Source organism: Paracoccus sp. J55 (assembly GCF_000513975.1).
Taxonomy (GTDB): domain Bacteria; phylum Pseudomonadota; class Alphaproteobacteria; order Rhodobacterales; family Rhodobacteraceae; genus Paracoccus.
On the sequence record NZ_AZVA01000003.1, the window covers coordinates 111,160 to 166,079 of the forward strand.

General features: G+C 67.9%; 58 protein-coding genes (2 of these 58 only partly in view). 47 read left to right on the forward strand and 11 right to left on the reverse strand.

All coding sequences use genetic code 11. The features are described 5' to 3' along the window. Positions 1-1,156 carry the 5' portion of an MFS transporter gene (locus PARJ55_RS0104445; RefSeq protein WP_028711917.1) on the reverse strand. It extends 95 nt beyond the left edge of the window, so 1,156 of the gene's 1,251 nt are visible here — the first part of the coding sequence; the start codon lies at positions 1,154-1,156; the stop codon falls past the left edge of the window. Continuing rightward, positions 1,156-2,211, reverse strand: coding sequence for a tRNA preQ1(34) S-adenosylmethionine ribosyltransferase-isomerase QueA (gene queA, locus PARJ55_RS0104450; RefSeq protein ID WP_028711918.1), 1,056 nt, complete (start codon positions 2,209-2,211; stop codon positions 1,156-1,158). Before queA ends, PARJ55_RS0104445 begins: the two co-directional genes overlap by 1 nt. A gap of 119 nt (positions 2,212-2,330) precedes the next feature. Here queA and PARJ55_RS23225 point away from each other — a divergent pair, with 119 nt between their 5' ends. Together PARJ55_RS23225 and bfr are read left to right on the forward strand one after the other, a co-directional pair. Beyond that, on the forward strand, positions 2,331-2,621 hold the full coding sequence (locus tag PARJ55_RS23225) for a bacterioferritin-associated ferredoxin (protein ID WP_084637777.1): 291 nt from the start codon (positions 2,331-2,333) through the stop codon (positions 2,619-2,621). Then, entirely contained in the window at positions 2,569-3,054 is a 486-nt protein-coding gene (gene bfr / locus PARJ55_RS0104455; RefSeq protein ID WP_028711919.1) for a bacterioferritin, read from the forward strand. The genes PARJ55_RS23225 and bfr overlap by 53 nt, the downstream gene beginning before the upstream one ends. A gap of 66 nt (positions 3,055-3,120) precedes the next feature. On the opposite strand, the gene PARJ55_RS0104460 is transcribed toward bfr, so the two are convergent. Further along, a complete protein-coding gene (locus PARJ55_RS0104460; RefSeq protein ID WP_028711920.1) occupies positions 3,121-3,795 on the reverse strand; it encodes an HAD-IA family hydrolase in 675 nt (224 codons plus the stop codon). Positions 3,796-3,899: 104 nt separating this feature from the next. Here PARJ55_RS0104460 and glmU point away from each other — a divergent pair, with 104 nt between their 5' ends. From glmU to PARJ55_RS0104475, 3 genes are all read left to right on the forward strand, one after another. Beyond that, positions 3,900-5,240 (forward strand): bifunctional UDP-N-acetylglucosamine diphosphorylase/glucosamine-1-phosphate N-acetyltransferase GlmU, encoded by a 1,341-nt coding sequence (gene glmU / locus PARJ55_RS0104465; protein ID WP_028711921.1) that lies wholly within the window; start codon positions 3,900-3,902, stop codon positions 5,238-5,240. A 3-nt stretch (positions 5,241-5,243) separates the two neighbouring features. After that, the gene (glmS, locus tag PARJ55_RS0104470; protein ID WP_028711922.1) at positions 5,244-7,061 is read left to right on the forward strand and encodes a glutamine--fructose-6-phosphate transaminase (isomerizing); all 1,818 of its coding nucleotides are present in this window, start codon (positions 5,244-5,246) and stop codon (positions 7,059-7,061) included. Positions 7,062-7,140: 79 nt separating this feature from the next. Then, positions 7,141-7,851 carry a DNA alkylation repair protein gene (locus PARJ55_RS0104475; RefSeq protein ID WP_028711923.1) on the forward strand — a complete coding sequence of 237 codons (711 nt, stop codon included), beginning with the start codon at positions 7,141-7,143 and terminating at the stop codon, positions 7,849-7,851. Here the strand turns inward: PARJ55_RS0104475 and PARJ55_RS0104480 are convergent. Continuing rightward, a complete protein-coding gene (locus PARJ55_RS0104480) occupies positions 7,839-8,387 on the reverse strand; it encodes a hypothetical protein (RefSeq protein ID WP_028711924.1) in 549 nt (182 codons plus the stop codon). The two genes, PARJ55_RS0104475 and PARJ55_RS0104480, sit on opposite strands and share 13 nt — an antisense overlap. A 122-nt stretch (positions 8,388-8,509) precedes the next feature. On the opposite strand from PARJ55_RS0104480, the gene moaA reads away from it, so the two are divergent. Next, the gene (gene moaA, locus PARJ55_RS0104485; RefSeq protein WP_051416150.1) at positions 8,510-9,544 is read left to right on the forward strand and encodes a GTP 3',8-cyclase MoaA; all 1,035 of its coding nucleotides are present in this window, start codon (positions 8,510-8,512) and stop codon (positions 9,542-9,544) included. Here moaA and PARJ55_RS0104490 read toward each other — a convergent pair. Further along, on the reverse strand, positions 9,541-9,894 hold the full coding sequence (locus tag PARJ55_RS0104490; protein WP_028711926.1) for a GFA family protein: 354 nt from the start codon (positions 9,892-9,894) through the stop codon (positions 9,541-9,543). The two genes, moaA and PARJ55_RS0104490, sit on opposite strands and share 4 nt — an antisense overlap. A 145-nt stretch (positions 9,895-10,039) precedes the next feature. Here PARJ55_RS0104490 and uvrA point away from each other — a divergent pair, with 145 nt between their 5' ends. The 31 genes from uvrA (at position 10,040) to aroA (ending at position 38,025) form a co-directional block, all read left to right on the forward strand. Next, positions 10,040-12,898, forward strand: coding sequence for an excinuclease ABC subunit UvrA (gene uvrA, locus PARJ55_RS0104495; protein ID WP_028711927.1), 2,859 nt, complete (start codon positions 10,040-10,042; stop codon positions 12,896-12,898). Continuing rightward, positions 12,895-13,266, forward strand: a complete 372-nt coding sequence (locus PARJ55_RS0104500) for a DUF4260 domain-containing protein (RefSeq protein WP_028711928.1) — start codon at positions 12,895-12,897, stop codon at positions 13,264-13,266. The genes uvrA and PARJ55_RS0104500 overlap by 4 nt, the downstream gene beginning before the upstream one ends. Positions 13,267-13,444: 178 nt before the next feature. Next, complete coding sequence (locus PARJ55_RS0104505) at positions 13,445-13,810, forward strand: NADH-quinone oxidoreductase subunit A (RefSeq protein ID WP_028711929.1); 366 nt, start codon at positions 13,445-13,447, stop codon at positions 13,808-13,810. Continuing rightward, complete coding sequence (locus PARJ55_RS0104510) at positions 13,810-14,334, forward strand: NADH-quinone oxidoreductase subunit B family protein (protein ID WP_028711930.1); 525 nt, start codon at positions 13,810-13,812, stop codon at positions 14,332-14,334. The genes PARJ55_RS0104505 and PARJ55_RS0104510 overlap by 1 nt, the downstream gene beginning before the upstream one ends. Positions 14,335-14,337: 3 nt before the next feature. Continuing rightward, complete coding sequence (locus PARJ55_RS0104515; RefSeq protein ID WP_028711931.1) at positions 14,338-14,961, forward strand: NADH-quinone oxidoreductase subunit C; 624 nt, start codon at positions 14,338-14,340, stop codon at positions 14,959-14,961. Then, positions 14,958-15,389: a thioesterase family protein gene (locus tag PARJ55_RS0104520; protein WP_028711932.1), complete on the forward strand. Its 432-nt coding sequence runs from the start codon at positions 14,958-14,960 to the stop codon at positions 15,387-15,389. Before PARJ55_RS0104515 ends, PARJ55_RS0104520 begins: the two co-directional genes overlap by 4 nt. Positions 15,390-15,391: 2 nt before the next feature. After that, positions 15,392-16,630, forward strand: a complete 1,239-nt coding sequence (locus tag PARJ55_RS0104525; RefSeq protein WP_028711933.1) for an NADH-quinone oxidoreductase subunit D — start codon at positions 15,392-15,394, stop codon at positions 16,628-16,630. Next, positions 16,630-17,349, forward strand: a complete 720-nt coding sequence (gene nuoE, locus PARJ55_RS0104530) for an NADH-quinone oxidoreductase subunit NuoE (protein WP_028711934.1) — start codon at positions 16,630-16,632, stop codon at positions 17,347-17,349. The genes PARJ55_RS0104525 and nuoE overlap by 1 nt, the downstream gene beginning before the upstream one ends. A 30-nt stretch (positions 17,350-17,379) precedes the next feature. Then, positions 17,380-18,039 carry a hypothetical protein gene (locus PARJ55_RS0104535; protein ID WP_028711935.1) on the forward strand — a complete coding sequence of 220 codons (660 nt, stop codon included), beginning with the start codon at positions 17,380-17,382 and terminating at the stop codon, positions 18,037-18,039. Then, positions 18,039-18,302 (forward strand): DUF5337 domain-containing protein, encoded by a 264-nt coding sequence (locus tag PARJ55_RS0104540; RefSeq protein ID WP_028711936.1) that lies wholly within the window; start codon positions 18,039-18,041, stop codon positions 18,300-18,302. The genes PARJ55_RS0104535 and PARJ55_RS0104540 overlap by 1 nt, the downstream gene beginning before the upstream one ends. A 4-nt stretch (positions 18,303-18,306) precedes the next feature. Beyond that, on the forward strand, positions 18,307-19,602 hold the full coding sequence (gene nuoF, locus PARJ55_RS0104545) for an NADH-quinone oxidoreductase subunit NuoF (protein WP_028711937.1): 1,296 nt from the start codon (positions 18,307-18,309) through the stop codon (positions 19,600-19,602). Positions 19,603-19,619: 17 nt separating this feature from the next. Next, the gene (locus PARJ55_RS0104550) at positions 19,620-20,030 is read left to right on the forward strand and encodes a hypothetical protein (RefSeq protein WP_028711938.1); all 411 of its coding nucleotides are present in this window, start codon (positions 19,620-19,622) and stop codon (positions 20,028-20,030) included. Positions 20,031-20,224: 194 nt separating this feature from the next. Beyond that, entirely contained in the window at positions 20,225-20,626 is a 402-nt protein-coding gene (locus PARJ55_RS0104555) for a DUF5333 domain-containing protein (protein WP_028711939.1), read from the forward strand. Next, the gene (locus PARJ55_RS0104560) at positions 20,623-21,084 is read left to right on the forward strand and encodes a hypothetical protein (protein ID WP_028711940.1); all 462 of its coding nucleotides are present in this window, start codon (positions 20,623-20,625) and stop codon (positions 21,082-21,084) included. Before PARJ55_RS0104555 ends, PARJ55_RS0104560 begins: the two co-directional genes overlap by 4 nt. 109 nt (positions 21,085-21,193) lie before the next feature. Beyond that, positions 21,194-23,209, forward strand: a complete 2,016-nt coding sequence (gene nuoG / locus PARJ55_RS0104565) for an NADH-quinone oxidoreductase subunit NuoG (protein ID WP_028711941.1) — start codon at positions 21,194-21,196, stop codon at positions 23,207-23,209. Between the two features lie 5 nt (positions 23,210-23,214). Further along, the gene (locus PARJ55_RS0104570) at positions 23,215-23,982 is read left to right on the forward strand and encodes a hypothetical protein (protein ID WP_028711942.1); all 768 of its coding nucleotides are present in this window, start codon (positions 23,215-23,217) and stop codon (positions 23,980-23,982) included. Positions 23,983-24,000: 18 nt separating this feature from the next. Beyond that, the gene (nuoH, locus tag PARJ55_RS0104575) at positions 24,001-25,038 is read left to right on the forward strand and encodes an NADH-quinone oxidoreductase subunit NuoH (RefSeq protein ID WP_028711943.1); all 1,038 of its coding nucleotides are present in this window, start codon (positions 24,001-24,003) and stop codon (positions 25,036-25,038) included. 3 nt (positions 25,039-25,041) lie between these two features. After that, complete coding sequence (locus PARJ55_RS0104580; protein ID WP_028711944.1) at positions 25,042-25,224, forward strand: hypothetical protein; 183 nt, start codon at positions 25,042-25,044, stop codon at positions 25,222-25,224. Next, positions 25,224-25,715, forward strand: coding sequence for an NADH-quinone oxidoreductase subunit NuoI (gene nuoI / locus PARJ55_RS0104585; RefSeq protein ID WP_028711945.1), 492 nt, complete (start codon positions 25,224-25,226; stop codon positions 25,713-25,715). The genes PARJ55_RS0104580 and nuoI overlap by 1 nt, the downstream gene beginning before the upstream one ends. Continuing rightward, positions 25,712-26,104 carry a carboxymuconolactone decarboxylase family protein gene (locus tag PARJ55_RS0104590; RefSeq protein ID WP_028711946.1) on the forward strand — a complete coding sequence of 131 codons (393 nt, stop codon included), beginning with the start codon at positions 25,712-25,714 and terminating at the stop codon, positions 26,102-26,104. The genes nuoI and PARJ55_RS0104590 overlap by 4 nt, the downstream gene beginning before the upstream one ends. Next, a complete protein-coding gene (locus PARJ55_RS0104595) occupies positions 26,101-26,505 on the forward strand; it encodes a carboxymuconolactone decarboxylase family protein (RefSeq protein ID WP_028711947.1) in 405 nt (134 codons plus the stop codon). Before PARJ55_RS0104590 ends, PARJ55_RS0104595 begins: the two co-directional genes overlap by 4 nt. After that, complete coding sequence (locus tag PARJ55_RS0104600) at positions 26,502-27,104, forward strand: NADH-quinone oxidoreductase subunit J (protein WP_028711948.1); 603 nt, start codon at positions 26,502-26,504, stop codon at positions 27,102-27,104. Before PARJ55_RS0104595 ends, PARJ55_RS0104600 begins: the two co-directional genes overlap by 4 nt. A gap of 99 nt (positions 27,105-27,203) precedes the next feature. Beyond that, positions 27,204-27,509 (forward strand): NADH-quinone oxidoreductase subunit NuoK, encoded by a 306-nt coding sequence (nuoK, locus tag PARJ55_RS0104605; protein WP_010392916.1) that lies wholly within the window; start codon positions 27,204-27,206, stop codon positions 27,507-27,509. A gap of 6 nt (positions 27,510-27,515) precedes the next feature. Further along, positions 27,516-29,621, forward strand: coding sequence for an NADH-quinone oxidoreductase subunit L (gene nuoL, locus PARJ55_RS0104610; protein ID WP_028711949.1), 2,106 nt, complete (start codon positions 27,516-27,518; stop codon positions 29,619-29,621). Between the two features lies 1 nt (position 29,622). Next, entirely contained in the window at positions 29,623-31,164 is a 1,542-nt protein-coding gene (locus PARJ55_RS0104615) for an NADH-quinone oxidoreductase subunit M (RefSeq protein WP_028711950.1), read from the forward strand. Between the two features lie 9 nt (positions 31,165-31,173). Further along, the gene (nuoN, locus tag PARJ55_RS0104620) at positions 31,174-32,673 is read left to right on the forward strand and encodes an NADH-quinone oxidoreductase subunit NuoN (RefSeq protein ID WP_028711951.1); all 1,500 of its coding nucleotides are present in this window, start codon (positions 31,174-31,176) and stop codon (positions 32,671-32,673) included. Continuing rightward, on the forward strand, positions 32,666-33,424 hold the full coding sequence (locus PARJ55_RS0104625; protein ID WP_028711952.1) for a biotin--[acetyl-CoA-carboxylase] ligase: 759 nt from the start codon (positions 32,666-32,668) through the stop codon (positions 33,422-33,424). The genes nuoN and PARJ55_RS0104625 overlap by 8 nt, the downstream gene beginning before the upstream one ends. A 3-nt stretch (positions 33,425-33,427) precedes the next feature. Continuing rightward, a complete protein-coding gene (locus PARJ55_RS0104630; protein ID WP_028711953.1) occupies positions 33,428-34,207 on the forward strand; it encodes a type III pantothenate kinase in 780 nt (259 codons plus the stop codon). After that, on the forward strand, positions 34,200-35,876 hold the full coding sequence (locus PARJ55_RS0104635; protein WP_028711954.1) for a ribonuclease J: 1,677 nt from the start codon (positions 34,200-34,202) through the stop codon (positions 35,874-35,876). Before PARJ55_RS0104630 ends, PARJ55_RS0104635 begins: the two co-directional genes overlap by 8 nt. 37 nt (positions 35,877-35,913) lie before the next feature. Beyond that, positions 35,914-36,615, forward strand: coding sequence for a tRNA (guanosine(46)-N7)-methyltransferase TrmB (trmB, locus tag PARJ55_RS0104640; protein ID WP_028711955.1), 702 nt, complete (start codon positions 35,914-35,916; stop codon positions 36,613-36,615). Between the two features lie 78 nt (positions 36,616-36,693). After that, a complete protein-coding gene (gene aroA / locus PARJ55_RS0104645; RefSeq protein WP_028711956.1) occupies positions 36,694-38,025 on the forward strand; it encodes a 3-phosphoshikimate 1-carboxyvinyltransferase in 1,332 nt (443 codons plus the stop codon). A 188-nt stretch (positions 38,026-38,213) separates the two neighbouring features. On the opposite strand, the gene PARJ55_RS0104650 is transcribed toward aroA, so the two are convergent. Together PARJ55_RS0104650 and PARJ55_RS0104655 are read right to left on the reverse strand one after the other, a co-directional pair. Next, the gene (locus tag PARJ55_RS0104650; RefSeq protein WP_028711957.1) at positions 38,214-40,118 is read right to left on the reverse strand and encodes a propionyl-CoA synthetase; all 1,905 of its coding nucleotides are present in this window, start codon (positions 40,116-40,118) and stop codon (positions 38,214-38,216) included. A 252-nt stretch (positions 40,119-40,370) separates the two neighbouring features. Next, positions 40,371-42,650 (reverse strand): NADP-dependent malic enzyme, encoded by a 2,280-nt coding sequence (locus PARJ55_RS0104655; protein WP_028711958.1) that lies wholly within the window; start codon positions 42,648-42,650, stop codon positions 40,371-40,373. Positions 42,651-42,810: 160 nt separating this feature from the next. Between PARJ55_RS0104655 and PARJ55_RS0104660 the strand changes: the two genes are divergently transcribed. The 6 genes from PARJ55_RS0104660 (at position 42,811) to PARJ55_RS0104685 (ending at position 48,424) form a co-directional block, all read left to right on the forward strand. Next, entirely contained in the window at positions 42,811-43,206 is a 396-nt protein-coding gene (locus PARJ55_RS0104660; RefSeq protein WP_011748510.1) for a cytidine deaminase, read from the forward strand. Next, a complete protein-coding gene (locus PARJ55_RS0104665; protein WP_028711959.1) occupies positions 43,203-44,483 on the forward strand; it encodes a thymidine phosphorylase in 1,281 nt (426 codons plus the stop codon). Before PARJ55_RS0104660 ends, PARJ55_RS0104665 begins: the two co-directional genes overlap by 4 nt. Further along, positions 44,480-45,664, forward strand: coding sequence for a phosphopentomutase (locus tag PARJ55_RS0104670; protein WP_028711960.1), 1,185 nt, complete (start codon positions 44,480-44,482; stop codon positions 45,662-45,664). The genes PARJ55_RS0104665 and PARJ55_RS0104670 overlap by 4 nt, the downstream gene beginning before the upstream one ends. Continuing rightward, positions 45,661-46,629, forward strand: coding sequence for an adenosine deaminase (locus PARJ55_RS0104675; RefSeq protein ID WP_028711961.1), 969 nt, complete (start codon positions 45,661-45,663; stop codon positions 46,627-46,629). The genes PARJ55_RS0104670 and PARJ55_RS0104675 overlap by 4 nt, the downstream gene beginning before the upstream one ends. Next, the gene (gene upp, locus PARJ55_RS0104680; protein WP_028711962.1) at positions 46,626-47,261 is read left to right on the forward strand and encodes a uracil phosphoribosyltransferase; all 636 of its coding nucleotides are present in this window, start codon (positions 46,626-46,628) and stop codon (positions 47,259-47,261) included. Before PARJ55_RS0104675 ends, upp begins: the two co-directional genes overlap by 4 nt. Positions 47,262-47,332: 71 nt before the next feature. Beyond that, positions 47,333-48,424, forward strand: coding sequence for an SPOR domain-containing protein (locus PARJ55_RS0104685; RefSeq protein WP_028711963.1), 1,092 nt, complete (start codon positions 47,333-47,335; stop codon positions 48,422-48,424). 7 nt (positions 48,425-48,431) lie between these two features. Here PARJ55_RS0104685 and PARJ55_RS0104690 read toward each other — a convergent pair whose 3' ends face one another. From PARJ55_RS0104690 to PARJ55_RS0104700, 3 genes are all read right to left on the reverse strand, one after another. Beyond that, positions 48,432-49,451 (reverse strand): hypothetical protein, encoded by a 1,020-nt coding sequence (locus PARJ55_RS0104690; RefSeq protein ID WP_028711964.1) that lies wholly within the window; start codon positions 49,449-49,451, stop codon positions 48,432-48,434. 381 nt (positions 49,452-49,832) lie between these two features. After that, positions 49,833-50,738, reverse strand: coding sequence for an RNA polymerase sigma factor RpoH (rpoH, locus tag PARJ55_RS0104695; protein WP_028711965.1), 906 nt, complete (start codon positions 50,736-50,738; stop codon positions 49,833-49,835). A 66-nt stretch (positions 50,739-50,804) separates the two neighbouring features. Beyond that, the gene (locus PARJ55_RS0104700) at positions 50,805-51,830 is read right to left on the reverse strand and encodes a pseudouridine synthase (protein WP_028711966.1); all 1,026 of its coding nucleotides are present in this window, start codon (positions 51,828-51,830) and stop codon (positions 50,805-50,807) included. On the opposite strand from PARJ55_RS0104700, the gene PARJ55_RS0104705 reads away from it, so the two are divergent. After that, a complete protein-coding gene (locus PARJ55_RS0104705; protein ID WP_230378230.1) occupies positions 51,829-52,134 on the forward strand; it encodes a DUF6476 family protein in 306 nt (101 codons plus the stop codon). The two genes, PARJ55_RS0104700 and PARJ55_RS0104705, sit on opposite strands and share 2 nt — an antisense overlap. Here PARJ55_RS0104705 and PARJ55_RS0104710 read toward each other — a convergent pair. Further along, positions 52,125-52,433, reverse strand: a complete 309-nt coding sequence (locus PARJ55_RS0104710) for an accessory factor UbiK family protein (protein WP_028711968.1) — start codon at positions 52,431-52,433, stop codon at positions 52,125-52,127. The genes PARJ55_RS0104705 and PARJ55_RS0104710 overlap by 10 nt on opposite strands. Positions 52,434-52,559: 126 nt before the next feature. On the opposite strand from PARJ55_RS0104710, the gene lgt reads away from it, so the two are divergent. The 3 genes in view from lgt to pgeF are tightly spaced (each overlapping or abutting the next) and all read left to right on the forward strand, a layout consistent with a single transcriptional unit that may run on beyond the window. Continuing rightward, positions 52,560-53,450: a prolipoprotein diacylglyceryl transferase gene (gene lgt / locus PARJ55_RS0104715; RefSeq protein ID WP_028711969.1), complete on the forward strand. Its 891-nt coding sequence runs from the start codon at positions 52,560-52,562 to the stop codon at positions 53,448-53,450. After that, positions 53,447-54,529 carry a class I SAM-dependent methyltransferase gene (locus PARJ55_RS0104720; protein WP_028711970.1) on the forward strand — a complete coding sequence of 361 codons (1,083 nt, stop codon included), beginning with the start codon at positions 53,447-53,449 and terminating at the stop codon, positions 54,527-54,529. The genes lgt and PARJ55_RS0104720 overlap by 4 nt, the downstream gene beginning before the upstream one ends. After that, positions 54,513-54,920 carry the 5' portion of a peptidoglycan editing factor PgeF gene (gene pgeF / locus PARJ55_RS0104725; protein WP_028711971.1) on the forward strand. It continues 381 nt past the right edge of the window, so the window shows 408 of its 789 coding nt (coding positions 1-408); its start codon is at positions 54,513-54,515; its stop codon lies beyond the right edge, outside the window. The genes PARJ55_RS0104720 and pgeF overlap by 17 nt, the downstream gene beginning before the upstream one ends.

Consider the following 54,920-nt stretch of genomic DNA (forward strand, 5'->3'; position numbering starts at 1 on the left):
GCTGATCCGCCACCGGGGCCGCCGGACGGCGGGTGCGGCGCCAGCCGGCATAGAAGGCCAGCATCGCCAGCAGCAGGCCGATATAGACCCAGAACCCGTCCGGGCCCAGCAGCGACATCAGCCAGCCGGTGATCAGCGGCCCGGCCATGGCGCCGATGCCGTTGATGAACAGCAGCCCGGCCGAGGCGGCGGCCATGTCGCTGTTGTCCAGGAAATCGTTGGTATAGGCCAGGAGCAGCGAATAGACCGGATTGGCCACGCCGCCGATCAGCGCCGCGGCCAGCAGCAGGCCCCAGATGCCCGGCTGCAGCGTCACCGTGGCCAGGCTGACCGCCGCGCCCAGAACCGACAGGCCCAGCACGATGAAGCGCCGGTCGCCATGGTCCGAAAGCCAGCCGATCGGGTACTGCAGCAACAGCCCCCCGGCATAGATCGCGGCGACGAAGGCCGAGATCTCGCGCACCGAAAGGCCCTTGGTCGAGCCCCAGACCGAGGCCATGCCGAACAGCGCCGAGAACACCCCGCCCATCAGGAAGATGCCGATGCAGCCCAGCGGCGAGACGCGGAACAGGCTGCCGAAGCTCATGCGCTTCAGGGTCGAGAATTGCGGCGCGGGCTGCGTCGAAAGCAGGATCGGCAGGAAGGAGACGCTGACCAGGACCGAGGGGATCACGAACAGCAGATAGCCCGCCGGATCGGCCGTGTTCATCAGGAACTGCGCCGAGATGATGCCCAGCATCTGCATGATCATATAGGCCGACATGGCCTGGCCGCGGTTCTCGTTGGTGGTGCCGGCGTTCAGCCAGCTTTCCGCGGTGATGTAGACGCCCGAGAAGCAGAAGCCGATCAGCAGCCGCATCAGCGACCACGAGATCCAGTGCGGCGCCGCTGCGTAAAGGATCAGCACCGAGGAAATCAGCGAGCCGAGCGCGGCAAAGACCCGCACATGGCCGACCTTGCGGATCAGTTCCGGCACCACGCGCGAGCCCAGCAGGAAGCCGCCGAAATAGGCCGACATGACCACCGACATCTGGGTGGTCGAAATGCCCTCGATCTTGCCGCGGATGCCCAGAAGCGTGCCCTGCATGCCGTTCCCGACCATCAAGAGCAGGATGCCCAGAAGCAATGGCCAGGTGGTGCGCAGCACGGTCAGCATCACGGGTCCTTCGGAATCAGCAGGGAGGCGTCGCCATAGCTGAAGAAGCGATAGCCCGATTCCACCGCATGGCGATAGATGCCGCGGATGCGGTCCGGCCCCATCAGGGCGCTGACCAGCATCAGCAGGGTCGATTTCGGCAGGTGGAAATTGGTCATCAGCGCATCCGTCACGCGGAAGCGATAGCCGGGATAGATGAAGATTTCCGTAACGCCCTGGAAGGGCTGCACGGTGCCGTCCTCGGCGGCCGCCGATTCGATCAGGCGCAGCGCCGTGGTGCCGACCGGGATCACCCGCCCGCCTTCTGCGCGGGTGGCGTTGATCGCCGCGGCGGCCTCGGGCGTGACCTCGCCCCATTCGCCGTGCATCTTGTGGGTGGTCACGTCCTCGACCTTGACCGGCAGGAAGGTGCCGGCGCCGACATGCAGGGTGACATGGGCGAAGCGCACGCCGCGGGCGGCCAGCCGCTCCAGCAGGTCGCGGTCGAAATGCAGGCTGGCGGTCGGCGCGGCCACGGCGCCCGAGCGCCGCGCCCAGACGGTCTGGTAATCCTCGCGATCGGCCTCGTCGGGCGCCCGCAGCGCGGCGATATAGGGCGGCAGCGGCATGGCGCCGACCTGCGCCAGCGCGGCATCGAACGCCTCGCCCGTGGCGTCGAAGCGCAGGGTCAGCTCGCCCCCGGCGATCCCGGCCACCTCGGCGGACAGCGCCGCGCCGAAGCGGATCACCTCGCCCGGCTTCAGCTTGCGCAGCGGTTTCGCCAGCGCCTTCCAGCCATTGGCGACGGGTTCCAGCAGCGTGACCTCGACCTTCGCCACCGCCTCGCCCTGCGGGGTCTGGCGGGCGCGGGTGCCGTTCAGCCGCGCCGGGATGACCTTGGTGTCGTTCAGCACCAGCAGGTCGCCCGGTCCCAGCAGGTCGACAAGGTCGCGCACGTGCAGGTCGCGAATCGAATCGCCCTGCGCCAGCAGCAGCCGCGCCGAGGAACGCGGCCGTGCCGGGCGGGTCGCGATCAGCGTCTCGGGCAGGTGAAAATCGAAATCGTCCAGCTTCATGGGCTTAGGTTCTGTCCGCGCCGTCCGGAAGCGTCAAGGCGGGCTTCATCACAAAGTGAAAAACTCAGGCTTTACTTATCCGAGGAAATGGGTAAGTTTTGCCCAACCGAGGTGAGTAAATGATCGTCTGCCACTGCACCCAGATTTCGGACCACGACATCAAGGCCGCCATTGACTGGATGCGTGCCGCGGACCCCGAAACGATCATCACCCCCGGCAAGATCTACCACGCACTCGGCAAGCGCGCCGATTGCGGGAGCTGTATGCCTTTGTTTCTGGACACCATGCGCGGATGCGATAATCTGGCCGTGCCCCCCATCCTTCGGGGGCTGAAAGCCAACCGCACAGGGGTAAGCCATGAAGGGCGACGCAAAGGTCATCGAGTATCTCAACGCAGCGCTACGGTCTGAACTCACCGCGGTCAGCCAGTATTGGCTGCACTACCGGCTGCAAGAGGACTGGGGTTACGGCAAGGTCGCCGACAAGTCGCGCGCCGAATCCATCGAGGAAATGCATCACGCGGATCGGCTGATCCAGCGAATCATTTTCCTGGAAGGCCATCCCAACCTGCAAAAGCTGGACCCGCTGCGGATCGGCCAGAACCTCAAGGAAACGCTGGAATCCGACCTGGCGGCCGAATACGATGCCCGCACCCTTTACATCGAAGCGCGGGAATATTGCGACAAGGTCGGGGATTACGTCAGCAAGAACCTGTTCGACGCGCTGCTGACCGATGAAGAGGGGCATATCGACTTCCTCGAAACCCAGCTGGGCCTTTACGAAGAGATCGGGGCGCAGAACTACGGCCAGCTCAACGCCAAATCCGCCGACGAGGCCGAATAGGGGCCGTCCCGTCCCGGGGCAATTCCGCGCATCAGGGGGCCCGTCGCGGCCCCCTTTCACTTTGGCTCAGGCCAGCCAGTCGGCGGCCAGCCGCGGCAGGTCGTCGAAATGCGCCAGCATCGCCTCGGGCGCCAGCCTGCGCAGCGCCTCGCCCTCGGGGCCGAAGGCGACCAGCGCGACCTTGACGCCGGCGGCGGCGGCGGTCCTGCGGTCGGTCTCGGTATCGCCGACCAGGAAGGATTGCGCCACCTTGCCGCCCGCCGTTTCGACCGCGGCCTGATAGGGGCGGGGATCGGGCTTGCGCACCGGCAGCGTGTCGGCGCCGATCATGGCCGCGAACCGGTCGCGGATGCCCAGTTCGCGCAGCAGCGTCTCGGCCAGCGCGGCGGGCTTGTTGGTGCAGACCGCCAGCCGGTGGCCGGCCTCGGCCAGCCGGTCCAGCGCCGCCTCGGCCCCGGGATAGAGCCGGGTGTGGATGGCGATCGCCTCGCCGTAATGGCCCAGCAGGCGCGGATAATCCTCGTCCTCGGCGCCGGGCGGCAGGATGGTGTCGCCGGGCAGCCGCGCATAGCCCTCGCGCAGCATGGCGCGGCCGCCGTGAAAGGCGATCAGCGCGTCCTCGAGGGGATCCAGCAATGCGCCCAGGCCGCGGGCATGGAAGCAGGCATTGGCCGCCGCGATCAGGTCGCCGGATGTATCGGCCAGCGTGCCGTCCAGATCGAAGACCACCGTTCCCGCCATGCTGTAACCTTCCGTCAAGATGTTTGATCCGCCGGGGCCTTTCCCGACCGCCGCCCTCTAGGTAGAACGCCCGGCAAGGATAAGGAACAGGCAAGAGGGCAGAGATGACCGAGAAACCCGTCGCGCTGATCGTGCTGGCCGCTGGACAGGGCAGCCGCATGCAGTCGGACCTGCCCAAGGTGCTGCACCGGCTGGGCGGCGTGCCGCTGGTCGGGCACGCGCTGGCCACCGGCCGCCTGCTGGAACCCGAAGAGGTGATCGTGGTCGCCGGCCATGGCGCCGAGGCGGTGGCCAAGGCGGTGGCGAAGCTGGACCCCGAGGCACGCATCGCCCTGCAGGAAGAGCAGCTCGGCACCGCCCATGCCGTGCGCCAGGCCATGCCGCTGCTGGAAGGGTTCGAGGGCCGGGTGATCGTGCTTTACGGCGACACCCCCTTCATCGGCGAGGAAACCCTGGCCAATCTTGCCAGCCATGCCGCCGACGTGGTGGTGCTGGGCTTCGAGGCCGCCGATCCCGGCCGCTACGGCCGGCTGGTCACCGGCCCCGAGGGGCTGGAGCGCATCGTCGAATACAAGGACGCCGACGAGGCGACGCGCGCCATCCGCCTGGTCAATTCCGGCGTGCTGGCGGCGGATGCGGCGCTGTTGCGCGAATTCCTGCCCCGGATCGGCAACCGCAACGCGGCGGGCGAATACTACCTGACCGACATTCCCGAACTGGCCCGCGCCGCCGGCCACCGGGTCGAGGTGGTGACCTGCGACGAATCCGAGACGCTGGGCATCAACACCCGCGCCGAACTGGCGCAGGCCGAGGCCGCCTTCCAGGCCCGCGCCCGCGCCCGGGCGCTGGAGGACGGCGTGACGCTGAGCGATCCGGCGACGGTCTGGTTCGCGCTCGACACCTGCATCGGCCGCGACGCGGTGATCGGGCAGAACGTAGTCTTCGGCCCCGGCGTGACCGTCGAAAGCGGCGCCGAGATCCTGCCCTTCTGCCATCTGGAAGGCTGCCATGTCAGCGCCGGCGCCACGGTCGGCCCCTTCGCCCGGCTGCGGCCCGGGGCGGAGCTGGGCGGCGACGTGCATGTCGGCAATTTCGTCGAGATCAAGAACGCCGTGCTGGACGAGGGCGTCAAGGTCGGCCACCTGACCTATCTCGGCGACGCCCATGTCGGCGAGGCGACGAATATCGGCGCCGGCACCATCACCTGCAATTACGACGGCGTCGGCAAGCACCGGACCGAGATCGGCGCCCATGCCTTCATCGGCTCGGACACCATGCTGGTGGCGCCGGTGCGGGTGGGGGCGCGGGCGATGACCGGCTCGGGCTCGGTCATCACCCAGGACGTGCCGGACGACGCGCTGGCGCTGGGACGCGCGCGCCAGATCACCAAGCCCGGCCTCGCCACGCGGCTGATGCAGGCCCTGCGCCAGAAGAAGGGGAACTGACCCATGTGCGGCATCATCGGCATTCTCGGCGATCACGAAGTTTCGCCCCAGCTGGTCGAGGCGCTGAAGCGGCTGGAATATCGCGGCTATGACAGCGCCGGCGTGGCGACGGTGGATGCCGAGGGACGGCTGGACCGTCGCCGGGCGGTGGGCAAGCTGGTGAACCTGTCCGACCGGCTGGTGCATGAGCCGCTGACCGGCCATGCCGGCATCGGCCATACCCGCTGGGCCACCCATGGCGCGGCGACCGAAGCCAATGCCCATCCGCATCGCCGCGGTCCCGTCGCGGTGGTCCATAACGGCATCATCGAGAATTTCCGCGAGCTGCGCGACGAGGTGGTGGCGCTGGGGCTGCAGCCGGAATCGCAGACCGATACCGAGACGGTGGCGCTGCTGACCGCCTGGCACATGGGCCAGGGCCTGTCGCCGGTCGAGGCGGCGCGGGCGACTTTGGCGCGCCTGCATGGCGCCTTCGCGCTGGCCTTCCTGTTCGAGGGCGAGCCCGACCTGATGATCGCCGCCCGCAAGGGCAGCCCGCTGGCCGTGGGCCATGGTGAGGGCGAGATGTTCATCGGCTCGGATGCCGTGGCGCTGGCGCCCTTCACCGACCGGATCACCTATCTGGAAGACGGCGACCATGCGATCATCCGCCGTTCGGGCGCCGAGATCTTCGACGCCGAGGGCCGCCCCGCCAATCGCGAGATCCAGCAGATCGACGTCGGCGCGACCCAGATCGACAAGGGCGGCTACCGGCATTTCATGGCCAAGGAGATCGCCGAGCAGCCGGTGGTGTTGGGCGATGCGCTGAACCACTACATCAAGGGCGACCGGATCGTCCTGCCCGAGGCGCTGGATTTCCGCGACGTGGACCGTCTGACCCTGGTCGGCTGCGGCACCGCCTTCTATGCGGCGCATGTCGCGCGCTATTGGTTCGAATCGCTCGCGGGCCTGCCCTGCGACCTGGATGTGGCGTCCGAGTTCCGCTATCGCGAGCCGCCGCTTTCGCCGCAAAGCTGGGCGATCTTCGTCAGCCAGTCGGGCGAGACGGCGGACACGCTGGCGGCGCTGCATTATGCCCGGGACAAGGTGGCGCGGACGGTGGGGGTGGTGAATGTCGGCACCTCGGCCATCGCACGCGACGCCGACATCGCCCTGCCGACGCTGGCGGGGATCGAGGTCGGGGTGGCCTCATCGAAGGCTTTCACCTGCCAGCTGGCGGTGCTGGCGGTGCTGGCGCTGAAGGCGGCGCGGGATCGCGGCCGGCTGACGGAGGCCGAGCTGGCGGCGCATCTGGCGGATCTGCGCGCGCTGCCGGGCCTGCTGAACCAGGCGCTGGCGGTCAGCGACGAATGCCGCCGCCTGGCCGGCTGGCTTTCCGAGGCGCAGGACGTGCTGTATCTGGGCCGCGGGCCGCTTTACCCGGTGGCGCTGGAAGGCGCGCTGAAGCTCAAGGAGCTGAGCTATATCCATGCCGAGGGCTACGCCTCGGGAGAGTTGAAGCACGGGCCCATCGCGCTGATCGACCGCAATGTGCCGGTGGTGGTGCTGGCGCCGCGCGACGGGCTGTTCGAAAAGACCGTCTCGAACATGCAGGAGGTCATGGCGCGGCACGGCCAGGTGTTGCTGATCTCGGATGCCGACGGGCTGGCGACTGGCGGCCAGGGCGTCCGGGCCGGGCTGGCGATGCCTGCGGGCGGCGGGCTGTTCCAGCCGATCCTTTACGCGGTGCCGATGCAATATCTGGCCTATCACACCGCGGTGGCCAAGGGCACCGACGTGGACCAGCCGCGCAACCTGGCGAAATCGGTGACGGTGGAGTAGGGGGCTCTGCCCCCGCCCTCGCAGGCCCCTCGACGGGGCCGGCGAGGGCTCCCCCGGGAGTATTTGGAAAACAGAGAAGATGCGGGAACTGGACGAGCTGAAGGCGCGCGGCGATGCCGGCAAGGCGGCCGGGATGGCGGCCTATCACAAGGCGCCGCGGGTCTATCTGGGCGTCGCCGTGCCCGAGATCGACGCGCTGGCCCGCGGCTGGCGCGAGGGCAGAGATGTGCCGGCGCGGGTCGATCTGGCGCGGCGGCTCTGGGACAGCGACGTGCATGAGGCGCGGATCGCGGCGGCGAAGCTACTGACCCAGGCGCGCATCCGGCCGGACGAAGCGGTCTGGCGGCTGATCGCCGGCTGGGTGCCGCAATTCGATGGCTGGGCGATCGCCGATCACGCCATGAAGGCGGGCGAGCGGCGGTTGCTGGCCGAGCCGGCGCGGCTCGACGAGGTCGCGCTGTGGCTGGATCATCCCAGCCTGTGGGTGCGGCGCGCGGCCCTGGTCGGGACCTTGCCCTGGACGCGCATCCGCAACCCCAAGCCGCAGGATCTGGAACGGCGCGAGCGGGTGCTGTCCTGGCTCGCGCGTCTGGCCGAGGACCGGGAATGGTTCATCCAGAAGGCCATTGGCTGGTGGCTGCGCGATCTCTCCAAGCATGATCCGCAACGCGTCCGCGACTGGCTGGCGGCGGATGGGGCGCGGCTGAAGCCCTTTGCCCGGCGCGAGGCAGGGCGGTGGCTGCCCGAGAATCGCAAGGGCTTGCCGGGCGGCGGCGCTCAGCTGCCATAGACCTCGATGGTGGGCAGGTCGGTCAGGCTGACGCCGATCAGCTGCAGCGCCGGCAGCGAGACCTGGCTGCCGCCGCTGGCCGGGCCGCCCATCGGGATCAGCCGCACCTTGGCGGATTTGCCGTTCGCCGGGTTCACGATCCGACCCTCCGATTCGGACTTCGCCAGCGGCGTCTTGATCCAGAAGCCCGGCTGCGACGGATCGCCGAGCGAAGCGATGGTGGTGCCGAGCCGGCGTTCCCCCGTGGTCGGTGCGGCGGCCGCCGCGGCCCTTTGTTCGCGCGTCGTGGTGTCGAATTCCGCCGCGGTGCGGGCGGCGGGCGCGGGGGGCGAGGCGGTGCTGAGCGTCTTGCCCGGCGTGCGCGGCGCCGTGCCGGTCAGGACCGGGCCCGGGATCACCGGCTGGCCGGTCGCGGGGTCGATCATGCTGTCCATCACCCGGCCGGCGGGCGCATCCCCCGTCTGCGGGTTCTGGGTGCAGGCGGCCAGAGCCAGCAGCGTCAGCGCGCCCAGAAGGCGCAGGATCGGCTTGGTCATGGGCGGTTCCCCTCGTCTTGCCTGTGCGGTCGGGTCGAGGCTAGACCCGCCGGCGCCCCTCTGTCCACCCGAGCTTCCATTCGTGGTTACGACAGTATTAACGGATCGGCCGGCTTGTGCCGATGCGGGCCCCGTCCTATCTTTGCGGCATGGACGCGCAGGCCCCGCTGATAGACCCCTTTGCCAGGCCGATCACCTATCTTCGGGTATCGGTGACGGACCGCTGCGATTTCCGCTGCACCTATTGCATGGCCGAGCACATGCAGTTCCTGCCCAAACGCGACCTGCTGACGCTGGAGGAACTGGACCGGCTGTGTTCCGCCTTTGTCTGCCTGGGCGTGCGCAAGCTGCGCGTGACCGGCGGCGAGCCCCTGGTGCGGCGCAACATCATGGAATTCTTTCGCGCCATGTCGCGGCACCTGGGCGCCGGCCTGGACGAATTGACGCTGACCACCAACGGCAGCCAACTGGCGCGATTCGCGGCTGAGCTGGCCGATTGCGGCGTGCGGCGGGTCAATGTCTCGCTGGACACGCTGGACGAGGAGCGTTTCGCCCGGATCACCCGCTGGGGCCGATTGCCGCAGGTCCTGCAGGGCATCGAGGCCGCGAAAGCCGCCGGCATGCGGGTCAAGATCAACACCGTGGCGCTGAAGGGCTTCAACGAGGACGAGCTGTTCCGCCTGGCCGACTGGTGTGCCGCCAATGACCACGACCTGACCTTCATCGAGGTCATGCCCATGGGCGAGATGGGCGAGGAGCAGCGGCTTGACCAGTATTGGGCGCTGTCCGACCTGCGCGACCGGCTGGCGGAACGCTTCACCCTGACCCTGCTGGCCGAACGGACCGGCGGGCCGGCGCGCTATGTCCGGCTTGAGGAAACCGGGCAGAAGATCGGCTTCATCACCCCGCTGACGCATAATTTCTGCGAAAGCTGCAACCGCGTCCGCGTCACCTGCACGGGCGAGCTGTTCATGTGCCTGGGCCAGGAGGACCGCGCCGACCTGCGCGCGCCGCTGCGCGCCAGCCAAAGCGACGCGCCGCTGCGCGATGCCATCCGCGAGGCCATCGCCCGCAAGCCGAAGGGCCACGATTTCGACTATTCCCGCCGGCATGTCGCCGGCCAGGTCAGCCGCTTCATGAGCCATACCGGCGGCTAGGAGCTGGCCCCGTCCACCGCCTGGCTGGCCAGCGCGCGCGGATCGACCCCTTCCAGGCAATTCACGTTCACCGCCACCATCTCGGCCCCGTCCGGTCCGGTGCCGAAGGCATAGGATTCCACGCCGCAGGTCGGGCAGAAGCGGTGGTGGATCTGCTTGCGGTTGAACAGGTATTCCGTCACCGGCCCGTCGCTGGTCAGGTGGAAATCCGCCCGCGGCACGAAGGCCAGCACGAAGCCCAGCCGCTGGCAGCGCGAGCAGTTGCAGGTGAAGGTCTGGTCCAGATCGGCATCGACCTCATAGGCGACGCTGCCGCATTGGCAGCTGCCCTTGTAATGCTGTCGGCTCATCGGCGCCTCCTTTCGCGACTCACCTGCATGGTGGGGCAGGGGACCCGGCGCCGCAAGCAGAAATGTTCCCGAGTTGTTCCGTTCCGGGTTGCCATTTCGGCGCGGATGCCTATCTGATGCGCTTGGCGGAATCAGGACTGGCGCGATGGAACAGAAGTTCATCGAGGTTCGCGGCGCGCGCGAGCACAATCTGAAGAACGTGGACATGGACATCCCGCGCGACCAGCTGGTGGTGATCACCGGCCTGTCGGGCTCGGGCAAGTCCAGCCTCGCCTTCGACACCATCTATGCCGAGGGGCAGAGGCGCTATGTCGAAAGCCTGTCGGCCTATGCCCGGCAGTTTCTCGACATGATGGGCAAGCCGGATGTCGACCATATCAGCGGCCTGTCGCCGGCGATTTCCATCGAGCAGAAGACGACCTCGAAGAACCCCCGCTCGACCGTCGGCACGGTGACCGAGATCTACGACTATCTGCGGCTGCTGTTTGCCCGCGCCGGCACGCCCTATTCGCCGGCGACCGGCCTGCCCATCGAGGCGCAGCAGGTGCAGGACATGGTGGACCGGGTGATGGAGCTGCCCGAGGGCACGCGCGCCTATCTGCTGGCGCCCATCGTCCGCGACCGCAAGGGCGAATATAAAAGGGAATTCCTTGAGCTGCGGAAGCAGGGCTTCCAGCGCGTCAAGGTGAACGGCCAGTTCCACGAGCTGGACGAGCCGCCGACCCTCGACAAGAGATTCCGCCACAATATCGACGTCGTCGTGGATCGCATCGTCGTGCGCGAGGGCATGGAGACGCGGCTGGCCGACAGCTTCCGCACCGCGCTGGACCTGGCCGACGGCATCGCGGTGCTGGAAACCGCGCCCTCCGAAGGTGAAGCCGAGCGCATCACCTTCTCCGAGAATTTCGCCTGCCCGGTCAGCGGCTTCACCATCCCCGAGATCGAGCCGCGGCTGTTTTCCTTTAACGCGCCCTTCGGGGCCTGTCCGGTCTGCGACGGGCTGGGGGTCGAGCTGTTCTTCGACGAGCGGCTGGTGGTGCCCGATTCGGCGTTGTCGGTGGCGCAGGGTGCGATCGCGCCTTGGGCCAAGTCGAAATCGGCCTATCTGACCCGGACTGTCAACGCTCTGGCCAAGTTCTACGGCTTCGACAAGAAGACGCCATGGAAGGACCTGCCGGAATCGGTGCGCCAGATGTTCCTGCGCGGCTCGGGCCAGGACGAGATCCCGTTCCGCTTCGACGATGCCGGCCGGGTCTACGAGGTCACCCGCCAGTTCGAGGGCGTGATCCCGAACATGGAGCGGCGGCTGCGCGAAAGCGACTCGGCCTGGGTGCGCGAGGAGTTCGAGAAATACCAGAACAACCGGCCCTGCGGCGCCTGCGAGGGCTACCGGCTGAAGCCCGAGGCGCTGGCGGTCAGGATCGCGGGCGCGCATATCGGCAATGTCACCGAACTGTCGATCCGCGAGGCGCTGGCCTGGGTCGAGGCGGCGCCGAAGCACCTGACCAAGCAGAAGAACGAGATCGCCGCCGCCATTCTCAAGGAGATTCGCGAGCGGCTGGGCTTCCTGGTGAACGTGGGTCTCGACTACCTGACCCTGTCCCGCGCGGCGGGCACGCTGTCGGGCGGCGAAAGCCAGCGCATCCGCCTGGCCAGCCAGATCGGCTCGGGGCTGACCGGGGTGCTTTACGTGCTGGACGAGCCCTCGATCGGTCTGCATCAGCGCGACAACGACCGGCTGCTCTCGACGCTGAAGGGGCTGCGCGACCAGGGCAATTCGGTGCTGGTGGTCGAGCATGACGAGGACGCGATCCGCCATGCCGATTACGTCTTCGACATGGGGCCGGGCGCGGGCGTGCATGGCGGCCAGGTGGTTGCCCGCGGCACCCCGGCCGAGATCGCCGCCGATCCCTGCAGCCTGACCGGCCAGTATCTGTCCGGCGCGCGCGAAATCGCCGTGCCGGCCGAGCGCCGCAAGGGCAATGGCAAGGCGGTGAAGGTGGTCGGCGCCACCGGCAACAACCTCAAGAACGTCACCGCCGAATTCCCGCTGGGCAAGTTCGTCTGCGTCACCGGCGTCTCGGGCGGCGGCAAGTCGACGCTCACCATCGAGACCCTGTTCAAGACGGCGAGCCTGCGGCTTAATGGCGCACGCCAGACCCCCGCGCCCTGCGAGACGATCAAGGGGCTGGAGCTGCTGGACAAGGTGATCGACATCGACCAGAGGCCCATCGGCCGCACGCCGCGCAGCAACCCGGCGACCTATACCGGCGCCTTCACCCCGATCCGCGACTGGTTCGCCGGCCTGCCCGAGGCGAAGGCGCGCGGCTACAAGCCGGGCCGCTTCAGCTTCAACGTCAAGGGCGGCCGCTGCGAGGCCTGCCAGGGCGACGGCGTCATCAAGATCGAGATGCATTTCCTGCCCGACGTCTATGTCACCTGCGAGACCTGCAAGGGCAAACGCTACAACCGCGAGACGCTTGAGGTGACCTTCAAGGGCAAGTCCATCGCCGACGTGCTGGACATGACGGTCGAGGACGCGCAGGAATTCTTCAAGGCCGTGCCCTCGATCCGCGAAAAGATGGACGCGCTGGTCGAGGTGGGGCTGGGCTATATCAAGGTCGGCCAGCAGGCCACCACGCTCTCGGGCGGCGAGGCGCAGCGGGTAAAGCTGTCCAAGGAACTGTCGCGCCGCGCCACCGGCAAGACGCTGTATATCCTGGACGAACCGACCACGGGCCTGCATTTCGAGGATGTGCGCAAGCTGCTGGAAGTGCTGCATTCCCTGGTCGACCAAGGCAATACGGTGGTGGTGATCGAGCATAACCTCGACGTCATCAAGACCGCCGACTGGATCATCGACATCGGCCCCGAGGGCGGGGACGGCGGCGGCCGCATCGTCGCCACCGGCACGCCCGAGGACGTGGCCAAGGTCGAAGCAAGCCATACCGGCCGCTATCTGGCGCCCATGCTTGGCGCCCCGCGCAGCCGGGCGGCGGAATGAGCCCGGTGCTGTGGCAGCGGGCCGAGGGCGCGGGACTGGCGCTTGGCGGGCTCGCCGTCGCGGCGCTGGCTTCTCCGGGCTGGGGGGTGCTGGCCTGGCTGGCGATCCTGCTGGCGCCGGATCTGACGATGGCCGGCTATCTGGCCGGCCCGCGCACCGGCGCGGCGCTTTACAACCTGGGCCATCTCTATGCGCTGCCCTTCCTGCTGATGGTGCTGGGCGTGGCGCTGGGATCGACCGGGCTGATCGCCGGCGGCGGGCTCTGGCTGGCGCATGTCGGCTTCGACCGGATGCTGGGATACGGGCTGAAATCGCCCTCGGGCTTTCACGACACGCATCTGGGTCGAATCGGCCGGGAAGCCGAGTAAAATACCTTGAAAATCCCGTGCCGTGACCTGCGGTTTTCTCGCGTCGCAGCGGTTGCAAAGCCGGTCTGACGCGGGGTGGCACCGTTGACCATATCCGCGACCGGGGATAAACGGACCTTAGCCAAACCCATCGCGGGGCGCCAGTCGGGTTCCTGCGAGCGAAAGGGAGCCCAACCCAGTGGAATATCTGCTGCAAGAATACCTGCCGATCCTGGTTTTTCTGGGAATGGCCTCGGCGCTTGCCATCGTGCTGATTCTGGCGGCCGCGGTGATCGCCGTGCGCAACCCGGACCCGGAAAAGGTCAGCGCCTATGAATGCGGCTTCAACGCCTTCGACGATGCGCGGATGAAGTTCGACGTCCGCTTCTATCTGGTGTCGATCCTGTTCATTATCTTCGACCTGGAAGTGGCCTTCCTGTTTCCCTGGGCGGTGAGCTTCGGTAGCCTGTCGGACGTGGCTTTCTGGGGTATGATGGTGTTCCTGGCGGTCCTGACCGTGGGCTTTGCCTATGAATGGAAGAAAGGGGCGCTGGAATGGGCGTGATGACCGGCCTGAACACCGCGGGCGCCGACCGTGAATTCGCCACGGCCGAGCTGAACCGCGAATTGCAGGACAAGGGCTTCCTGCTGACCACGACCGAGGACATCATCAACTGGGCGCGCAACGGCTCGCTGCACTGGATGACCTTCGGCCTGGCCTGCTGCGCGGTCGAGATGATGCAGACCTCGATGCCGCGCTACGACCTGGAACGCTTCGGCACCGCGCCGCGCGCCAGCCCGCGCCAGTCGGACCTGATGATCGTCGCGGGCACGCTGACCAACAAGATGGCGCCGGCGCTGCGCAAGGTCTATGACCAGATGCCCGAGCCGCGCTACGTCATCAGCATGGGCAGCTGCGCCAATGGCGGCGGCTATTACCACTATTCCTATTCGGTGGTGCGCGGCTGCGACCGTATCGTGCCGGTGGACATCTATGTCCCGGGCTGCCCGCCCACCGCCGAGGCGCTGCTTTACGGCATCCTGCAACTTCAGCGCCGCATCCGGCGCACCGGCACGCTGGTGAGGTGAGCCATGTCCGACGTCTCTGACGAAGCCCTGCTGGAACTGGCCGAGCACATCTCCCTGCGCCGGGAAAGCGACGTGATCTCGACCCAGATCGCCTTTGGCGAGCTGACGGTGAATGCCACGCTGTCGGGCGTGATCGGCCTGATCGAGTTCCTGCGCAACGATCCGAACTGCCGCTTCTCGACGCTGATCGACATCACGGCGGTGGACAACCCGGCGCGGCCGGTGCGCTTCGACGTGGTCTATCATCTGCTGTCGATGTATCAGAACCAGCGCATCCGGGTGAAGGTCCAGGTGCGCGAGGACGAGCTGGTCCCCAGCCTGACCGGCGTCTTTCCCGGGGCCGGCTGGTATGAGCGCGAGGTCTTCGACCTGTTCGGCATCCTGTTCTCGGGCCATCCGGACCTGCGCCGCATCCTGACCGATTACGGTTTCCGCGGCCATCCGCTGCGCAAGGATTTCCCGACCACCGGCTATGTCGAGGTGCGCTGGAGCGACATCGACAAGCGCGTGGTCTACGAGCCGGTGAACCTGGTGCAGGAATACCGCCAGTTCGACTTCCTGTCCCCGTGGGAGGGCGCGAAATACGTGCTTCCGGGCGACGAGAAGGCGCCGGAGGCGAAGAAGTGAAACCCGGCCTGACCCCCGGCGCCCGCGCCCGCTTCAGCATGACGGTGGCCGAGGGCGATACCGTGCGCGCGCTGTTCTCGGACCGGGGCGCCTTTCCGCGGATGCCGGCGGTCTTCGCCACGGCCAAGATGGTCGGGCTGATGGAATGGGCCTGCGTCGAACAGCTGCGCCCCTATTACGAGGACGGCGAGGATTCGCTGGGCGTCCATGTCGATGTGGACCACAGCGCCCCGACCCTGCCCGGACAGGCGGTGACGGTCGAGACCGAGGTCGAGGAGATCGACGGCCGCTTCATCTGGTTCAAGGTCGTAGCCCATGACGGGGTCGACCGCATCGGCGCGGGCCGGCACCGCCGCGCGCTGATCAACACCGCGAAATTCAACGACCGGCTCGAGGCGAAGCGCGCCAAGGCCGGGCTGGAGGGATGACCATGGACGGCGACATCCGCAAGAACAGCTATGACGACGGCTCGATGGACGCCCTGACCGGCGAGCAGAGCATCCGCAACTTCAACATCAATTTCGGTCCGCAGCACCCGGCCGCCCATGGCGTGCTGCGCATGGTGCTGGAGCTGGACGGCGAGATCGTCGAGCGCGCCGACCCGCATATCGGCCTGCTGCATCGCGGTACCGAGAAGCTGATGGAAAGCCGCACCTATCTGCAGAACCTGCCCTATCTGGACCGGCTCGACTACGTGGCGCCGATGAATCAGGAACATGCCTGGTGCCTGGCCATCGAGCGGCTGACCGGCACCACGATTCCGCGCCGGGCCAGCCTGATCCGGGTGCTTTACTCCGAAATCGGCCGCATCCTGAACCACCTGATGGGCATCACCACCGGCGCCATGGACGTGGGCGCGCTGACGCCGCCGCTCTGGGGCTTCGAGGCGCGCGAAGAACTGATGGTGTTCTACGAACGCGCCTGCGGGGCGCGGCTGCATGCCGCCTATTTCCGTCCCGGCGGCGTGCATCAGGACCTGCCGCCCGCCCTGCTGGACGATATCGAGGAATGGTGCGAGCGTTTTCCGAAGCTGGTCGACGACCTCGACACGCTGCTGACCGAGAACCGCATCTTCAAGCAGCGGCTGGTCGATATCGGCATCGTGACCGAGGAGGACGCGCTGGACTGGGGCTATAGCGGCGTCATGGTGCGCGGCTCGGGCCTGGCCTGGGACCTGCGGCGGGCGCAGCCCTATGAATGCTATGACGAATTCGACTTCCAGATCCCCGTGGGCAGGAATGGCGACTGCTATGACCGCTATCTGTGCCGCATGGCCGAGATGCGCGAATCCTGCAAGATCATGCAGCAGGCGGTGCAGAAGCTGCGCGCCGAGCCGGCCGGAGACGTGCTGGCCCGCGGCAAGCTGACGCCGCCGAAGCGCGCCGACATGAAGCGCGACATGGAAGCCCTGATCCATCACTTCAAGCTTTACACCGAGGGCTTCCGGGTCCCGGCGGGCGAGGTCTATGCCGCCGTCGAGGCCCCCAAGGGCGAGTTCGGCGTCTATCTGGTCGCCGACGGCACCAACAAGCCCTGGCGCGCCAAGCTGCGCGCGCCCGGTTTCGCGCATCTGCAGTCGATCGACTGGATGTCGCGCGGCCACATGCTGGCCGACGTTCCGGCGATCATCGCCACGCTCGACATCGTTTTCGGAGAGGTTGACCGCTGATGCTGCGCCGTCTGTCCCCCATCCAGCCGGACTCTTTCGAGTTCACCCCCGCGAACCTGGAATGGGCCCGCGCCCAGATGACCAAATACCCGGAAGGCCGCCAGCAATCGGCGATCATCCCGGTCCTGTGGCGTGCCCAGGAACAGGAGGGCTGGCTGAGCCGTCCCGCCATCGAATATTGCGCCGACCTGCTGGGCATGCCCTATATCCGGGCGCTGGAGGTCGCGACCTTCTATTTCATGTTCCAGCTCTATCCGGTCGGCACCGTCGCCCATATCCAGATCTGCGGCACCACGACCTGCATGATCTGCGGCGCCGAGGACCTGATCCGGGTCTGCAAGGAAAAGATCGCGCCGGCGCCGCACACGCTTTCGGCCGATGGCCGGTTCTCGTGGGAAGAGGTCGAATGCCTCGGCGCCTGCACCAACGCGCCCATGGCTCAGATCGGCAAGGATTTCTACGAGGACCTGACCGCCGAGAAGCTTTCGGCGCTGATCGACCGTTTCGCCGCGGGCGAGGTGCCGGTGCCGGGCCCGCAGAACGGCCGCTTCTCGGCCGAGGCCCTGGGTGGTCCGACCGCGCTGGCCGACCTGAAGGGCGGTGAGCAGTATAACGGCAGCGTGGCGCTGGCGGTGCGGCTTGGCGACACGGTCAAGCGCATCGACGGGACCGAGGTTCCGGTCACCACGCCTTGGCTTGCGACGCAGAACGGCGCTTAATCGTTACGGGACAGGAGCGGTCGGGTCACGATGGAACGGGCGGAGTGCAACAGGAACTGCTGGATCTCGGCGGCAATCGCCGGGGTCGTGGTGCTGTTGTTCACCTCGGGCATCGGCGATCTGCACTGGCTGGCCGGGCTGTTCCTCGGCGCCGTCACCTTCGTGCTGTTCGGGGCGCTGATGGTCTGGCTGGTCTGCCACGAACGGCCCGAGCTCTTCGCCGAGGGAGACGGCCTGACCGGTACGGACTGGCAGCGCGCGGCGGTGGACCGCCAGCCCGAGACATTGCTGGTCGGCGGCTCGCTGGGACCGGAGCCTTTCACCTCGGGCACGCAGATGTCGGGCAGGCAGATGCCCATCGTCGCCGGGGCCATGCCCGCCGCGGCATCGCTGCCTGACCCTGCGCCCGCGGCGCCGGCACAGCCCGCCGGGACCGCGCCGGGCACCGACGATCTGAAGCGGATCAAGGGCATCGGCCCCAAGATCTCGGACTGGCTGAACGCGCAGGGCGTGACGCGCTATGAGCAGATCGCCGCCTGGGATGCCGCCGCCGTCGCCGATTTCGCGCAGCGGCTGGGCCGGATGGGCGGGCGGATCGAGGCCGACGACTGGGTCGGCCAGGCGAAGCTTCTGGCGGCGGGGGGCGAGACCGCCCATTCCCGCCGCATCGACAAGGGCGAGGCCGTCTGATGGCCCGCCCGACAGGACAACAGGCGTCGCAAGCGGGCAGGACCGCTGCGGCGGATGCCCGGCAGATGCGGCTTGTGGCGGTGGTGATCGCCGTCACCATGGCGCTGTGGCTGGGGGTGCAATGGCTGGGGGGCCAGCAGGACTGGCCCGCGAAATACGCCTTTCTCGCCGATCTGGCGGCGATTGGGGCCTTGATCTGGTCGCTGTTGGTGACCTGGCGGATCTGGCGGCGGCGCAATGCGTCCTCGCAGGGACAAGGATAAGACGATGCTGAACGATCAGGACCGGATCTTTACGAACATCTACGGCATGGGCGACCGCAGCCTGGCCGGCGCGAAATCGCGCGGCTGCTGGGACGGCACCGCCGCCATCATCCAGCGCGGCCGCGACAAGATCATCGACGAGATGAAGGCCTCGGGCCTGCGCGGCCGTGGCGGCGCCGGTTTTCCGACCGGGATGAAATGGTCCTTCATGCCCAAGGAATCGGACGGCCGCCCCTCCTACCTGGTCATCAATGCCGACGAATCCGAGCCCGCGACCTGCAAGGACCGCGAGATCATGCGCCACGACCCGCATACGCTGATCGAGGGCGCGCTGATCGCCAGCTTCGCCATGGGCGCCCATGCCGCCTATATCTACATCCGCGGCGAGTTCATCCGCGAGCGCGAGGCGCTGCAGGCCGCCATCGACGAATGCTATGACGCGGGCCTGCTGGGCCGCAACGCCGCCGGGTCGGGCTGGGATTTCGACCTTTACCTGCACCACGGCGCCGGCGCCTATATCTGCGGCGAGGAAACCGCGCTGCTGGAATCGCTTGAGGGCAAGAAGGGCATGCCGCGGATGAAGCCGCCCTTCCCGGCGGGCGCCGGCCTCTATGGCTGCCCGACCACGGTGAACAACGTCGAGTCGATCGCCGTGGTGCCGACCATCCTGCGCCGCGGCGCGGAATGGTTCGCCAGCTTCGGCCGCCCGAACAATGCGGGCGTGAAGCTGTTCGGCCTGACCGGCCACGTCAACACCCCCTGCGTGGTCGAAGAGGCCATGTCGATCCCCATGCGCGAGCTGATCGAGAAGCATGGCGGCGGCATCCGCGGCGGCTGGAAGAACCTCAAGGCGGTGATCCCCGGCGGCGCCTCCTGCCCGGTGCTGACCGCCGAGCAATGCGAAAACGCCATCATGGATTACGACGGCATGCGCGAGCTGAAATCCAGCTTCGGCACCGCCTGCATGATCGTCATGGACCAGTCCACCGACGTGGTGAAGGCGATCTGGCGGCTGTCCAAGTTCTTCAAGCACGAAAGCTGCGGCCAGTGCACCCCTTGCCGCGAGGGCACCGGCTGGATGATGCGGGTCATGGAGCGGCTGGTGCGCGGCGATGCCGAGGTCGAGGAGATCGACATGCTCTTCGACGTGACCAAGCAGGTCGAGGGCCACACCATCTGCGCCCTGGGCGACGCGGCCGCCTGGCCGATCCAGGGCCTGATCCGCAACTTCCGCGAGGAGATCGAGGACCGCATCAAGGCCAAGCGCACCGGCCGCATGGGCGCGATGGCGGCAGAGTAGAGGCGCAGGGCCCATCCATGAAACGCAAGACGCATCTGATCGTGGCGATGGTGGCGCTGGCCGGGCTTGCCGCTTGCAACGGTCCTGCGCCCTCTTCGGAGACGGGGTTCAATTTCTTCCTGAACGGGGTGCCCGGCTCGACCGACTGCAAGCTGGTCGGGTCGCGGGGCAAGTCGTGGCAGGAAAAGACCGTGATCAATCGCGGGGTTGTCCTGAAAGCGCGCGGCTATGCCGATGAAGGAACGATCCGCTGCACCATGGCCGATGGCGCGGTCTACGAATCGAACTGGAACCAGCTTGCGCTGGGTCCGCAGGGCGCGCGGATGCTCGCTGGCGAGACCTGGTTCAGCAAGGGCCATGCCGAGCAGGGCGTCAAGGTCACCTACGGCAATTTCTATCGGATGTTCAGCTTCAAGCGCGTGCAATAGTCATGGATCTGTTTTGCCAAGCACATGTCCCGCCCGTCCCGGATGATCTCTCCGGGGCGGTCGAGGCTGTGCGCGGCAAGGATCGGCGGGCCGGCGATGTCGCTGCGGCCGATCACGGCCAAGTGACGCGAGATGGCCGGATGGCGGGGCGACCCCATGTTATGGCTCAGGGCCATGACAAGGAGGCTATTGCCATGAAACTCATCCCTGCCGCCCTGATCGGCGCGGCCATGCTGGCGACGCCGGCCCAGGCGCTGGAGCCGCTGAGCCAGGAGAAATACATCAACGACCGGCTGATCGCGGCCCGCATCGCCGACCGCATCCGCCGCACCTGTCCCAGCATCAACGGCCGCATCCTCTACGCCTATGGCGAGGCCCGCAAGCTCAAGCGCTATGCCGAGCAGAAGGGCTATTCGCGGTCGCAGATCGACGCCTTCCTCGACAGCAGGGAGGACAAGAAGCGCATCTATGCCGTGGCCGAGGACTATCTGGTCCGCAACGGCGCCAGGGCGGAGGACCCCGAGAGCTTCTGCCGCATCGGCCGGCAGGAGATCCAGAAGAACACGGTTATTGGCAGCCTGCTGGTGGCGAAATGAGAAAATGGCTCAACTGGATCGGGCTGGGACTGATGGCCGCCGCCGCCGCCTCGATGATCGCGGCGGATGCCTTCGCGGGCGAACCCTCGGACCCGCTGCAACCGACGGCGCAAAAGTTCTACCTGCAATTCTCGATGTTCGCGCCGGGCGACATGCAATGTGACGCGACCGGGCCGGGCGTGCGCACCAAGCTCAGCCGCGGGATGACGGGGGCGCCGCTGCTGCGCATCACCGGCAATGCGGCCGGGGCGCAGATCCTTTGCTGGCGCCCGGATGGCAGCCGCTATACGACCGACGTGAACCGCAGGGTGCGCTATAATACCGCCGGGGCCGTTCGCGCGACGGTGACCTTTCACGCCGGGCAGGACGCTGCCGGCATCATGGTCCAGCGCGACGGCGAAGAAGACAGGATGGTGCCGACCATCTTTCCCCGTGCCTTCGTGAGGGTGCAGGAATGACGGCACAGAAGACAACCGGGCCAGCCTTCGGCCAGCATTTGCATCGCGCGGAACCTGCCGGAAATCGTGCCGGCAGCCGACTTCGTCGCGCGGGATAAGGGAAGACAAGATGGCAGATCTTCGCAAGATCAAGATCGACGATGTGATTATCGAGGTCGATCCGAACCTGACCCTGATCCAGGCCTGCGAGCAGGCCGGGATCGAGGTGCCGCGCTTCTGCTATCACGAGCGGCTGTCGATCGCCGGCAACTGCCGCATGTGCCTGGTCGAGGTGGTGGGCGGCCCGCCCAAGCCCGCCGCCTCTTGTGCCATGCAGGTCAAGGACCTGCGCCCGGGGCCGGACGGCGCGCCCTCCGAGATCCGCACCAACTCGCCCATGGTCAAGAAGGCCCGCGAGGGGGTGATGGAGTTCCTGCTCATCAACCACCCGCTGGACTGCCCGATCTGCGACCAGGGCGGCGAATGCGACCTGCAGGACCAGGCCGTGGCCTATGGCGTCGATTTCAGCCGCTATCGCGAGCCGAAGCGCGCCAGCGAGGACCTGAACCTCGGCCCGCTGGTCGAGACGCATATGACGCGCTGCATTTCCTGCACCCGCTGCGTGCGCTTCACCACCGAGGTCGCCGGCATCACCCAGATGGGCCAGACCGGCCGCGGCGAGGACAGCGAGATCACCAGCTATCTGAACGAGACGCTGAACTCGAACCTGCAGGGCAATATCATCGACCTGTGCCCGGTCGGCGCGCTGGTTTCCAAGCCCTATGCCTTCACCGCCCGGCCGTGGGAACTGACCAAGACCGAATCCATCGACGTGATGGACGCTCTGGGCAGCAATATCCGCGTCGATACCAAGGGCCGCGAGGTCATGCGCATCCTGCCGCGCAACCATGACGGCGTGAACGAGGAGTGGATCAGCGACAAGACCCGCTTCGTCTGGGACGGGCTGCGCCGCCAGCGCCTCGACCGCCCCTATATCCGCGAGAACGGCAAGCTGCGCCCGGCCTCCTGGCCCGAGGCGCTGGAGGCCGCCGCCCGCGCGATGAAGGGCAAGAAGATTGCCGGGCTGGTCGGCGATCTGGTGCCGGTCGAGGCGGCCTTCAGCCTCAAGCAGCTGGTCGAGGGGCTGGGCGGCAAGGTGGAATGCCGCACCGACGGCGCGCGGCTGCCGGCCGGCAACCGCTCGGCCTATGTCGGCACGGCGCGGATCGAGGATATCGACCACGCCAAGCGCATCCTGCTGATCGGCACCAATCCCCGCGACGAGGCGCCGGTGCTGAACGCCCGCATCCGCAAGGCCTGGGCGCATGGCGCGCAAGTGGCTCTGATCGGCGAGGCAGTCGATCTGACCTATGACTATCTGCATCTCGGCACCGACCGGCAGGCCCTGCTTGATCTGGTCAATGAGGCGCCGGGTCCGGACGGCACTCCGGGGCTGGTGATCGTCGGGCAGGGCGCGCTGCGCGAAGCCGATGGCGAGGCGGTGCTGGCCAATGCGATGAAGCTTTGCGAGCTGGGCGACGCCCGGCTGCTGGTTTTGCACAGCGCCGCCGGCCGCGTCGGTGCCATGGACGTGGGCGCGGTGACCGAGGGCGGCCTGCTTGCCGCCATCGACGGCGCGGAGGTGGTCTACAACCTCGGTGCCGACGAGGTCGACATCGCTGCCGGTCCGGTGGTGATCTATCAGGGCAGCCATGGCGACCGCGGTGCGCATCGCGCCGACATCATCCTGCCCGGCGCCTGCTATACCGAGGAAAGCGGCCTGTTCGTGAACACCGAGGGCCGTCCGCAACTCGCCATGCGCGCCAATTTCGCGCCGGGCGAGGGCAAGGAGAACTGGGCGATCCTGCGTGCGCTTTCGGCCGAACTGGGCGCGACCCAGCCCTGGGACAGCCTGGCCGGGCTGCGCCGCGAACTGGTCGCGGCGGTGCCGCATCTGGCCCAGATCGACCAGGTGCCGCAGAACGAATGGCAGCCGCTGGACCGTCTTGACCTGGGCCAGGCCGATTTCCGCAATGCGATCAAGGATTTCTATCTGACCAATCCCATCGCGCGCTCCTCGCCGCTGATGGGAGAGCTTTCGGCCATGGCCGCGGCCCGCAGGGCTCCGGCCCTGGCGGCGGAGTGACGGGGATGCGGCCCCGCCTTGCCCTTCTGACCGGGATCGGCCTTCTCGCCCTGCTGGCGGGTTGCGGCGAAAGCAAGGACGCGCGCCCGCGGCCCAAGCCGGCCCAGCTGGGCGTCGCGGTGCTGCAAAGCGATGCCGGCGCGCCGGACAAGAAGGTGCTGACCAAGGGCCGGATCTCGACCAAGTCGGGCGAGATCCTGATTCTGGAACCCGACGGATCGGTCAGCGAGATGGCGCTGGACAGCCCCGAGGGCCGCGATGCCTTCGCGGTGACCGAGGCCGAGCTGATGGCGCTGAATGCGAATCTGGATCTGGACCTGTCGGGAATGCCGGACATGGCCCCGGTGCGGCAGCGCCAGCCGACGGCGCAGGAAAAGGCGCTGGCCGATTTCGCGGCCCGCACCCGTCCGCTGCGGCTGAACCTGCCCAAGAGCTTCGAGGCCGATCCCAAGGATTTCCAGGGCGCCCAGGTCTCGGGCCTGGCCAGTTCGCGCAAGGGGGCGGACGGGCTGGTGGAAGTGACGGCAAACCTGCGCGCCGGGGTGGACGCCGACACCGCCTTCGCCTATGCCACATGCGCGCTGGCCAGCTGGGCCGATGCGAAGGGGGCGCCCTATGCCCGGCACATCCGCACGCTCAGGGACAAGCGCAACGGCAAGATGGTCGTCGGCTCGGTCTTTACCCTGTCCGAGAAGAAACCGATGGGCCTGACGGTGATGACAACGAATGAGACCTTGCAGGAATGCAAGGCACGCGGCATTCCCGCGGCGTGATGAGAGGGACGAAAGATCATGGCTGAATTCTGGGCCTCGCCCTACGGTTTCGCGCTCAGCCTGCTCTTGCAGGGTCTGGCGGTCATCGCCTTTGTCATGGGCTCGCTGATCTTCATGGTCTATGGCGACCGCAAGATCTGGGCGGCGGTGCAGATGCGCCGCGGTCCGAACGTGGTGGGCCCCTGGGGGCTGCTGCAGACCTTCGCCGATGCGCTGAAATACGTCGTCAAGGAAATCGTCGTCCCGGCCGGGGCGGACAAGTTCGTCTATTTCCTGGCGCCCTTCCTGTCGATGATGCTGGCGCTGTTCGCCTTTGTGGTCATCCCCTTCGACGAGGGCTGGGTGATGGCGAACATCAATGTCGGCATCCTGTTCATCTTCGCCGCCTCCTCGCTGGAGGTTTACGGCGTCATCATGGGCGGCTGGGCCTCGAACTCGAAATACCCGTTCCTTGCCTCGCTGCGCTCGGCGGCGCAGATGATCTCCTACGAGGTCTCGCTGGGGCTGATCATCATCGGCGTCATCATCTCGGCCGGCTCGATGAACCTGACCGCCATCGTCGAGGCGCAGCGCGGCGATTACGGCCTGCTGAACTGGTTCTGGCTGCCGCATCTGCCGATGGTGGTGCTGTTCTTCGTCTCGGCGCTGGCCGAATGCAACCGCCCGCCCTTCGACCTGGTCGAGGCCGAATCGGAACTGGTGGCGGGCTTCATGACCGAATATTCGTCCACGCCCTACCTGCTGTTCATGGCGGGCGAATACATCGCCATGTATCTGATGTGCGCGCTTCTGTCGCTGCTGTTCTTCGGCGGCTGGCTGTCGCCGGTGCCCTTCATCGCGGACGGCTGGTGGTGGATGGTCATCAAGATGTGGTTCTGGTTCTACATGTTCGCCATGGTCAAGGCGATCGTGCCGCGCTACCGCTACGACCAGCTGATGCGCATCGGCTGGAAGGTGTTCCTGCCCCTGTCGCTGGGCTGGGTGGTGCTGGTGGCGATCCTGGCCCGCTACGAAGTGCTGGGCAGCTTCTGGGCCCGTTTCGCAGTCGGAGGATAAGCCATGTATTCCAACAAGCTAGCCGAGGCATTTGCCAAAGCCAGTGAGACCGACAAGGTAGAGCTGGCGCATTTCCTCGCCAACAATCTGGACAGTGCGGAACAGGCGCAGGACAGCGCCCGCATCCGCGACTATGTCGCCGCGTTCGACCGTTTCGCGGCGCCGCGGGAAGGGGAGCGTTTCTGATGGCCTTCGATTTCGCGCGGGCGACCAAGTATTTCCTGATGTGGGACTTCATCAAGGGCTTCGGCCTGGGCATGCGCTATTTCGTCTCGCCCAAGCCGACGCTGAACTATCCCCACGAAAAGGGCCCGCTTTCGCCGCGCTTCCGGGGCGAGCACGCGCTGCGCCGCTATCCGAACGGCGAGGAACGCTGCATCGCCTGCAAGCTCTGCGAGGCTGTCTGCCCGGCCCAGGCCATCACCATCGACGCCGAACCGCGCGAGGACGGCTCGCGCCGCACCACGCGCTACGACATCGACATGACGAAATGCATCTATTGCGGCTTCTGCCAGGAGGCCTGCCCGGTCGATGCCATCGTCGAGGGGCCGAATTTCGAATATTCCACCGAGACCCGCGAGGAGCTGTTCTACGACAAGCAGAAACTGCTTGCGAACGGCGAACGCTGGGAGGCCGAGATCGCCCGCAACCTGCAGCTGGATGCGCCCTACAGATGACTCCCGTCGCCGCATATCAGCGCGGCCGCGCCCTGGCCGAGCATCTCAATCCTGGGATGGAGGCGGCCCTGCGCGACCGCTATGGCCATTGGCTGCCCGATGCGGTGGCCGAAACGGTCGTGGGTCACGGGATGGGCGAGGTCTATGCCCGCGAGGGGCTGGATCTGAAGACCCGTCTGCTGGTCACGGTCGGCGCGTTGGCGGCGATGGGCGGGCAGACCCGGCCGCAGCTCAAGGTGAACGTGGCCTCGGCCCTGCGCGCAGGCGCAAGCGCGCGAGAGATCTGCGAGGCGATCTTCCAGATGCATCTCTATGGCGGAATGCCGGCGGCGATCAACGCGCTGAATGCCGCCATCGAGGTTTTCGAAGCGGAGGGAACAAGTCCATGACCGATGCCTTCCAGAAGCTGTTCCAGCAGATGCTGCAATCCGGCCAGGAGATGGCGCGCGTCTTCAACCCGGCGCTGGAACATTTCGACATGCGCGCCATGGAAAAGCTGGTGCCGACGATCCCCGCCGACATGCTGGAAATGTGGTTCGGCAAGACCTTCAACCGCGAGGGGCTGGACGCCAAGACGCGCCTGCTTCTCACCATCGGCGCGATCACCGTTCAGGGCGCGCTGGCCGAGCCGCAGCTGCGCATGACCATCCGTCAGGCGCTGGCGGCCGGCGCCACCAAACGCGAGATCGCCGAGACGATCTTTCAGATGAGCATGTTCGGCGGGCTGCCTGCGATGCAGAAGGCGCTGGAAATCGCCCAGAGCGTCTATGCCGAGGAGGACGACGAATGATGACCTTCGCTTTCTACCTGTTCGCGATCAGCGCCTGCGTCGCGGGCTTCATGGTCGTGATCGGCCGCAATCCGGTGCATTCGGTGCTGTGGCTGATCCTGGCCTTCCTCGCCTCGGCGGGCCTGTTCGTGCTGCAGGGCGCGGAATTCGTCGCCATGCTGCTGGTCGTGGTCTATGTCGGCGCCGTGGCGGTGCTGTTCCTGTTCGTCGTCATGATGCTGGACGTGGATTTCGCCGAGCTCAAGGGCGAGCTGGCGCGCTACCTGCCGCTGGCGCTGCTGATCGGTGTGGTGCTGCTGGCGCAGCTGGGCATCGCCTTTTCCGGCTGGACGCCCTCGGACAGCGCCGAGAGCCTGCGCGCCGCGCCGGTGGACGCGACGGTCGAGAACACCTTCGGCCTGGGCCTCGTGCTTTACGACCGCTATGTGCTGATGTTCCAGCTGGCCGGTCTGGTGCTGCTGGTCGCGATGATCGGGGCGATCGTGCTGACGATGCGCCACCGCCGCGACGTCAAGCGCCAGAACGTGCTGGAACAGATGTGGCGCGACCCGGCCAAGACCATGGAGCTGAAGGACGTCAAGCCGGGACAGGGGCTTTGAACGCGGCAAGCTGGACCGCGATAGCCATCGGGATCGCCACGGCGGTCCTAGTAGCAAACGGATATTTCAACGGGTGAACGACCCGGAGGGACCAGGACGATGATCGGATTGACTCATTATCTTGTTGTGGGGGCGATACTGTTCGTCACCGGCATTTTCGGGATCTTCGTGAACCGAAAGAACGTCATCGTCATCCTGATGTCGATCGAGCTGATGCTCCTGGCGGTGAACATCAATTTCGTCGCCTTCTCGACGCATCTGGGCGATCTGGCCGGGCAGGTCTTCACCATGTTCGTGCTGACCGTCGCCGCCGCCGAGGCCGCCATCGGCCTGGCGATCCTGGTGGTCTTCTTCCGCAACCGCGGCACCATCGCGGTGGAAGACGTCAACGTGATGAAGGGGTAAGCGAGCATGGAAAAATTCGTCCTCTTCGCGCCGCTCATCGCGTCGCTGATCGCCGGGCTGGGCTGGCGCGCCATCGGCGAGAAGGCCGCGCAATACCTGACCACGGGCGTGCTGTTCCTAAGCTGCCTGATCAGCTGGTATCTGTTCCTGTCCTTCGACGGCGTGCCGCGGCACATTCCGGTGCTCGACTGGGTCGTGACCGGCGATTTCCATGCCGAATGGGCGATCCGGCTGGACCGGCTGACCGCGATCATGCTGATCGTCGTGACCACCGTCTCGGCCCTCGTGCACATGTATTCGCTGGGCTACATGGCCCATGACGACAACTGGACGCATGACGAGCATTACAAGGCGCGCTTCTTCGCCTATCTCTCGTTCTTCACCTTCGCCATGCTGATGCTGGTGACGGCGGACAACCTGTTGCAGATGTTCTTCGGCTGGGAGGGCGTGGGCGTCGCCTCCTATCTGCTGATCGGATTCTACTACAAGAAGGCCAGCGCCAATGCCGCGGCGATCAAGGCGTTCATCGTCAACCGGGTCGGCGATTTCGGCTTCCTGCTGGGCATCTTCGGCCTTTACTGGCTGACCGGCTCGGTCCAGTTCGACGAGATCTTCCGCCAGGTGCCGCAGCTTGCGCAGACCGAGATGCATTTCCTGTGGCGCGACTGGAACGCCGCGAACCTGCTGGGCTTCCTGCTCTTCGTCGGCGCCATGGGCAAATCGGCGCAGCTCTTGCTGCACACCTGGCTGCCGGACGCGATGGAAGGCCCGACCCCGGTCTCGGCGCTGATCCACGCCGCGACCATGGTGACGGCGGGCGTGTTCCTGGTCTGCCGCATGTCGCCGCTTTACGAATTCGCGCCGGATGCCAAGAACTTCATCGTCATCATCGGCGCCACCACCGCCTTCTTCGCCGCGACCGTGGGCCTGGTGCAGAACGACATCAAGCGCGTCATCGCCTATTCGACCTGCTCGCAGCTGGGCTACATGTTCGTGGCGGCGGGCGTCGGCGTCTATTCGGCGGCCATGTTCCACCTGCTGACCCATGCCTTCTTCAAGGCCATGCTGTTTTTGGGCGCCGGCTCGGTGATCCATGCCATGCACCATGAGCAGGACATGCGGAACTATGGCGGGCTGCGGAAAAAGATCCCGCTGACCTTCTGGGCGATGATGATCGGCACCTTCGCCATCACCGGCGTCGGCATCCCGCTGACCCATCTGGGCTTCGCCGGCTTCCTGTCCAAGGACGCGATCATCGAAAGCGCCTATGCCGGCAGCGGCTATGCCTTCTGGCTGCTGGTGATCGCCGCCTGCTTCACCAGCTTCTACAGCTGGCGGCTGATCTTCCTGACCTTCTACGGCAAGCCGCGCGGCGACCATCATGCCCATGACCATGCGCATGAAAGCCCGCCGGTGATGACCATCCCGCTGGGCGTGCTGGCCATCGGTGCGGTCTTTGCCGGCATGGTCTGGTATGGTCCCTTCTTCGGCGACCATCACAAGGTGACGGAATATTTCCACATCGCCGGCGCGCATCACGAAGCGGCCGAGGGCGGGGAAGCGGAGCACGCGACCGCCGAGGCTCCGGTGGAGCATGTCGCCGCCGATACCGCCGAGGGCGAGCCGACTGACGAGGCCGCCCATGCCGAGGTCGCGGCCCCGGTCGGCGGTGCGATCTACATGCATCCCGACAACCATATCATGGACGAGGCGCATCATGCGCCGGCCTGGGTCAAGGTCTCGCCCTTCATCGCCATGGTGCTGGGGCTGATCACCGCCTGGACCTTCTACATCGCCAATCCGTCGCTGCCGCGGCGGCTGGCGGCGCAGCAGCCGGCGCTGTATCAGTTCCTGCTCAACAAATGGTATTTCGACGAGATCTACGACTTCATCTTCGTCCGCCCGGCGAAATGGCTTGGCCGTGCGCTGTGGAAGGGCGGGGACGGCGCCGTCATCGACGGCACCATCAACGGGGTGGCCATGGGGTTGATCCCGCGGCTGACCCGCGCGGCGGTCCGGGTGCAATCGGGCTATCTGTTCCACTACGCCTTCGCGATGGTTCTGGGCATCGTGGGCTTGCTGATCTGGGTGATGATGCGGGGCGCGCACTGACATGACGAACCTTCTTTCCATCATCACCTTCCTGCCGATCGTCGCCGCGATCATCATGGCGCTGTTCCTGCGCGGCCAGGACGAGGCGGCGGCCCGCAACGCCAAGTGGCTGGCGCTGCTGACCACCAGCGCGACCTTCGTGATCTCGCTTTTCGTGCTGTTCCGCTTCGACCCGGCGAACACGGGCTTCCAGTTCGTCGAGGATCACGCCTGGATCATGGGGCTGCGCTACAAGATGGGCGTGGACGGCATCTCGGTGCTGTTCGTGCTGCTGACCACCTTCATGATGCCGCTGACCATCCTTTCGACCTGGGCGGTCGAGGACAAGGTCAAGGAATACATGATCGCCTTACTGGTGCTGGAAGGGCTGATGATCGGCGTCTTCACCGCGCTCGACCTGGTGCTGTTCTACCTGTTCTTCGAGGCGGGGCTGATCCCGATGTTCCTGATCATCGGCATCTGGGGCGGCAAGGACCGCATCTATGCGTCCTTCAAGTTCTTCCTCTACACCTTCCTCGGCTCGGTGCTGATGCTGGTGGCGATGATCGCCATGTATCGCATGGCGGGCACCACCGACATTCCGACGCTGCTGACCTTCGACTTCCCGTCGGACAACTTCCGCCTGCTGGGCATGACGGTGGTCGGCGGCATGCAGATGCTGCTGTTCCTGGCCTTCTTCGCCAGCTTCGCCGTGAAGATGCCGATGTGGCCGGTCCATACCTGGCTGCCCGACGCGCACGTCCAGGCGCCGACCGCCGGCTCGGTCCTGCTGGCGGCGGTGCTGCTGAAGATGGGCGGCTACGGCTTCCTGCGCTTCAGCCTGCCGATGTTCCCGGTCGCCAGCGGCGTGGCCCAGCCCTATGTCTTCTGGCTGTCGGCCATCGCCATCGTCTACACCTCGCTGGTGGCGCTGGCGCAGTCGGACATGAAGAAGGTCATCGCCTATTCCTCGGTCGCCCATATGGGCTACGTGACCATGGGCGTCTTCGCCGCGAACCAGATCGGCGTCGACGGCGCGATCTTCCAGATGCTGTCGCACGGCTTCATCTCGGGCGCGCTGTTCCTGTGCGTCGGCGTGATCTACGACCGCATGCACACGCGCGAGATCGACGCCTATGGCGGGCTGGTGAACCGGATGCCGGCCTATGCGGCGGTCTTTATGTTCTTCACCATGGCGAATGTGGGCCTGCCGGGCACCTCGGGCTTCGTGGGCGAGTTCCTGACGCTGATGGGGGTCTTCCGCGTCGATACCTGGGTGGCGCTGGTCGCGACCTCGGGGGTGATCCTGTCGGCGGCCTATGCGCTCTGGCTCTATCGCCGGGTGACGCTGGGCCAGCTGATCAAGGAAAGCCTGAAGTCGATCACCGACATGACGCCGCGCGAGCGCTGGGTATTCGTTCCGCTGATCGCCATGACGCTGATCCTGGGCGTCTATCCGCGGCTCGTCACCGACGTGACCGGCCCGGCGGTCGCAGCACTCGTCCAAGACTACAACCAGAGCCAGCCGGCGGCGCCCGTCGCCACGGCCCAAGCCAGCCACTAGGGGACGGATATGACCTCGCTCGATTTCTCGACCATTCTGCCCGAGGTGGTGCTGGCCGGTTACGCCCTCGCCGCGCTGATGGCAGGGGCCTATCTCGGCAAGGACAGGCTGGCGCGCACGCTGCTCTGGGTCACGGTCGCGGCCTTCCTGATCGTCGCGGCCATGGTGGGCCTGGGCAACCATGTCGACGGCACCGCCTTCCACGGCATGTTCATCGACGACGGCTTTTCACGCTTTGCCAAGGTGGTGACGCTGGTCGCCGCCGCCGGGGTGCTGGCGATGAGCGCCGATTACATGCAGCGCCGCAACATGCTGCGCTTCGAGTTCCCGATCATCGTCGCGCTGGCGGTGCTGGGCATGATGTTCATGGTCTCGGCCGGCGACCTCTTGACCCTCTACATGGGGCTGGAACTGCAATCGCTGGCGCTTTACGTCGTCGCCGCCATGCGCCGCGATTCGGTGCGCTCTTCCGAGGCGGGGCTGAAATATTTCGTCCTCGGTTCGCTTTCCTCGGGCCTGCTGCTCTATGGCGCCTCGCTGGTCTACGGCTTTGCCGGGACCACCGGATTCGAGGGCATCATCTCGACCATCCAGGGCGGCCACCTGTCGCTGGGCGTGCTGTTCGGGCTGGTGTTCATGCTGGTGGGCCTGTCGTTCAAGGTCTCGGCCGTGCCCTTCCACATGTGGACCCCGGACGTCTATGAGGGCTCGCCGACGCCGGTGACCGCCTTCTTCGCCACCGCGCCCAAGGTCGCGGCCATGGCGCTGATCGCGCGGCTGGTCTTCGACGCCTTCGGCCATGTCATCGGCGACTGGAGCCAGATCGTCGCGGCGCTGGCGGTGATGTCGATGTTCCTGGGCTCGATCGCCGGGATCGGCCAGACCAACATCAAGCGGCTGATGGCCTATTCCTCGATCGCGCATATGGGCTTCGCGCTGGTCGGCCTTGCCGCCGGCACCGCCATCGGCGTGCAGACCATGCTGCTTTACATGACCATCTATGCGGTGATGAACATCGGCACCTTCGCCTTCATCCTGTCGATGGAGCGCGACGGCGTGCCGGTCACCGATCTGACCGCGCTGAACCGGTTCGCCTGGACCGATCCGGTCAAGGCGCTGGCCATGCTGGTGCTGATGTTCAGCCTTGCCGGCGTGCCGCCGACGCTGGGCTTCTTCGCCAAGTTCGGCGTGCTGACGGCGGCGGTCGATGCCGGCATGGGCTGGCTGGCGGTGCTGGGCGTGATCGCCTCGGTCATCGGCGCCTTCTATTACCTGCGCATCGTCTATTACATGTATTTCGGCGCCGAGACCGAAGGCATGACCTCGCGCATGGGTGCGGTGCAATATCTGGCGCTGATGCTGCCGGCGCTGGCCATGCTGGTGGGTGCGATCAGCATGTTCGGCGTGGATGCCGCCGCCGGCCGCGCCGCCGAGACTCTGGTCGGCCCGGTCGCCGCGGCCGAACAGCCGGCCGAATCCGCGCAAGCCGAGCCCGCGCAAGGTGAGTGACGCCTGGCCCGAAGGCGTGGCCCGCCATGTGCTGGCCCGCGCCGACAGCACCAATGCCGAGGCGTTGCGGCTGGCGCCCGGCCTTTCGGGGCCGGCCTGGGTAATGGCCCGCGAGCAATTCGCGGGCCGCGGCCGTCGCGGTCGGGATTGGGTGATGCCGGCCGGGAATTTCGCCGGGACGCTGGTCGTCCGGCCGCAGGGCGGGGCGCTGGCCGCCGCGCAGCTGTCCTTCTTGGCGGCGCTGGCGCTTTACGACGCGCTTGGCGATGCCTGCGGCCCCTCGGTCCGGCTGGCGATCAAATGGCCGAACGACGTGCTGCTGAACGGCGGCAAGGTGGCGGGCATCCTGCTGGAAAGCGCGGGCTCGGGTCCGGGCGTGCAGGCCGTCGCGGTCGGCATCGGCGTCAACCTGGCCGCCGCGCCGGATGCGGCGGCGGTCGAGCCGGGCGCGACGCCCCCGGTCTCGGTCCTGGGCGAGACCGGCCATGTCGTCGATCCCGAGGATTTCCTGGACCTGCTGGCGCCGGCCTTCGCGCGCTGGCAGGCGCAGCTGGACATCTATGGCTTTGCGCCGATCCGCAACGCCTGGCTGGCCCGCGCCGCCCGGCTGGGCGAGCCGATCACCGCCCGCACCGGCGCGACCGAGAGCCACGGCATCTTCGAGGGGATCGACGACAGCGGCGCGCTGATCCTGCGCGGCCCGGCGGGGCGGCAGGTCATTCCCGCCGCCGACGTCTATTTCGGAGCTTAGCCCATGCTGCTTTGCATCGACACCGGCAACACCAACACGGTCTTTTCGGTCTGGGACGGCGAGAAATTCGTGGGCCTCTGGCGCATCTCGACCGACCATCGCCGCACGGCGGACGAATATTTCGTCTGGCTGTCCACGCTGATCTCGCTGCAGAAGCTGGAGCTGAGCATCGATGCCTGCATCATCAGCTCGACCGCGCCGCGGGTGGTGTTCAACCTGCGCGTGCTCTGCAACCGCTATTTCGACACCCGCCCGCTGGTGGTCGGCAAGCCCGACTGCCTGCTGCCGGTGGCGCCGCGGGTGGATTTCGGCACCGTGGTCGGTCCCGACCGGCTGGTGAACACCTGGGGGGCGTTCCAGCGGCACGGGCCTGACCTGATCGTGGTCGATTTCGGCACCGCGACCACCTTCGACGTGGTCGATACCGACGGCGCCTATGTCGGCGGCGTCATCGCCCCGGGGGTGAACCTGTCGCTGGAGGCGCTGCATATGGGCGCGGCCAGCCTGCCGCATGTCGATGTGACCATGCCGGCCAAGGTGATCGGCACCAATACGGTGTCCTGCATCCAGTCGGGCATCTTCTGGGGCTATATCGGCCTGGTGCAGGGCGTGGTGGACAAGATCCGCGAGGAACGCGGCCGGCCGATGAAGGTTATCGCTACGGGCGGGCTGGCGCCGCTGTTCGACCAGGGGTTTGATTTGTTTGACGCGATCGAGGACGATCTGACCATGCACGGCCTGCGCCTGATCCACGATTACAACAAGGAGATGGGCAATGGCTGAGCGCCTGATCTATCTGCCGCTGGGCGGCGCGGGCGAAATCGGCATGAACGCCTATGTCTATGGCTATGGCCAGCCGGGGCGTGAACGGCTGATCGTCGTCGATCTGGGCGTGACCTTCGGCGACATGGATTCTTCGCCCGGCATCGACCTGATCATGGCCGATGTCGCCTGGCTGGAAGCCAATCGCGACCGCATCGACGCCATCTTCATCACCCATGGGCACGAGGATCACGTCGGCGCGCTTGGCCTGCTCTGGCCCAAGCTGCAAAAGCCGGTGCATTGCCGCCGCTTCACCGGCGCGCTGGCGCGGCTGAAGCTGGAGGAGGCCGGCCAGCCGGTCGATCAGCTGCATATCCACGCGCCGCGTCCCGATGCGGTGACGGTGGGCCCGTTCCGGGTGCAATTCGTCCCGATCAGCCATTCGATCCCGGAAAGCTCGGCGCTGATCATCGACACGCCGGCGGGGCGGATCGTGCATACCGGCGACTTCAAGCTGGACGGCACCCCGGTGGTGGGCGAGGCCTTCGACCCGATCCTGTGGCACGACATTGCCAACGAGGGGCAGGGGATCAAGGTCCTGACCTGCGATTCCACCAATGTCTTCTCGCCCCATCCCGGCCGGTCCGAAGCGGTGCTGGCAAATCCGCTGCTGGATTTCGTCATGGCGCAGCGGCAGCTGGTGGTGGCGACGACCTTCGCCAGCAACATCGCCCGGCTCAAGACCCTGGCCGAGGCCGGCATCGCCGCCGGCCGCAAGATCTGCCTTCTGGGCCGGGCCATGCGCCGCATGGTGACCGTCGCGGTCGAGACCGGCATCCTGACCAGTTTCCCCCCGGTCATCAGCCCCGAGGAAGCCTCGGAGCTGCCGCGCGACAAGGTGATGCTGATCGTCACCGGCAGCCAGGGCGAGCGCCGCGCCGCCAGCGCCCAGCTCTCGCGCGGCCGCTATCTGGGCATCCAGCTGAAGGACGGGGACAGCTTCCTGTTCAGCTCGCGCACCATCCCCGGCAATGAGCGCGGGGTGATCCGCATCATGAATGCGCTCTCGGAAATGGGCGTGGACCTGCATGACGCCGATGACGGGCTCTATCACGTCTCGGGCCATGCCAACCGTCCGGATATCGAGGCGGTGCACGACCTGCTGAAGCCGCAGATCGTCATCCCGATGCATGGCGAGCACATGCATCTGCGCGAACATGCCAAGCTGGCCGAGGCACGCGGCATTCATTCGGTGGTGGCGACCAACGGCACCATGCTGGACCTGTCGGGCGAGGCGCCGCGGGTGGTGGACCAGATCGACACCGGGCGGATTTATCTCGACGGCACGGTGCTGATCGGCGCCATGGACGGGGTGGTGCGCGACCGCATCCGCATGGCGCTGAACGGCCATGCCATGGTCTCGGTCATCATCGACGAGGACGATACGCCGTTGCCCGACGCCTGGGTGGAGCTCTCGGGCCTGCCCGAGAAGGGCCGGGCCGGCGTGCCGCTGGCCCGCAATATCGAGGCCGAGCTGGCCGAGTTCCTGGAACGCGCCGACGACCGCACGGTGATGGACGACGACCGGCTGGAGGAGGCGATCCGCAAGATCACCCGGCAGGTCTCGATGGAGGAGATCGGCAAGAAGCCCGAGGTGACGGTGGTGATCTCGCGCCTGGCTGCGGAATGACTTGACCTTGCCCCGCGCCCGAGGCATGGGCGCGGGCATGAGTGAATTCGATCCGAACCCTCCGCGTCGCAATTTCTACGGCCGCCGCCACGGCAAGACCCTGCGCCAGTCGCAAAAGGGCTATCTTTCCGAGGATCTGGGCGAGCTGCGCCCGCGCGGCATCACCTTCGCCGAGAACCCCGAGAGGAAGCCCATCGACCCGGCGGCGATCTTCGGCGACGACCGGCCGGTCTGGCTGGAGGTCGGCTTCGGCGGCGGCGAGCATATGGTGCACATGGCGGCACGCTATCCCGAGATCGGCATCATCGGCTGCGAGCCCTTTATCAACGGCGTCGCCATGCTCTTGGGCAAGATCCGCAATGCCGGCGTGCAGAATGTCAGTGTGCATCCCGGCGATGCGCGCGACCTGATGGACGTGCTGCCCGACGCCTCGATCAGCAAGGCGTTCCTGAACTATCCCGACCCCTGGCCCAAGGCGCGCCATCACCGCCGCCGCTTCGTGACGCCCGAGCATCTGATCCCGCTCGCCCGCGTCATGAAGCCGGGCGCCGAATTCCGCGTCGCCACCGACATCCCCGATTACGTCCGCCAGACGCTGGAGGAGGTGCCGCAGGCCGGGTTCCAGCTGATCGGCGAAGGCCCGGAGCCTTGGGACGACTGGCCCAGCACACGCTATGAGCAGAAGGCGCTGCGCGAGGGCCGGGTGCCGCATTACGTCACCTTCCGCCGCGGGGGCTGAAGCGGCGTTGATCGCCACCGATTGCAACCCCCGCCCGTGACCGCTATCACCTTGCGCGACAAGCACGAGGGGGCCTTCATGTCACATTCCGCCGAACCGCTGCCGATGACCGCCCGCCGCTCGGGTCCCCTGTCGGGCGAGGCCAAGGTGCCGGGCGACAAGTCGATCAGCCACCGCGCCCTGATCCTCGGCGCGCTGTCGGTGGGCGAGACGCATATCACCGGCCTGCTGGAAGGCCAGGACGTGCTGGACACGGCATCGGCCATGCGGGCCTTCGGCGCCCGGGTCGAGCGTCTGGGCGAGGGCGAATGGAAGGTCAACGGCGTCGGCGTCGGCGGCTTTGCCGAGCCCGAGGGCGTGATCGACTGCGGCAATTCCGGCACCGGCGTGCGGCTGATCATGGGCGCCATGGCCACGACGCCCATCACCGCCACCTTCACCGGCGATGCCAGCCTGTCGCGCCGCCCGATGGGCCGGGTTACCGACCCGCTGGAACTGTTCGGCTGCGAGGTCACGGCGCGTGAGGGCAAGCGGCTGCCGGTGACGATCAAGGGCGCGGCCGACCCGGTGCCGGTGCGCTACAAGACCCCCGTGGCCTCGGCGCAGATCAAGTCGGCCGTGCTGCTGGCGGGCCTGAACGCGCCGGGCGAGACGGTGGTGATCGAATCCGAACCGACCCGCGACCATACCGAGCGTATGCTCGCCGGCTTCGGCGCCAGCATCCGCGCCGAGACGACCGACGAGGGCCATGTCATCACCCTTAAGGGCCGGCCGGAGCTGAAGCCGCAGCCGGTGGCGGTGCCGCGCGATCCCTCCAGCGCCGCCTTCCCGGTGGCGGCGGCGCTGATCGTGCCGGGATCCGAGATCCGGGTGCCGGGCGTCAGCCGCAACCCGACCCGCGACGGGCTCTATGTCACGCTGCTGGAAATGGGCGCCGACATCCGCTTCGAGAACCCACGCGAGGAGGGGGGCGAGCCGGTCGCCGACCTGGTCGTCCGCCACGGCCCGCTGAAAGGCGTGACCGTGCCCGTGGAACGCGCCGCCAGCATGATCGACGAGTTCCCCATCCTCTCGGTCATCGCCTGCTTTGCCGAGGGCAAGACGGTGATGCAGGGTGTCCACGAGCTTCGCGTCAAGGAAAGCGACCGCATCGACGCTATGGCGGTCGGCCTGCGCGCCAATGGCGCCGAGGTCGAGGATACGCCCGACACCATGACCGTCCACGGCAAGGGCGGGCTGAAAGGCGGCGCTACCTGCGCCAGCCATCTCGACCACCGCATCGCCATGTCTTTCCTGGTCGCCGGCCTCGCTTCCGAGCAGCCGATCAGCGTGGATGACGGAGGCCCGATCGCCACGTCCTTCCCGGATTTCCTGCCGCTGATGCAAAAACTCGGCGCCCGGATCGACTGATCCGTCGCGGCCGGGGGCTGTCTGCCCCGTTGTCCATTGGTCCTCGGACCGATGGCGGACCAATGGCCAACCCCCGAGGATACTGCGACAAGAAAGAAAAAAGGAGAGCGGCGCCGGATGGGGCGCCGCCTGTGGTCTTTCTCTGTTGCTCAAATACCCATCATGCGGCCGTGGCCGCCGGGCGCGGCCTAGCCCGCCTTGGCAGCCTCGGGATAGCCGAGCCCGGCCAGCGCCTCGCGGATCTCGTCCAGGATCGCCGGGTCGTCGATGGTGGCGGGGGTCTTGAACGGTTCGCCGTCGGCGATCTTGGCCATGGTGGCGCGCAGGATCTTGCCCGAGCGGGTCTTGGGCAGCCGGTCCACCACGCAGGCCGACTTGAAAGCCGCGACCGGGCCGATCTTGTCGCGCACCAGCTTGACCACCTCGCGCGCCACCTGCTCATGCGGCGTCGCGATCCCGGCCTTCAGGCACAGGAACCCGACCGGCGCCTGGCCCTTGAGGCTGTCCGCCACGCCGATCACCGCGCATTCGGCGACGGCGGGATGGCTGGCCAGCACCTCTTCCATGGCGCCGGTCGACAGCCGGTGTCCGGCGACGTTGATCACGTCGTCGGTGCGCGCCATGATGTAGAGATAGCCGTCATCGTCGATATAGCCGGCGTCGCCCGTCTCGTAATAGCCGGGGAAATGCTCGAGATAGGATTTGCGGAAGCGGGTTTCGGCATTCCACAGCCCCGGCAGCGTGCCGGGCGGCAGCGGCAGCTTGACCGCGATGGCGCCCAAGGTCCCTGCGGGCACCGGATGGCCGGCCTCGTCCAGCACCTGCACGTCATAGCCGGGCATCGGCACCGAAGGGCTGCCCAGCTTGGTCGGCAGGGTCTCGATGCCGATAGGATTGGCGGCGATGGCCCAGCCGGTCTCGGTCTGCCACCAATGGTCCACCACCGGCACGCCCAGGTGCTCCTGCGCCCATTTCACCGTGTCGGGGTCGGCGCGCTCGCCGGCCAGGAACAGGGCTTGCAGGTCGTGCAGCTTGTAGCGGCGGATCCACTCGCCCTGCGGATCCTCGCGACGGATGGCGCGCAGGGCGGTGGGCGCGGTGAAGAAGCTCTTGATGCGGTGGTTCTGGATGATGCGCCAGAACACGCCCGGATGCGGCGTGCCCACGGGCTTGCCCTCGAAGACCACGGTGGTCGCGCCGGCGATCAGCGGCCCGTAGCAGATATAGCTGTGGCCGACGACCCAGCCCACGTCCGAGGCGGCCCAGAAGCGGTCGCCGGCCGCGATGTTGTAGATATTCGTCATCGACCATTGCAGCGCCACCAGATGGCCGGCGGTGTGGCGCACCACGCCCTTGGGCTGGCCGGTGGTGCCCGAGGTATAGAGGATATAGGCCGGGTGGTTGCCCTCGACCGGCACGCATTCGGCGGGCTTCACGCCGTATTGGAAGCCGTGCCAGTTGAAATCGCGGCCCTCGACCAGCTTGGCCACCTCTTGCTCGCGCTGGAAGATCACGCAGAATTCGGGCTTGTGCTGGGCCATGTCGATGGCGGCGTCCAAGAGCGGCTTGTAATGCACCACCCGGTTCGGTTCGAGCCCGCAGGAGGCGGCGATGATCGCCTTGGGCTGGCAGTCGTCGATGCGCACCGCCAATTCGTTCGCGGCGAAGCCGCCGAAGACCACGGAATGGATGGCGCCGAGCCGGGCGCAGGCCAGCATCGCCTCCAGCGCCTCGGGGATCATCGGCATGTAGATGATGACCCGGTCGCCCTTTTCGACGCCGCGCATGCGCAGCGCCCCGGCCAGCGAGGCGACGCGGTCCTGCAGCTGCTTGTAGGTGATGCCCTTGGTCGAAAGGGTGATCGGGCTTTCATGCTGGATGGCGATCTGGTCGCCGCGCCCGGCCAGCACATGGCGGTCCACCGCGTTCCAGCAGGTATTCACCATCCCGTCCGAGAACCATTCGTAGATCGGGGCCTTGTCGTCGAACAGCGCCTTCGAGGGCTTGCGCTCCCAGTCGATGGCATCGGCCGCCCGCATCCAGAAACCCTCAGGGTCCGCCTGCCAGGCAGAATAGATCTCCCGATATCCCATGAAACAACTCCTCCCCGGATGAATGGGCCGGAGTTATGCGCGCCGAAAGGCAGGGCGCAAGGATGTTAACGCCCACAACCGCGGGTGCGACAAAAAGTTTTGCAGAATCCCGCGCCATTCGCGGGAATTAGTTTGCAAATCGCCGGCGACTTTGCGTCGGGCTGAAAACCCCGCGGCATTTTGCAAAATCAGGCCGGCCGCGCAGGGCCGCGGCAGAATCACCGCGAGCCCTGGCGCAGCTTCCCCTGCCGTCTAGCGATAGTGATCGACCGGGGTGCCGGCGATCGCGCTCATGTTCAGCAGGCCGCGGGTGGTGATCGAGGGGGTGACGATATGGGCGCGGTTGCCCATGCCCATCAGGATCGGCCCGACCTCGAGCCCGTTGGCCTTGAGCTTCAGCGCGTTGCGCACCCCCGAGGCCGAGTCGGTGCCCGAGAAGACCAGCACGTTGGCCGCGCCCTCGATCCGGGAATGCGGCAGCAGCCGCTCGCGGATCGCCGGGTCCAGGGCCGAGTCCACGTGCATTTCGCCGTCGAAGATGAAATCGACGCCGCGCGCATGCAGGATCTCCATCGCCGCGCGCATCTTGCGGCCGGAATCGGTGTCCAGGTTGCCGAATTGCGAATGGCTGCACAGCGCGACCTTGGGCGTTACGCCGAAGCGGCGCACATGGCGGGCGGCGCCGATGGCGGCCTCGGCCACCTGCTCGGGGGTGGGGGAATGGGTGACCTGCGTGTCGGCGATGAACAGCGGCCCGTCTTCCAGGATCATCAGCGACAGCGCGCCATGTGGGCGCAGACCGTCGCGGGCCAGCACCTGGGTGACATAGTTCAGGTGCCAGCTGTATTGGCCGAAGGTGCCGCAGATCAGGCTGTCGGCCTCGCCCCGGTGCACCATGACCGCGCCGATGGCGGTGGTGTTGGTGCGCATGATGGCGCGGGCGATGTCGGGCGTGACGCCCTGGCGGGCCATCAGCTCGTGATAGGTGCCCCAATAGTCGCGATAGCGCGGGTCGTTTTCGGGGTTCACGATCTCGAAATCGCGGCCGGGGCGGATCGGCAGGCCGGCGCGCTCGGCGCGCATCTCGATCACCTCGGGCCGGCCGATCAGGATGGGCGCATCGGTGGTTTCCTCGAGCATGGCATTGGCGGCGCGCAGCACCCGCTCGTCCTCGCCCTCGGCAAAGACGATGCGGCGGTTGGCGGTGGCGGCGGCCTCGAAGACCGGGCGCATCATCAGCGCCGAGCGGAAGACCGAACCGTCCAGCTTGCGCTTGTAGGCGGCGATGTCGTCCAGGGGCCGGGTGGCGACGCCGGTCTCCATCGCGGCCTTGGCCACGGCGGTGGAGACCACGCCGATCAGCCGCGGATCGAAGGGCTTGGGGATCAAGTAGTCGGCGCCGAAGCTCAGCTTTTCGCCGCGATAGGCCATCGCCGCCTCGGCGCTGGTGGTGGCGCGGGCCAGCGCGGCGATGCCTTCGATGCAGGCCAGCTGCATCTCGTCGTTGATCGTGGTCGCGCCCACGTCCAGCGCGCCGCGGAAGATGAAGGGGAAGCACAGGACGTTGTTGACCTGGTTCGGATAGTCGCTGCGGCCGGTGGCGATGATGGCGTCGGGCGCCACGGCGCGCGCATCCTCGGGCAGGATCTCGGGCGTTGGGTTGGCCAGCGCGAAGATGATCGGGCGCTTGGCCATCTTGGCCACCATATGGGGCTTGAGCACGCCGGGGCCGGACAGGCCCAGGAACAGATCCGCGCCCTCGATCACCTGCTCCAGCGTGCGCAGGTCGGATTTCTGCGCGTATTCCGCCTTTTGCGGGGTCATCTCCTCGGTCCGGCCCTCATGGACCAGGCCGGCGATGTCGCAAAGCCAGACGTTCTCGCGCTTCACGCCCAGCTTCAGCAGCATGTTGAGGCAGGCGATGCCGGCCGCCCCGCCGCCGGTCGAGACGACCTTGATGTCCTCGAACCGCTTGTGGGCGATGTGCAGCGCGTTGGTCGCCGCCGCGCCGACGACGATGGCGGTGCCGTGCTGGTCGTCGTGAAAGACCGGGATATTCATGCGCTCGCGGCACAGCTTCTCGACGATGAAGCAGTCCGGGGCCTTGATGTCCTCGAGGTTGATGGCGCCGAAGGTCGGTTCCATCGCGCAGACGATCTCGGCCAGCTTCTCGGGGTCGGGCTGGTTCAGTTCGATATCGAAACAGTCGATATTGGCGAATTTCTTGAACAGGACCGCCTTGCCTTCCATCACCGGCTTCGAGGCCAGCGCGCCGATATTGCCCAGCCCCAGCACCGCGGTGCCGTTCGAGACCACGGCGACCAGATTGCCGCGTGCGGTATAGCGGGCGGCGGTGGCGGGGTCGGCCTTGATCTCCAGGCAGGCTTCCGCCACGCCGGGCGAATAGGCGCGGCTCAGGTCGCGGCCATTGGCAAGGGGCTTGGTCGCGCGCACCTCAAGCTTACCCGGGCGCGGGAATTCGTGATAATCCAATGCCGCCTGCCGGGCGTTGTCCTGTCTGCGTTCTTCCATCGCCAGACCCTCTCCTCTCAAGATGGTTCAGCGTTAAACTATTTTTCCGGCGGAGAACAGGGGGCATCTCGGCCGGGGGCGGGGATGCGCCGGACTTGCATCGCGATGGGCGGGCGCGCAAACTCGCAATCCGGTCGGGTGGCAGGCGAAAGGTGGGGTAATGGCGCTTCTGGATGCGGCGCGCGAGGTGCGCGAAAGGGCCTATGCGCCCTATTCCAATTTCAAGGTCGGCGCGGCGGTGCGCGGGGCCTCGGGGCGGATCTATGCCGGCTGCAATGTCGAGAACGTGGCCTATCCCGAGGGCACCTGCGCCGAGGCCGGCGCCATCGCCGCCATGGTCGCGGCGGGCGAGACCGAGATCGTCGAGGTCGCCGTCATCGCCGACTCGCAGGGTCCGGTGCCGCCCTGCGGCGGCTGCCGGCAGAAGCTGGCCGAGTTCGGCCGACCCGAGACCCCGGTGCTGCTGGCCACCACCCGCGGCCACGAGCTGGCCACCACCATCGGCGAGCTGCTGCCCGGACGTTTCGGCATCAGCCACATGTCGGGCACCGAATGAGCCCTGCCGATCCGCGTCCGGTGATCGCCGCGGTCCGCGACGGGCGCGGGCTGGACGCGGCCGGCGCGGCGCTGGTCGCGCGCGGCTTGGCCGATGGTTCGGTCAGCGATGCGCAGGCCGCAGCCTTCGCCATGGCGGTGCTGCTGCGTGGGCTGGACGAATCCGGCCGGGTGGCGCTGACCCGGGCGATGCGCGATTCCGGCCATGTGCTGCGCTGGGACCTGCCGGGGCCGGTGGTGGACAAGCATTCGACCGGCGGCATCGGCGATGCGGTCAGCCTGATCCTGGCCCCGCTGGTGGCCAGCTGCGGTGCCTATGTCCCGATGATCTCGGGGCGGGGGCTCGGCCATACCGGCGGCACGCTGGACAAGCTGGAGGCGATCCCCGGCCTCCGCACCGCGCTGTCCGAGGACGATTTCCGCCGCGTGGTGGCCGGGGTCGGCTGCGCCATCGTCGCGGCCGGGCGCGACCTTGCGCCGGCCGATGCGCGGCTTTACGCGATCCGCGATGAAAGCGCGACGGTGGGCTCGGTCGACCTCATCACCGCCTCGATCCTGTCGAAGAAGCTGGCGGCGGGGCTCGATGCGCTGGTGCTGGACGTCAAGCAGGGCAGCGGCGCCTTTCTGCGCGGACCGGATGCGGCGCTGGGGCTGGCCCGCGCGCTGGTCGATACCGCGACGGGCGCCGGTTGCCGCACCCGCGCCTATGTCACCGACATGGACCAGCCGCTGGCCCGCGCCGCCGGCAATGCGCTGGAGCTGCGCGAGGCTATCGCCGTGCTCACGGGCGGACAGGGCGCGCTGCGCGAGCTGTCGCTGGCGCTGTCCTCGGCCTGTCTCGACCTTGGGGGCCTGTCCGATGGCGCCTTGCGGGCGCTGGAGAGCGGCGCCGCGGCCGAGCGTTTCGCCCGCATGGTCGCGGCGCAGGGCGGGCCCGCCGACCTGCTGGAGCATCCCGACCACCACCTGCCCTCCGCGCCGGTGGTGCGTGCCGTGCCCGGCCATGGCCGCGTCGCCGCCATCGACACCGAGGCGCTGGGTCATGCCGTGGTTGCACTTGGCGGCGGGCGGCTGCATGCGGGCGACCGGATCGACCCGCGGGTGGGGCTTGCGGAACTGCTCCGCATCGGCGAGGAGGCGGGTCCGGGTCGTCCCCTGGCGCTGGTCCATGCCGCCTCCGAGGCGGCGGCCGAGGCAGCAGCCGCCACCGTGGCGGCCGCCTATCTGCTGGGCGATGGGCCGGAGCCCGGCCCATTGATCCGCAGCGAGGTAACATGACCGACAGACGCGCCTTCCTGATCGTGATGGATTCGGTGGGCATCGGCGGGGCGCCCGACGCGGGCGCCTATTTCAACGACGACCGGCCCGATACCGGTGCCAATACCGTCGCCCATATCGCCCGGGCGCGGCCGCTGCACATGCCGCATCTGGACGCGCTGGGCCTGGGCGCCGCGATCCGGCTGGCCAGCGGCGAGGCGGCCCCGGGCCTTGGCGCCCGGCCGCAGGGGCTCTGGGGTGCTGCGACCGAGGTTTCGCGCGGCAAGGACACCCCGTCCGGCCATTGGGAGATCGCGGGCGTTCCCGTGCCCTGGGACTGGCATTATTTCCCGAACACCCGCCCGGCCTTTCCCGCCGAGCTGACCGAACGCATCGCCGAAGCCGCGGGGACCATGGGCATCCTCGGCAACGAACATGCCTCGGGAACCGAGATCATCGCCCGGCTGGGGGCCGAGCATCTGCGCAGCGGCTGGCCGATCTGCTACACCTCGGCCGACAGCGTCTTGCAGATCGCCGCGCATGAGGAAGGCTTCGGCCTCGACCGGCTTTACCGGCTCTGCGAGAAGGTGGCCGCCCTGGTCCACCCGATGCGCGTGGGCCGCGTCATCGCCCGGCCCTTCCTGGGCGCCGAGGGCAGTTTCGCCCGCACCCCCAACCGCCGCGATTATGCCATCGCCCCCCCGGCGCCGACGCTTCTGGACGTGGCGCAAGAGGCGGGGCGGGCGACCCATGCCGTGGGCAAGATCGGCGACATCTTCTCGCATCGCGGCATCGGCAGGCTGCACAAGGGCAGGTCCGATGCCGATCTGGCCGGCCATCTGCTGGCGCTTGCCGACGCGGCCGAGCCGGGCAGCCTGACCTTCGCCAATTTCGTCGAATTCGACAGCCTCTACGGCCATCGCCGCGACGTGACGGGCTATGCGGCGGCTCTGGAATGGTTCGACGGGGTGGCGGGGGCGCTGATGGCGCGCCTGCGGCCGGGGGATCTGGCGATCTTCACCGCCGACCACGGCAACGACCCGAGCTGGCACGGCACCGACCACACCCGCGAACGCGTGCCGGTGCTGGGCTGGGGCTATGGCCCGCGCGGCATCGGCCAGGTCGGTTTCGCCGATATCGCCGCCTCGGTCGCCGCGCATCTCGGCCTGCCGCCGGTCGGGCCGGGGAGGTCGTTCCTGTGAAATCGCTGAAGAAGATCGAGCTGCACCTGCATCTGGAAGGCGCGGCGCCGCCCGGTTTCATCCGGGCGCTCGCGGCCGAGAAACATCGCGACATCGGCGGCATCTTCGACGAGAAGGGCGCCTATGCCTATCGCGATTTCAAGGACTTCCTGCGGGTCTATGAGGCGGCGACCTCGGTTCTGACCACGCCGCGCGACTATGCCCGGCTGCTGTCCGAGGTGCTGGCGGAATGCGCCGAGCAGGGCGTGATCTATGCCGAGCTTTTCGTTTCGCCCGAGTTCTGCGGCGGCGCGGACCTGCCGGCCTGGCGCGACTATCTCGCTGCCATGGAGGAGGCCGCGGTCGAGGCCGAGCGCGGCGGCATCGCCAGCCGCGCCGTGCTGACCTGCATCCGCCATTTCGGCGCCGAGCGCGCCAAGCGCACCGCGATCTGCGCCGCCGAGACCTCGGGCGGCTGGGTTGCCGGGCTCGGCATCGGCGGCGCCGAGGATGCCGGCGAGCTTGGCGATTTCGCCTGGGCCTTCGACTGCGCGCGCGAGGCCGGGCTGGGCCTGACCGCCCATGCCGGCGAGTGGCGCGGGCCCGAGTCGATCCGCGACGCGCTGGCGCTTGGCGTCAGCCGCATCGGCCACGGCATCCGCGCCGTCGAGGATGCGCAGCTGCTCCGCGACCTGGCCGAGCGCGGGATCACGCTGGAGGTCTGCCCCGGCTCGAACATCGCGCTTGGCTTGGTGCGGGACTGGGCCGCCCATCCCATCGCGCGGCTGGCCGACGCGGGCGTGCGCGTCACCGTCTCGACCGACGATCCGCCCTTCTTCCACACCAGCCTGTCGCAGGAATATCAACGGCTTGCCGATGCCTTCGGCTGGGCCGAGGCGGAATTCCGGCAGATGAACCTTTGGGCCGCCGATGCGGCATTCTGCGACCAGACCACCCGAACCCGCCTGCGAAAGGACCTGACATGACCCAAGCGCATCTGACCGTCGTCGATCACCCGCTGGTGCAGCACAAGCTGACCCTGATGCGCGACAAGACGACCTCGACCGCCGGCTTCCGCCGCCTGCTGCGGGAAATCAGCCTGCTTCTGGCCTATGAGGTCACGCGCGAGCTGGAGATGACCACCACCCGCATCGAGACCCCGCTTTGCGAGATGGAGGCGCCGACGCTGGAAGGCAAGAAGCTGGCGCTGATCTCGATCCTGCGGGCCGGAAACGGGCTGATGGACGGCATCCTGGAGCTGATCCCGGCCGCCCGCGTCGGTTTCATCGGGCTTTACCGCGACCCCGAGACGCTGCAGCCGGTGCAATATTACTCCAAGGTTCCCAGAGAGTTGGATGCGCGCATGACCATTGTCGTCGATCCGATGCTGGCGACGGGGAACTCGTCGGTCGCGGCCATCGACCTGCTCAAGGCCGAGGGCGCGCGCAACTTGCGCTTTTTGTGCCTGCTCGCCTCGCCCGAGGGGGTGGCGCGCATGCGCGAGGCCCATCCCGACGTGCCGATCGTCACCGCCGCGCTGGACGAGCGGCTGGACGATCACGGCTATATCGTGCCGGGCCTGGGCGATGCCGGCGACCGCATGTTCGGCACGAAATGAGGCTGCGTTAACCGGCTCTTCAGGGCTTTCGCCCTATCACCGGATCAAGAGAGCGATTCGGGGATGGGATGATGCGGATGATTCTGCGGATCATGCTGGCGCTGGCGCTGCTGCCGGGGCTGGCTCTGGCGCAGGCGCCGCGCCCGGCCGAGGATCCGCCGGCGGATTTCCCCTCGCGGCAATATATCGACAGCCGCGGCTGCGTGTTCCTGCGCGATGATGCGGGCAGCTGGACCGCGCGGCTCGCCCGCGACGGCACGCCGATCTGCGGCTATCCCCCGACGCTGTCGGCGCGCGGGCTGGGCGGCAAGCCGCGGCTGCGTGCGCTGGACCCGAATGCCGGGCGCAGCCGCGCCGAGCTGCTGGCGGAGGCGCTGTCGCTGCAGGTTCTGACCAACCTGCAGCCGGGGGAACTGGCCAGCGATCCGCAGCCGATGGAACGCCGGCCCGATCTGGGCGCCGAGCCGGCCCCCTCCGGTCCGGCCGATGCCCTGCGCGCGGCGCTGACGGCGGCGCCGGCGGTGCGTCAGGGCATGGGCGGCGCGCTGCGGCCGAACCGCCGGCTTTGCGAGCTGCTGGGCTATGACGGAGAGGCGGATCCCGCGCGGCTAGGCCGCGATCCGTCGCAGGGCTATTGCGCTTCGCTGCCGGAATCGGACCTGTCGCGGCTCAGCTTTCTGCGGCCGATCGGCAGCCTTTCCCCGGCCGGCAACACGCGTCCGCCCGCAATGGCTGCTGCTGTCCCGCCCTCGGCCTCGTCGGCCCCGGCCCGCCCCCAGCCCGACGCTGCCCGTCCCGCCCCGTCCGCCTCTGCACCGGCCGCCGGGAAACAGCCGGCGCCCGTCGCCAAGCCCGCGGCAGGCGCCGGGGCGGCGCCCCGGGCCAAACCCGCCGCGCAGGCCAGCCGGCCATCCCCTTCGGGCGGCATGATCCCCGCCGGGGCGCGCTATGTGCAGCTGGGCACCTTCGCCAATCCCGAGAATGCCGAACGTGCCGCCCGGCGCATCGCCCAGATGGGCTATCCGGTGCTGCGCGGCACCGACCGGGTCGGCGGGCGCGAGGTGCAGGTCATCATGGCCGGCCCTTTCCCGGATCGCGAAAGCATCGTCCGCGCGCTGGACGGCATCCGCAAGGCGGGGTTTCCCGATGCCTTTCCGCGCTAAGCCGCCGTCACTGGTCGCAGATCTCCTGCAGGGCGATCCATTCGCGGTCGTTCAGCACCGGCCGGGGCTCGGCGGTGCGGAAGGGGTCGGCCTCGATCAGGCCCAGCACCGCCTCTCCGGTCGGGTCCAGCGAACGGGCGTAGGGCTCGCTCGAAATGCCGGCGCGGGTGAAATAGGCCAGCAGCGGCTCGTCCTCCGGGCGCGGCACCGGGTCGGCCAGCAGCTTCTCGCCATAGCCGGCCAGGGATTTCGCCGGCAGCGTGCCCGCGGTCAGCAGGTGAAAGGTGGCGCGCGGCCCGGCATGGCGCAGCGCCGCCAGCATCGGGTCGTCGCGCACCGCCGCGGCCTGCGCGGCCAGGATATGGCCGGCCGCCACCTCGGGAGTCATCTGCCCCTCGATCAGATCCTCGCCGATGACGGTGATCGGGCCGGGCAGGCGGATGGCGCCGCGCAGCGTCGCCGGCAGCACGGCGATCTGCGCATCCGGGCCGATCAGCCGCATCGCCAGCTTCTGCCGCACCATGTCGCCCGCCGGGCGCGAGCAGGGGCTGCCGGTGGTCTTGGCGATCTCGGCCAGAACCATGCGCCCGATCTCGGCCCGCTGCGCCGGGGGGGCGATGTCGGCGGCATGGCGCACCAGGGCCGGCGGCACCCAGAACACCGCCAGCAGCGCCATGACCGCCGCCGCGCCCAGCATCAGCCCGCCGCGCAGCCGGCCGGGATGCGGCTTGCTGGCCTCGATCACCTGATGCACCTTGGATATGGCCGAGATCATCAGCTCGTCGTCGATTTCCAGCTCTTCGCCGGCATCGGCGCCCCCCGGGGCGTAGCGCGCCGGCAGCTTGCCGGGATTGAGCCGCGTCACCGCCGGCAGCGACCAATGCGCCAGCGGCACCTCGGAGCGCGGATCGGTCAGCACCAATGTCGCGTCGCCGAACGAGACGATGACGTCGCGCAACTGCGATTGGGGCGTCTCGCGCCAGATTCCTGCGGCTTCCAGCCGTTGATATTGGTTCAGCGCCGTCATGTCCGCGCCATCGGCCCCTGCTGTCCTGTCCCGACCATAAGCCAAGCCGGGCGCCGGTCAACTCTGCCCGCTGTCACGATAATTCGCCTTGCGCAAGCCCCCGGGACGGTCCGTGCGGGCGCGGGCGCGCAGCCCGGAAAACCGCGGCGCCTTCCCGGCCCGATCAGGCCCCGGCTTGCGCCGCAGCGGATCGCCCCTACCACAAGGCTGCCGGCCTGCGCTGCGGGGCGCAAAGGCAGGTCCGGGCAGCCGGGCAGAGGGTTTCCCGGTCCCAGTAGCCCCGCCCGCGCCCCGCGCCGGCACGGGCGCCATGCCGGGCCGGGCCATGGCTGGCCGCGGGTCCGCAGGCGAGGGAACGGCCCGGCGGGCTGCAAATGCGGCTCAGGCGGTTTCGGGCACCGTCATGCCGCGCTCGCGCGCCAGTTCGCGGATGCGGTTCTGCAGCTTCTCGAAGGCGCGGACCTCGATCTGGCGGATGCGCTCGCGTGAGACGTCGTAGCGCGTCGAAAGATCCTCCAGCGTCATGGGGTCGTCGCGCAGGCGGCGCTCCATCAGGATGTCCTTTTCGCGGTCGTTCAGCACGTCCATGGCGGCGATCAGCATCTCGCGCCGCGCCGACAACTCGTCGGCCTCGGCGAATGCCTCGGCCTGGTTGGCGTCCTCGTCCTCCAGCCAGTCCTGCCATTGCGCCGTCGATTCCCCGTCGCCCGAGCCCACCGTCGCATTCAGCGAGGCGTCGCCGCTGGACAGGCGGCGGTTCATGTCGATGACCTCCTGCTCGGTCACGTTCAGGTCATGGGCGATCTGGGTGACGTTTTCCGGGCGCAGGTCGCCTTCCTCCAGCGCGCCCAGCTTGGACTTGGCCTTGCGCAGGTTGAAGAACAGCTTCTTCTGCGCCGAGGTGGTGCCCATCTTCACCAGCGACCAGGACCGCAGGATGTATTCCTGGATCGAGGCGCGGATCCACCACATGGCATAGGTGGCGAGTCGGAAGCCCTTTTCCGGATCGAAGCGTTTCACCGCCTGCATCAGGCCGACATTCGCCTCGGAGATCACCTCGGCCTGCGGCAGGCCGTAGCCGCGATAGCCCATCGCGATCTTGGCGGCGAGCCGCAGGTGGCTCGTCACCAGCTTCTGGGCCGCCTCGGCGTCCTGATGGTCCACCCAGGCCTTGGCCAGCATGTATTCCTCCTCCGGTTCCAGCAGGGGAAACTTGCGGATCTCCTGCAGGTAGCGGTTGAGGCCCTGTTCGGGGCTGGGTGCCGGAAGGTTGGTGTAGTTCGCCATCTGAAAATTCCCTGTCCCGCGCTTTGGCGGGTAATTGTGAACGCTATCGGCGGGGCCCGGGTTCCGTCAGCCCGGTGCGTCGCGCAATCTGGCCAGCAGTCCGGCCATGTCGGGCGGCAGCGGGCTGGCGAAGGACAGCGTCTGGCCGCTGACCGGATGTTCGAAGCCCAGCTCGGCCGCGTGCAGGGCCTGACGGGGAAAGGCGGCGACGGCTGCGGCGGCATCCGCCCCCAGCGCCCTGGCCGAGGCCCGCCTTGCGCCACCATAGACCGGGTCGCCCACCAGGCCCAATCCCGCATGGGCCATGTGCACGCGGATTTGATGGGTGCGGCCGGTTTCCAGCCGGCATTCGACCAGCATGGCGGCGGGGGGCGTGCCGAAGGTCTCGATCACCCGGGCGCGGGTCACGGCGTGGCGGCCGTTCCGGAAGCTGACCGCCTGGCGCTGCCGGTCGCCGGGGTGGCGGCCGATCAGCGTGGCGATGCGCAGCACGCCGCCCGGCTCGAAGCCCAGGCCCGGCAGGCCGCGCAGCCGCGCATCGGCCGGGTCGATCATGCCATGCGCGATGGCCAGATAACGCCGCCGCGCGCTGTGATCGGCGAATTGCCGGGCCAGCCCCTGATGCGCGCGGTCGGTCTTTGCCACCACCAGCAGGCCCGAGGTCTCCTTGTCGATCCGGTGCACGATGCCGGGCCGGGCGGTGCCGCCGATCCCCGACAGGCTGCCCGCGCAATGCGCGAGCAGCGCGTTGACCAGCGTCCCCGAGGGTGCGCCGGGCGCGGGATGCACCACCATGCCGGCGGGCTTGTCCACGACGATCAGCTCCGCGTCCTCATAGGCGATGCTCAGCGGGATCGGCTCGGGCCGTGCGTCCAGGGCCTCGGGCTCGCCGATTTCGACCAGGTAATCGCCGGTCTCGGCCCGGGCCTTGCCGTCGGTCACGCGCCCCGAGGGCCCGGTGACCGCGCCCTCGGCGATCAGCTTGGCCAGGCGCGAGCGCGACAGCGCCGCCTGCTCTGGCGCGGCAAGGGCAAGCGCCTTATCAAGGCGCTCGGACAGACCTTCGGGAATGGTGATAAGGATTTCGGCCATGGCACGGGATGATAGGCTGGACGGCGGGCCAGAGGAAGCGCTGCCGATGCTGCGCTGGCTGCGCTTTCTGGTGACCGCGCTGGCGGCGGTGATGGGCTTGGGCGTTCTGGTGATCGCGGCGCTGCTGTGGCTGCGCCTGTCGCAGCCGCCGCTGCCGGAACTGCCCGGGCAGGTCGTATTGCCCGAAGGCGCGAGACCCGCCGCCGTCACCTTCGCCCGCGACTGGCTGGTGGTGGTGACCGAGACGGGCGAGGTGCTGCTTTACGACAAGCAGGGCCGGCTGCGCGAAACCGTTCAGCCCTGATCGCCGCCGGTCTCTGCCGTGCCGCCGCCAAGCGGGCCGGTCGGAGTGACCGAGACGACGCCCTTGCCCTCGAGCGCATCCAGGCGGGCGCGCAGCTCGGCATTCTCGGTCCGGGCCTTGATCGCCATCTCGCGCACGGCCTCGAATTCCTCGCGGGTGACGAAGTCGCGGTCGGCCAGCCAGCGGTCGATCCAGCTGTTGAAGGCGGTCTGCGCCTCGTCCTTGGCGCCCTGGGCCACGCCCATGGCATTGGTCATCAATTTCGAGAGATCGTCGAGAAAGCGGTTGTTCGCGGTCATGGCGGGCCTTTCGGTTCAGCGTCGGCCCCTATATGGCCCTGCCGGGGCCGCTGTTCAATTGCCTGACGGCGGCGGTTGACACCGGGCCGCCCCCGCGTAGCCTGCCCGCGCCGAAACGAGGAGCCCATGATCCCCTTTCCCGACATCTCGCCCGAGATCTTCACCATCCATCTTTTCGGCATGGATTTCTCGCTGCGCTGGTATGCCTTGGCCTATCTGGCCGGGCTGCTGATCGGCTGGCGCATCATCGTGGCATTGATGCGGCGCCCGCGGCTTTGGGGCGACGCCGCGCCGATGCGCCCCGAGCAGGTCGAGGAATTGCTGACCTGGGTGATCGTCGGCGTGGTGCTGGGCGGGCGTCTGGGCTTCGTGCTGTTCTACGAGCCGGGCTACTACCTGGCCAATCCCGGGCAGATCCCGGTGATCTGGCAGGGCGGCATGTCCTTTCACGGCGGATTCCTCGGTGTGGTGCTGGCTTCCTGGTGGTTCTGCCGGCGGCACGGCATCCCGGCGCTGCGCCTGGCCGATGCGCTGTCGGTGGCGACGCCGGTCGGGCTGGGGCTGGGCCGGCTGGCGAATTTCATCAATGCCGAGCTGTGGGGCCGGCCGACCGATGCGCCCTGGGGCGTGATCTTCCCGGGCGAGGCGGCGCAGATGTGCCCCGGCGTCACCGGCCCCTGCGCCCGGCATCCAAGCCAGCTTTACGAGGCCGGGCTGGAAGGGGTGCTGCTGGCGCTGGTGCTGGTGCTGCTGGTGCGCTCCGGCGGGCTGCGCCGGCCGGGGCAGGCGCTGGGGGTTTTCGTGATGGGCTACGGCCTGTCGCGCTTCGTGGTCGAGTTCTTCCGCCAGGCCGATGCGCAATTCATCACCCCCGACAATCCGCTGGGCCATGTGCTGGGCGGGCCGGTCTGGGGCGTGACCATGGGGCAGCTGCTGTCGCTGCCCATGGTTCTGGTCGGGCTGGCCTTCCTGATCCGTGCCCGCGCACGGCCGGCCATCGCGCCGGGCGCCGCATGACGCCGCTGGCGCGGATCATCGCCGCGCGCATCCGGCTGTCCGGGCCGATGCGGCTGGACGACTACATGCGGCTGTGCCTGCTGCATCCCGAGCATGGCTATTACGCGACCCGCGATCCTTTCGGCGCCGGCGGCGATTTCACCACCGCGCCCGAGATCAGCCAGATGTTCGGCGAGATGGTCGGGCTGGCGCTGGCGCAGGCCTGGCTGGACCAGGGCAGCCCCGCGCCCTTCACCCTGGCCGAGCTGGGACCCGGCCGCGGCACGCTGATGGCCGATATCCTGCGCGCGATCCGTGGGGTGCCCGGCATGCGCGAGGCGGCGCAGGTGGTCCTGGTCGAGGCATCGCCGCATCTGCGCCGGGTGCAGCGCGAGACGCTGGGCGATATCAGCCATCTGGACGATGCGGCGCAGCTGCCGCAGGCGCCGCTGTTCCTGGTCGCGAACGAGTTCTTCGACGCGCTGCCCATCCGGCAGTTCCGGATGGGCGGGCAGGGCTGGGCCGAGCGGGTGGTGACCTTGGGCCCGGAGGAGGGGCTGGCGCTGGGGCTGGCTGCGGTGGATGGGCAGGGCGCTGCGCCGGAGCGCATCCTGCGGCCCGCGCCGCAAGGGGTGATCCGCGAGTTCTGTCCCGCGGCCGGGCCGATCGTCTCGGCGCTGGCCGGGCGGATCGCGGCGCATGGCGGCTGCGCCCTCGTCATCGACTATGGCGGCTGGGACGGGCAGGGCGACACCTTCCAGGCCCTGCGCCGGCACCGCCCCGAGGACCCGCTGGCGCATCCGGGCGAGGCCGACCTGACCGCGCATGTCGATTTCGCGCCCCTGGCCTGGGCGGCGCGGGCGGCCGGGGCCCGCGTCTCTTGCATGGCGACGCAGGGCGAATGGCTGCTGCGGCTGGGGATCGCGCAGCGCGCCCAGCGTCTGGCGGCGGCCGGGGACGGCGGCGCCATGGCTGCGCTTCATCGCTTGACCGCGCCCGGCGAAATGGGTCACCTGTTCAAGGTGCTGGCCTTCTGGGCTCGCCATGCGCCCGTGCCTGCCGGATTCGAGCCCCTGGACGACGATGCAGACGACGCTTGAGATCCTGACCCATCCGCTGCTCGCCTCGGTGCGGCACGGCTTCTTCACCCGGCGCGGCGGCGCCTCCTCGGGCCTGTTCGCGGGGCTGAACTGCGGCTACGGCTCCAGCGACCAGGGCGAGATCGTGAGCATCAACCGCGCCCGCGTGGCCGAGGCGATGGGCGTGCCGCCGGGCCGGCTGACAACCGTGCATCAGGTCCATTCCGCCGAGGTCGCGGTGCTGCGTGCCGGCGACGAACCGGCCGATTTCGCACAGATCCGCGCCGACGGCATCGTCACCGACCGGCCGGGCGCGGCCCTGGCGGTGCTGACGGCGGATTGCCAGCCGATCCTGCTGGCCGACCCCCAGGCCGGGGTGATCGGCGCCGTCCATGCCGGCTGGCGCGGCGCG

Bases quoted from the DNA above. Each gene is read 5' to 3' on its own strand.
- queA (WP_028711918.1), bottom strand. From the start codon at position 2,211: ATGAAGCTGGACGATTTCGATTTTCACCTGCCCGAGACGCTGATCGCG.
- PARJ55_RS23225 (WP_084637777.1), top strand. From the start codon at position 2,331: ATGATCGTCTGCCACTGCACCCAGATTTCGGACCACGACATCAAGGCC.
- bfr (WP_028711919.1), top strand. From the start codon at position 2,569: ATGAAGGGCGACGCAAAGGTCATCGAGTATCTCAACGCAGCGCTACGG.
- PARJ55_RS0104460 (WP_028711920.1), bottom strand. From the start codon at position 3,795: ATGGCGGGAACGGTGGTCTTCGATCTGGACGGCACGCTGGCCGATACA.
- glmU (WP_028711921.1), top strand. From the start codon at position 3,900: ATGACCGAGAAACCCGTCGCGCTGATCGTGCTGGCCGCTGGACAGGGC.
- glmS (WP_028711922.1), top strand. From the start codon at position 5,244: ATGTGCGGCATCATCGGCATTCTCGGCGATCACGAAGTTTCGCCCCAG.
- PARJ55_RS0104475 (WP_028711923.1), top strand. From the start codon at position 7,141: ATGCGGGAACTGGACGAGCTGAAGGCGCGCGGCGATGCCGGCAAGGCG.
- PARJ55_RS0104480 (WP_028711924.1), bottom strand. From the start codon at position 8,387: ATGACCAAGCCGATCCTGCGCCTTCTGGGCGCGCTGACGCTGCTGGCT.
- moaA (WP_051416150.1), top strand. From the start codon at position 8,510: ATGCGGGCCCCGTCCTATCTTTGCGGCATGGACGCGCAGGCCCCGCTG.
- PARJ55_RS0104490 (WP_028711926.1), bottom strand. From the start codon at position 9,894: ATGAGCCGACAGCATTACAAGGGCAGCTGCCAATGCGGCAGCGTCGCC.
- uvrA (WP_028711927.1), top strand. From the start codon at position 10,040: ATGGAACAGAAGTTCATCGAGGTTCGCGGCGCGCGCGAGCACAATCTG.
- PARJ55_RS0104500 (WP_028711928.1), top strand. From the start codon at position 12,895: ATGAGCCCGGTGCTGTGGCAGCGGGCCGAGGGCGCGGGACTGGCGCTT.
- PARJ55_RS0104510 (WP_028711930.1), top strand. From the start codon at position 13,810: ATGACCGGCCTGAACACCGCGGGCGCCGACCGTGAATTCGCCACGGCC.
- PARJ55_RS0104515 (WP_028711931.1), top strand. From the start codon at position 14,338: ATGTCCGACGTCTCTGACGAAGCCCTGCTGGAACTGGCCGAGCACATC.
- PARJ55_RS0104525 (WP_028711933.1), top strand. From the start codon at position 15,392: ATGGACGGCGACATCCGCAAGAACAGCTATGACGACGGCTCGATGGAC.
- nuoE (WP_028711934.1), top strand. From the start codon at position 16,630: ATGCTGCGCCGTCTGTCCCCCATCCAGCCGGACTCTTTCGAGTTCACC.
- PARJ55_RS0104535 (WP_028711935.1), top strand. From the start codon at position 17,380: ATGGAACGGGCGGAGTGCAACAGGAACTGCTGGATCTCGGCGGCAATC.
- PARJ55_RS0104540 (WP_028711936.1), top strand. From the start codon at position 18,039: ATGGCCCGCCCGACAGGACAACAGGCGTCGCAAGCGGGCAGGACCGCT.
- nuoF (WP_028711937.1), top strand. From the start codon at position 18,307: ATGCTGAACGATCAGGACCGGATCTTTACGAACATCTACGGCATGGGC.
- PARJ55_RS0104550 (WP_028711938.1), top strand. From the start codon at position 19,620: ATGAAACGCAAGACGCATCTGATCGTGGCGATGGTGGCGCTGGCCGGG.
- PARJ55_RS0104555 (WP_028711939.1), top strand. From the start codon at position 20,225: ATGAAACTCATCCCTGCCGCCCTGATCGGCGCGGCCATGCTGGCGACG.
- PARJ55_RS0104560 (WP_028711940.1), top strand. From the start codon at position 20,623: ATGAGAAAATGGCTCAACTGGATCGGGCTGGGACTGATGGCCGCCGCC.
- nuoG (WP_028711941.1), top strand. From the start codon at position 21,194: ATGGCAGATCTTCGCAAGATCAAGATCGACGATGTGATTATCGAGGTC.
- PARJ55_RS0104570 (WP_028711942.1), top strand. From the start codon at position 23,215: ATGCGGCCCCGCCTTGCCCTTCTGACCGGGATCGGCCTTCTCGCCCTG.
- nuoH (WP_028711943.1), top strand. From the start codon at position 24,001: ATGGCTGAATTCTGGGCCTCGCCCTACGGTTTCGCGCTCAGCCTGCTC.
- PARJ55_RS0104580 (WP_028711944.1), top strand. From the start codon at position 25,042: ATGTATTCCAACAAGCTAGCCGAGGCATTTGCCAAAGCCAGTGAGACC.
- nuoI (WP_028711945.1), top strand. From the start codon at position 25,224: ATGGCCTTCGATTTCGCGCGGGCGACCAAGTATTTCCTGATGTGGGAC.
- PARJ55_RS0104590 (WP_028711946.1), top strand. From the start codon at position 25,712: ATGACTCCCGTCGCCGCATATCAGCGCGGCCGCGCCCTGGCCGAGCAT.
- PARJ55_RS0104595 (WP_028711947.1), top strand. From the start codon at position 26,101: ATGACCGATGCCTTCCAGAAGCTGTTCCAGCAGATGCTGCAATCCGGC.
- PARJ55_RS0104600 (WP_028711948.1), top strand. From the start codon at position 26,502: ATGATGACCTTCGCTTTCTACCTGTTCGCGATCAGCGCCTGCGTCGCG.
- nuoK (WP_010392916.1), top strand. From the start codon at position 27,204: ATGATCGGATTGACTCATTATCTTGTTGTGGGGGCGATACTGTTCGTC.
- nuoL (WP_028711949.1), top strand. From the start codon at position 27,516: ATGGAAAAATTCGTCCTCTTCGCGCCGCTCATCGCGTCGCTGATCGCC.
- PARJ55_RS0104615 (WP_028711950.1), top strand. From the start codon at position 29,623: ATGACGAACCTTCTTTCCATCATCACCTTCCTGCCGATCGTCGCCGCG.
- nuoN (WP_028711951.1), top strand. From the start codon at position 31,174: ATGACCTCGCTCGATTTCTCGACCATTCTGCCCGAGGTGGTGCTGGCC.
- PARJ55_RS0104630 (WP_028711953.1), top strand. From the start codon at position 33,428: ATGCTGCTTTGCATCGACACCGGCAACACCAACACGGTCTTTTCGGTC.
- PARJ55_RS0104635 (WP_028711954.1), top strand. From the start codon at position 34,200: ATGGCTGAGCGCCTGATCTATCTGCCGCTGGGCGGCGCGGGCGAAATC.
- trmB (WP_028711955.1), top strand. From the start codon at position 35,914: ATGAGTGAATTCGATCCGAACCCTCCGCGTCGCAATTTCTACGGCCGC.
- aroA (WP_028711956.1), top strand. From the start codon at position 36,694: ATGTCACATTCCGCCGAACCGCTGCCGATGACCGCCCGCCGCTCGGGT.
- PARJ55_RS0104650 (WP_028711957.1), bottom strand. From the start codon at position 40,118: ATGGGATATCGGGAGATCTATTCTGCCTGGCAGGCGGACCCTGAGGGT.
- PARJ55_RS0104655 (WP_028711958.1), bottom strand. From the start codon at position 42,650: ATGGAAGAACGCAGACAGGACAACGCCCGGCAGGCGGCATTGGATTAT.
- PARJ55_RS0104660 (WP_011748510.1), top strand. From the start codon at position 42,811: ATGGCGCTTCTGGATGCGGCGCGCGAGGTGCGCGAAAGGGCCTATGCG.
- PARJ55_RS0104665 (WP_028711959.1), top strand. From the start codon at position 43,203: ATGAGCCCTGCCGATCCGCGTCCGGTGATCGCCGCGGTCCGCGACGGG.
- PARJ55_RS0104670 (WP_028711960.1), top strand. From the start codon at position 44,480: ATGACCGACAGACGCGCCTTCCTGATCGTGATGGATTCGGTGGGCATC.
- upp (WP_028711962.1), top strand. From the start codon at position 46,626: ATGACCCAAGCGCATCTGACCGTCGTCGATCACCCGCTGGTGCAGCAC.
- PARJ55_RS0104685 (WP_028711963.1), top strand. From the start codon at position 47,333: ATGCGGATGATTCTGCGGATCATGCTGGCGCTGGCGCTGCTGCCGGGG.
- PARJ55_RS0104690 (WP_028711964.1), bottom strand. From the start codon at position 49,451: ATGACGGCGCTGAACCAATATCAACGGCTGGAAGCCGCAGGAATCTGG.
- rpoH (WP_028711965.1), bottom strand. From the start codon at position 50,738: ATGGCGAACTACACCAACCTTCCGGCACCCAGCCCCGAACAGGGCCTC.
- PARJ55_RS0104705 (WP_230378230.1), top strand. From the start codon at position 51,829: ATGGCACGGGATGATAGGCTGGACGGCGGGCCAGAGGAAGCGCTGCCG.
- PARJ55_RS0104700 (WP_028711966.1), bottom strand. From the start codon at position 51,830: ATGGCCGAAATCCTTATCACCATTCCCGAAGGTCTGTCCGAGCGCCTT.
- PARJ55_RS0104710 (WP_028711968.1), bottom strand. From the start codon at position 52,433: ATGACCGCGAACAACCGCTTTCTCGACGATCTCTCGAAATTGATGACC.
- lgt (WP_028711969.1), top strand. From the start codon at position 52,560: ATGATCCCCTTTCCCGACATCTCGCCCGAGATCTTCACCATCCATCTT.
- PARJ55_RS0104720 (WP_028711970.1), top strand. From the start codon at position 53,447: ATGACGCCGCTGGCGCGGATCATCGCCGCGCGCATCCGGCTGTCCGGG.